Annotated in this window: 51 protein-coding genes (1 of these 51 cut by a window edge); 16 read left to right on the top strand and 35 right to left on the bottom strand. The window is 32.5% G+C overall.

What is annotated here, in order from left to right; genetic code table 11:
* From Q4Q39_RS13265 to Q4Q39_RS13250, 4 genes are all read right to left on the bottom strand, one after another.
* Positions 1 to 308, bottom strand: the 5' portion of a protein-coding gene (locus Q4Q39_RS13265) for a phage holin family protein (RefSeq protein ID WP_303282994.1). Its footprint begins 40 nt before the window's first position; only the first 308 of its 348 coding nucleotides appear in the window; the start codon lies at positions 306 to 308; the stop codon falls past the left edge of the window.
* A 129-nt stretch (positions 309 to 437) separates the two neighbouring features.
* Positions 438 to 1,301 carry a class I SAM-dependent methyltransferase gene (locus tag Q4Q39_RS13260; RefSeq protein ID WP_303282993.1) on the bottom strand — a complete coding sequence of 288 codons (864 nt, stop codon included), beginning with the start codon at positions 1,299 to 1,301 and terminating at the stop codon, positions 438 to 440.
* A 13-nt stretch (positions 1,302 to 1,314) separates the two neighbouring features.
* Positions 1,315 to 2,079: an alpha/beta fold hydrolase gene (locus Q4Q39_RS13255; RefSeq protein WP_303282992.1), complete on the bottom strand. Its 765-nt coding sequence runs from the start codon at positions 2,077 to 2,079 to the stop codon at positions 1,315 to 1,317.
* A 131-nt stretch (positions 2,080 to 2,210) separates the two neighbouring features.
* A complete protein-coding gene (locus tag Q4Q39_RS13250) occupies positions 2,211 to 2,933 on the bottom strand; it encodes a pyridoxine 5'-phosphate synthase (protein ID WP_303282991.1) in 723 nt (240 codons plus the stop codon).
* A gap of 87 nt (positions 2,934 to 3,020) precedes the next feature.
* Between Q4Q39_RS13250 and Q4Q39_RS13245 the strand changes: the two genes are divergently transcribed.
* The 8 genes from Q4Q39_RS13245 (at position 3,021) to murI (ending at position 11,325) form a co-directional block, all read left to right on the top strand.
* On the top strand, positions 3,021 to 3,680 hold the full coding sequence (locus Q4Q39_RS13245) for a CBS domain-containing protein (RefSeq protein WP_303282990.1): 660 nt from the start codon (positions 3,021 to 3,023) through the stop codon (positions 3,678 to 3,680).
* A 67-nt stretch (positions 3,681 to 3,747) separates the two neighbouring features.
* Positions 3,748 to 4,632 carry an NAD kinase gene (locus tag Q4Q39_RS13240; protein ID WP_303282989.1) on the top strand — a complete coding sequence of 295 codons (885 nt, stop codon included), beginning with the start codon at positions 3,748 to 3,750 and terminating at the stop codon, positions 4,630 to 4,632.
* Between the two features lie 99 nt (positions 4,633 to 4,731).
* Positions 4,732 to 5,424 carry a type IX secretion system protein PorG gene (gene porG, locus Q4Q39_RS13235; protein WP_303282988.1) on the top strand — a complete coding sequence of 231 codons (693 nt, stop codon included), beginning with the start codon at positions 4,732 to 4,734 and terminating at the stop codon, positions 5,422 to 5,424.
* Position 5,425: 1 nt separating this feature from the next.
* Positions 5,426 to 6,166 (top strand): undecaprenyl pyrophosphate synthase, encoded by a 741-nt coding sequence (uppS, locus tag Q4Q39_RS13230; RefSeq protein ID WP_303282987.1) that lies wholly within the window; start codon positions 5,426 to 5,428, stop codon positions 6,164 to 6,166.
* A complete protein-coding gene (locus Q4Q39_RS13225) occupies positions 6,099 to 8,756 on the top strand; it encodes a BamA/OMP85 family outer membrane protein (protein ID WP_303282986.1) in 2,658 nt (885 codons plus the stop codon). The genes uppS and Q4Q39_RS13225 overlap by 68 nt, the downstream gene beginning before the upstream one ends.
* Before the next feature lie 176 nt (positions 8,757 to 8,932).
* Positions 8,933 to 9,931: an OmpH/Skp family outer membrane protein gene (locus tag Q4Q39_RS13220; RefSeq protein ID WP_303282985.1), complete on the top strand. Its 999-nt coding sequence runs from the start codon at positions 8,933 to 8,935 to the stop codon at positions 9,929 to 9,931.
* Between the two features lie 45 nt (positions 9,932 to 9,976).
* Entirely contained in the window at positions 9,977 to 10,477 is a 501-nt protein-coding gene (locus Q4Q39_RS13215) for an OmpH/Skp family outer membrane protein (RefSeq protein ID WP_303282984.1), read from the top strand.
* Between the two features lie 68 nt (positions 10,478 to 10,545).
* Complete coding sequence (gene murI / locus Q4Q39_RS13210) at positions 10,546 to 11,325, top strand: glutamate racemase (RefSeq protein WP_303282983.1); 780 nt, start codon at positions 10,546 to 10,548, stop codon at positions 11,323 to 11,325.
* 55 nt (positions 11,326 to 11,380) lie between these two features.
* On the opposite strand, the gene Q4Q39_RS13205 is transcribed toward murI, so the two are convergent.
* From Q4Q39_RS13205 to Q4Q39_RS13190, 4 genes are all read right to left on the bottom strand, one after another.
* On the bottom strand, positions 11,381 to 11,893 hold the full coding sequence (locus Q4Q39_RS13205; protein WP_303282982.1) for a gamma carbonic anhydrase family protein: 513 nt from the start codon (positions 11,891 to 11,893) through the stop codon (positions 11,381 to 11,383).
* Positions 11,894 to 11,991: 98 nt separating this feature from the next.
* A complete protein-coding gene (locus Q4Q39_RS13200; RefSeq protein WP_303282981.1) occupies positions 11,992 to 12,726 on the bottom strand; it encodes a LytR/AlgR family response regulator transcription factor in 735 nt (244 codons plus the stop codon).
* On the bottom strand, positions 12,727 to 13,605 hold the full coding sequence (locus tag Q4Q39_RS13195; protein ID WP_303282980.1) for a DUF4349 domain-containing protein: 879 nt from the start codon (positions 13,603 to 13,605) through the stop codon (positions 12,727 to 12,729). It lies immediately after the preceding gene.
* Entirely contained in the window at positions 13,605 to 15,779 is a 2,175-nt protein-coding gene (locus Q4Q39_RS13190; protein WP_303282979.1) for a histidine kinase, read from the bottom strand. The genes Q4Q39_RS13195 and Q4Q39_RS13190 overlap by 1 nt, the downstream gene beginning before the upstream one ends.
* 210 nt (positions 15,780 to 15,989) lie before the next feature.
* On the opposite strand from Q4Q39_RS13190, the gene Q4Q39_RS13185 reads away from it, so the two are divergent.
* A complete protein-coding gene (locus Q4Q39_RS13185) occupies positions 15,990 to 16,709 on the top strand; it encodes an SIMPL domain-containing protein (protein WP_303282977.1) in 720 nt (239 codons plus the stop codon).
* 14 nt (positions 16,710 to 16,723) lie between these two features.
* Positions 16,724 to 17,881 (top strand): vWA domain-containing protein, encoded by a 1,158-nt coding sequence (locus Q4Q39_RS13180; protein WP_303282976.1) that lies wholly within the window; start codon positions 16,724 to 16,726, stop codon positions 17,879 to 17,881.
* A gap of 37 nt (positions 17,882 to 17,918) precedes the next feature.
* On the opposite strand, the gene Q4Q39_RS13175 is transcribed toward Q4Q39_RS13180, so the two are convergent.
* Positions 17,919 to 18,923: a PorP/SprF family type IX secretion system membrane protein gene (locus Q4Q39_RS13175; protein ID WP_303282975.1), complete on the bottom strand. Its 1,005-nt coding sequence runs from the start codon at positions 18,921 to 18,923 to the stop codon at positions 17,919 to 17,921.
* A 166-nt stretch (positions 18,924 to 19,089) separates the two neighbouring features.
* On the opposite strand from Q4Q39_RS13175, the gene Q4Q39_RS13170 reads away from it, so the two are divergent.
* The 5 genes from Q4Q39_RS13170 to Q4Q39_RS13150 all read left to right on the top strand — a co-directional run bounded on the left by Q4Q39_RS13170 (position 19,090) and on the right by Q4Q39_RS13150 (position 23,661).
* On the top strand, positions 19,090 to 19,995 hold the full coding sequence (locus Q4Q39_RS13170) for a NifU family protein (RefSeq protein ID WP_303282974.1): 906 nt from the start codon (positions 19,090 to 19,092) through the stop codon (positions 19,993 to 19,995).
* Between the two features lie 81 nt (positions 19,996 to 20,076).
* Positions 20,077 to 20,277, top strand: a complete 201-nt coding sequence (locus Q4Q39_RS13165) for a dodecin family protein (RefSeq protein WP_303282973.1) — start codon at positions 20,077 to 20,079, stop codon at positions 20,275 to 20,277.
* A 76-nt stretch (positions 20,278 to 20,353) separates the two neighbouring features.
* Positions 20,354 to 22,459, top strand: a complete 2,106-nt coding sequence (locus Q4Q39_RS13160) for a thioredoxin domain-containing protein (RefSeq protein ID WP_437439777.1) — start codon at positions 20,354 to 20,356, stop codon at positions 22,457 to 22,459.
* Positions 22,456 to 22,809, top strand: coding sequence for a DUF1304 domain-containing protein (locus Q4Q39_RS13155; RefSeq protein WP_303282971.1), 354 nt, complete (start codon positions 22,456 to 22,458; stop codon positions 22,807 to 22,809). The genes Q4Q39_RS13160 and Q4Q39_RS13155 overlap by 4 nt, the downstream gene beginning before the upstream one ends.
* Positions 22,810 to 22,845: 36 nt before the next feature.
* Positions 22,846 to 23,661 (top strand): mechanosensitive ion channel family protein, encoded by an 816-nt coding sequence (locus Q4Q39_RS13150; RefSeq protein WP_303282970.1) that lies wholly within the window; start codon positions 22,846 to 22,848, stop codon positions 23,659 to 23,661.
* Here the strand turns inward: Q4Q39_RS13150 and tsaB are convergent.
* The 14 genes from tsaB to cyoE form a co-directional block, all read right to left on the bottom strand.
* Positions 23,658 to 24,329, bottom strand: coding sequence for a tRNA (adenosine(37)-N6)-threonylcarbamoyltransferase complex dimerization subunit type 1 TsaB (gene tsaB / locus Q4Q39_RS13145; RefSeq protein WP_303282969.1), 672 nt, complete (start codon positions 24,327 to 24,329; stop codon positions 23,658 to 23,660). The genes Q4Q39_RS13150 and tsaB overlap by 4 nt on opposite strands.
* Positions 24,329 to 25,801, bottom strand: a complete 1,473-nt coding sequence (locus Q4Q39_RS13140; protein WP_303282968.1) for a TolC family protein — start codon at positions 25,799 to 25,801, stop codon at positions 24,329 to 24,331. Before Q4Q39_RS13140 ends, tsaB begins: the two co-directional genes overlap by 1 nt.
* Positions 25,779 to 26,903: an efflux RND transporter periplasmic adaptor subunit gene (locus tag Q4Q39_RS13135; RefSeq protein WP_303282967.1), complete on the bottom strand. Its 1,125-nt coding sequence runs from the start codon at positions 26,901 to 26,903 to the stop codon at positions 25,779 to 25,781. The genes Q4Q39_RS13140 and Q4Q39_RS13135 overlap by 23 nt, the downstream gene beginning before the upstream one ends.
* Positions 26,904 to 26,915: 12 nt before the next feature.
* Complete coding sequence (locus Q4Q39_RS13130) at positions 26,916 to 28,160, bottom strand: ABC transporter permease (RefSeq protein ID WP_303282966.1); 1,245 nt, start codon at positions 28,158 to 28,160, stop codon at positions 26,916 to 26,918.
* A 1-nt stretch (position 28,161) separates the two neighbouring features.
* Positions 28,162 to 29,391, bottom strand: a complete 1,230-nt coding sequence (locus tag Q4Q39_RS13125; RefSeq protein ID WP_303282965.1) for an ABC transporter permease — start codon at positions 29,389 to 29,391, stop codon at positions 28,162 to 28,164.
* Complete coding sequence (locus Q4Q39_RS13120) at positions 29,384 to 30,085, bottom strand: ABC transporter ATP-binding protein (RefSeq protein ID WP_303282964.1); 702 nt, start codon at positions 30,083 to 30,085, stop codon at positions 29,384 to 29,386. The genes Q4Q39_RS13125 and Q4Q39_RS13120 overlap by 8 nt, the downstream gene beginning before the upstream one ends.
* An 89-nt stretch (positions 30,086 to 30,174) precedes the next feature.
* The gene (locus Q4Q39_RS13115; RefSeq protein WP_303282963.1) at positions 30,175 to 30,393 is read right to left on the bottom strand and encodes a hypothetical protein; all 219 of its coding nucleotides are present in this window, start codon (positions 30,391 to 30,393) and stop codon (positions 30,175 to 30,177) included.
* Between the two features lie 9 nt (positions 30,394 to 30,402).
* Positions 30,403 to 30,939 carry a DUF420 domain-containing protein gene (locus Q4Q39_RS13110; protein ID WP_303282962.1) on the bottom strand — a complete coding sequence of 179 codons (537 nt, stop codon included), beginning with the start codon at positions 30,937 to 30,939 and terminating at the stop codon, positions 30,403 to 30,405.
* 93 nt (positions 30,940 to 31,032) lie between these two features.
* Positions 31,033 to 31,776 (bottom strand): SCO family protein, encoded by a 744-nt coding sequence (locus Q4Q39_RS13105; protein ID WP_303282961.1) that lies wholly within the window; start codon positions 31,774 to 31,776, stop codon positions 31,033 to 31,035.
* A 77-nt stretch (positions 31,777 to 31,853) separates the two neighbouring features.
* Positions 31,854 to 32,567: a hypothetical protein gene (locus Q4Q39_RS13100; RefSeq protein ID WP_303282960.1), complete on the bottom strand. Its 714-nt coding sequence runs from the start codon at positions 32,565 to 32,567 to the stop codon at positions 31,854 to 31,856.
* 124 nt (positions 32,568 to 32,691) lie between these two features.
* Positions 32,692 to 33,072: a cytochrome C oxidase subunit IV family protein gene (locus tag Q4Q39_RS13095; RefSeq protein ID WP_303282959.1), complete on the bottom strand. Its 381-nt coding sequence runs from the start codon at positions 33,070 to 33,072 to the stop codon at positions 32,692 to 32,694.
* Between the two features lie 57 nt (positions 33,073 to 33,129).
* Positions 33,130 to 34,113 carry a cytochrome c oxidase subunit 3 gene (locus Q4Q39_RS13090; RefSeq protein ID WP_303282958.1) on the bottom strand — a complete coding sequence of 328 codons (984 nt, stop codon included), beginning with the start codon at positions 34,111 to 34,113 and terminating at the stop codon, positions 33,130 to 33,132.
* A 137-nt stretch (positions 34,114 to 34,250) separates the two neighbouring features.
* Positions 34,251 to 34,832, bottom strand: a complete 582-nt coding sequence (locus Q4Q39_RS13085) for a cytochrome c oxidase subunit 3 (protein WP_303282957.1) — start codon at positions 34,830 to 34,832, stop codon at positions 34,251 to 34,253.
* 2 nt (positions 34,833 to 34,834) lie between these two features.
* Positions 34,835 to 35,728, bottom strand: coding sequence for a heme o synthase (gene cyoE, locus Q4Q39_RS13080; protein ID WP_303282956.1), 894 nt, complete (start codon positions 35,726 to 35,728; stop codon positions 34,835 to 34,837).
* A gap of 124 nt (positions 35,729 to 35,852) precedes the next feature.
* Here cyoE and Q4Q39_RS13075 point away from each other — a divergent pair, with 124 nt between their 5' ends.
* Entirely contained in the window at positions 35,853 to 35,993 is a 141-nt protein-coding gene (locus Q4Q39_RS13075; protein ID WP_303282955.1) for a hypothetical protein, read from the top strand.
* 254 nt (positions 35,994 to 36,247) lie between these two features.
* On the opposite strand, the gene Q4Q39_RS13070 is transcribed toward Q4Q39_RS13075, so the two are convergent.
* The 12 genes from Q4Q39_RS13070 to Q4Q39_RS13015 all read right to left on the bottom strand — a co-directional run.
* Positions 36,248 to 38,347 (bottom strand): gliding motility protein RemB, encoded by a 2,100-nt coding sequence (locus Q4Q39_RS13070; protein WP_303282954.1) that lies wholly within the window; start codon positions 38,345 to 38,347, stop codon positions 36,248 to 36,250.
* Between the two features lie 476 nt (positions 38,348 to 38,823).
* A complete protein-coding gene (locus Q4Q39_RS13065) occupies positions 38,824 to 39,573 on the bottom strand; it encodes an energy transducer TonB (protein WP_303282953.1) in 750 nt (249 codons plus the stop codon).
* Positions 39,574 to 39,752: 179 nt separating this feature from the next.
* Entirely contained in the window at positions 39,753 to 40,475 is a 723-nt protein-coding gene (locus Q4Q39_RS13060; protein WP_303282952.1) for an energy transducer TonB, read from the bottom strand.
* 60 nt (positions 40,476 to 40,535) lie between these two features.
* Positions 40,536 to 40,913, bottom strand: coding sequence for a VanZ family protein (locus tag Q4Q39_RS13055; RefSeq protein ID WP_303282951.1), 378 nt, complete (start codon positions 40,911 to 40,913; stop codon positions 40,536 to 40,538).
* A complete protein-coding gene (gene gcvH / locus Q4Q39_RS13050; RefSeq protein WP_303282950.1) occupies positions 40,906 to 41,286 on the bottom strand; it encodes a glycine cleavage system protein GcvH in 381 nt (126 codons plus the stop codon). The genes Q4Q39_RS13055 and gcvH overlap by 8 nt, the downstream gene beginning before the upstream one ends.
* Before the next feature lie 393 nt (positions 41,287 to 41,679).
* On the bottom strand, positions 41,680 to 49,005 hold the full coding sequence (gene sov, locus Q4Q39_RS13045) for a T9SS outer membrane translocon Sov/SprA (protein WP_486320962.1): 7,326 nt from the start codon (positions 49,003 to 49,005) through the stop codon (positions 41,680 to 41,682).
* A 6-nt stretch (positions 49,006 to 49,011) separates the two neighbouring features.
* Positions 49,012 to 49,593: a Holliday junction branch migration protein RuvA gene (ruvA, locus tag Q4Q39_RS13040; RefSeq protein WP_303282948.1), complete on the bottom strand. Its 582-nt coding sequence runs from the start codon at positions 49,591 to 49,593 to the stop codon at positions 49,012 to 49,014.
* Between the two features lie 49 nt (positions 49,594 to 49,642).
* Positions 49,643 to 51,940 carry an NADP-dependent malic enzyme gene (locus Q4Q39_RS13035; RefSeq protein WP_303282947.1) on the bottom strand — a complete coding sequence of 766 codons (2,298 nt, stop codon included), beginning with the start codon at positions 51,938 to 51,940 and terminating at the stop codon, positions 49,643 to 49,645.
* A gap of 56 nt (positions 51,941 to 51,996) precedes the next feature.
* Positions 51,997 to 52,923 carry a tRNA epoxyqueuosine(34) reductase QueG gene (gene queG, locus Q4Q39_RS13030; protein WP_303283171.1) on the bottom strand — a complete coding sequence of 309 codons (927 nt, stop codon included), beginning with the start codon at positions 52,921 to 52,923 and terminating at the stop codon, positions 51,997 to 51,999.
* Between the two features lie 151 nt (positions 52,924 to 53,074).
* On the bottom strand, positions 53,075 to 54,412 hold the full coding sequence (locus Q4Q39_RS13025; RefSeq protein WP_303282946.1) for a cytochrome P450: 1,338 nt from the start codon (positions 54,410 to 54,412) through the stop codon (positions 53,075 to 53,077).
* Between the two features lie 84 nt (positions 54,413 to 54,496).
* Complete coding sequence (ruvB, locus tag Q4Q39_RS13020; protein WP_303282945.1) at positions 54,497 to 55,519, bottom strand: Holliday junction branch migration DNA helicase RuvB; 1,023 nt, start codon at positions 55,517 to 55,519, stop codon at positions 54,497 to 54,499.
* 178 nt (positions 55,520 to 55,697) lie between these two features.
* Positions 55,698 to 57,671 (bottom strand): T9SS type A sorting domain-containing protein (locus Q4Q39_RS13015; protein ID WP_303282944.1); only part of this gene is annotated, 1,974 nt, incomplete at its 5' end.

The raw sequence follows: 57,671 nt of genomic DNA, 5'->3' as shown, positions 1-57,671 counted from the left end.
TGTAAAACAGAAAGTAGTATACTAAACAACACTGCAATCCAAATGCTATTTACAGAAAAACCATCAATTAATTTATCAGCTAATAAAATAATTAATGCATTAATAATTAGCAAGAATAAGCCTAAAGTAACTACTGTTATAGGTAAGGTTAGAACAATTAAAACAGGTTTTACAAATAGGTTTAATATTGATAATACAACAGCAACAATAATAGCCGTTAAATAACTATCTACATTGACTCCTTTTAGGAAATATGCTATTATAAATACAGCTAAGGCGTTTAAGAGAAGTTTAGTTATGAGTTTCATCTGTTTTTATTTAATTATTATATCTATCAGACGTCATTCGCATAGTAAATGTTTCAATATCAGTTGAAATTTTTTAATTATGCTTGCTCATTGTTTTTAGAATTCACTTAAATGTACAAAATATCCATTTTATATTCTTTTAAACACTACAATATCTTGATATTCTTTTTTTGATTTGTCCCTCACTTCATCTTTCCAAAAGCCATCAATTCTTTTTACTCTTTTCAAATTGGCATTTTTCAGCATATCATCTAGCTTAGTTTTATGAATCGCAATATTACCAGATTTAACATTTTTATTCATTAATCTAAAACCATCATCTCCTTTAACAGGAAAATTAAAATGCTTTCTAGTGGCAATATAATCTTCATCATTTGAGTCATACAAAAAGAAGGTAGAAAAACATAAACCATTATTAGTAATCACCCTTTGAATCTCATTAAAATAATGTTGAATCTCTTCTAACATCATATGGGTAAAAACCGAAAATGTAAAAATCTTATTAAAACTATTTTTCCCATAAGGAAAAACAAATTCTAGTGCACTACTCGCAGAGGTGTTATATAAATCATTATATAGAGCTACATATTTAAAATTAAAATTTGAAAAATCTGTACCAATGCCAGAATTACACCAATCTATTCCTTTTTTTACCACGTCAAAACCATCATAACTTCCTTTTTCGTTAATATATGTTGTTAATGCTATTGCTGTTCTCCCTACACCACTACCTATATCTAAAACAGAATCTGATGGTATTAAATTTATCTCTTCTTTAAGCAACTCTAATTGTAATTCACCTTGTTTTAAATAGTTTTCTGCACTAGAAGGGGAACCGGTATATATAAAACCTCTTGGAGGTACATATTTATGAGTTTTGCCTGTAATTTTATCAAATAAATCTTGTGGCAAGTAATATAATCTACGAATAAAAAATCTCTGATTTGATGACAAGTCATACCATAACTTTCTTAATAATTTTGTTTTTTTCATATATGCATGTAAGTTATAACATAAAATTTATTGCAGCTTCAAAAAAATCTTTTGGATTTTCGGCATGCAACCAGTGTCCTGAATTAGAAATAGTGACAATGTCTACACTCGTAAAATGATTCGAAATGATTCTTTCATCCTCTTCCCCAATATATTCCGATCTATCTCCACGTAAAAACAATGTATCTTTTTCAAACTTGGCATGACTTGGCAATGCTTCACCTACCTCCCCCACTTCTTCTTTTAAAACCTCTAAATTTACACGTAATGCTAATTTGCCTTTTTCAATCCAATATAGGTTTTTTAACAAAAACTGACGTGTTCCAAAATCGGGCACATAATTACTCAACAACTTATCCGCCTCTCCTCTACTATGAATCATATCAAAATCTAACGCTGTTAAACCTTCCAATATATCATGATGATGAATTGGGTAAAAACGTGGAGAAATATCTACTACCAACAACTTCAAAATTATTTCAGGATATTGCGTTGCAAATAACATAGCTGTTTTCCCTCCCATAGAATGTCCCAATAATGTGATATTGGTAAGGTTGTGGATATCACAATAATGTTTTAAATCTTCAGCAAGCACCTCATAATTAAAATTATTATGCCAAAAACTGCGTCCGTGATTCCGTTGGTCTACTAAGTGAACTTGAAAACCCTGTTCGCTAAATTGACGACCAAGTGTTTTCCAATTATCACTCATTCCTAAAAAACCATGAAGTATAACAAATGGTTGTCCTTCTCCTATTATATTTGAATGTAATATCATAATCTTCCCTTAATCCCTCCAAAGGAGGGAAGCTATTATGTGATTGCTCACTTATTTTTAAATATTTTTTTTAAATCTATCCTGTTTAATTCCGTAATGTTTCGGCAGAGTTTCTTTCCCTTTGGGAAGAATTAAAATTGGGACTTTAATTTGCGTAAATACATTTGAACAACATTCTCTACTCCTAAATACAAACTCTCGGCTATTAAAGCATGCCCAATAGAAACTTCTAACAACCCAGGAATATTCTTTTTGAAATATTCAATATTATCTAGAGACAAATCGTGTCCAGCATTAATACCCAGATTTAAATTACTTGCTAATATTGCACTATCAGCATAAGGCTTAATAGCGGCCGTATTTCCTAAACTATATTGATGAGCAAAAGCTTCTGTATATAATTCAATTCTATCCGTTCCTGTAGCTTTAGCACCTTCAATTTGCCCTAATACAGGGTCTACAAAAATAGAGGTTCTTATTCCGTTTTGTTGAAACTCTTTGATAACATCAACTAAAAAATCTTTATTCTTTATAGTATCCCAACCAGCATTACTAGTAATAGCATCAACAGCATCAGGAACTAACGTAACTTGAGTCGGCTTTACATTTAAAACTAATTCTACAAAAGATTCCACAGGATTGCCCTCTATATTATACTCGGTATAAACTTCTGATTTTAAATCATGAGCATCCTGATAGCGTATATGACGTTCATCTGGCCTTGGATGAATCGTTACCCCCTCTGCACCAAACCGTTGCACATCTTTTGCAAACTGAACTACATTTGGAACATTACCTCCTCTGGAATTCCTTAACGTAGCAATCTTGTTAATATTTACACTTAACTTTGTCATGTATGAATTTTAAAAAGCAAAAATACAAAGTAGAACAGGCTTATATACTATTTTTTTAATTAATTTGCATACTCTTAAAGCTGAACAATGAAACTTTCGGAATATATTATAAATGATATAAAACCATTACATAGTAATAGCAAAATAAGTGAATTGCAATTGCTTTTTAATCAGTTAACCTATTCCCATATTCCTATCAAAGACGAGGATGATACTTTTTTGGGTACTTTTTTTGAAACTGACGTGCATTGTTTTGAAAGTAATAAACTTATTAGTGACCATCTTCATTCGATTGAAGATTTTTTTGTAAGAGACGATACACTTTGGTTAGATGTATTAGAAGCTTTTGCTCAAAATTCGGCTAATATTATGCCTGTTTTAGATAAAAACAATAATTATCTAGGATATTATGAACTTAATGATATTATTAGCCTTTTTAATGAATCTCCTTTCTTTTTTGAAGCTGGAGGTGTTCTAGTCGTCGAAAAGGGAATCAATGATTACTCATTTAGCGAGATAAGCCAAATAGTAGAATCTAACAACGGGAAAGTTTTAGGTGCTTTTGTTTCTAAAATAAAAAATGATGTTGTGCAAGTCACTATTAAAATAGGTAGCACAGGGCTTAATGAGATCATTCAAACTTTTCGTAGATATAGTTATAATATCGTATCGGGACATGAAGAAGATAGTTATATTGAAAGCCTCAAAGATAGATCGGATTATTTAAACAAATACTTAAATATGTAAACAATGAACCATCCATAAATTTTATGGATGCACCATGTGCCCAATAAAAAACGATAAAAACAAACACATGAAAGTTGCTATTTTCGGACGATTTTATAATAAAGCTACAACAACTTCAGTTGAAACACTATTTAATTACTTATTAAAAAAGGACATTGATGCTTATATTGAAACGGAGTTTTTCAACATTATCCTTAATGAATCTCCCAACATAAAAGACTTTACTTCATTTAAAACATTTGACACATTAGATACTTCTTTCGATTTCCTTGTAAGCGTTGGAGGTGATGGTACCATTTTAAGAGCCATTACTTTTGTAAAGGATATAGATATTCCTATAATAGGCATTAATACAGGGCGTTTAGGTTTTTTAGCAACGATACAGGTTGATGCTATCGAGCATGCTATTCAAAATATTATTGACGGACATTATAAAATATCAGAACGTAGTTTACTTTCAATAGAAACTATTCCAGAAAATAAAAATATAACATCACTAAATTTTGCCTTAAACGAAATAGCTGTAAGCAGAAAGAATACGACATCTATGATTACTGTTGAAACGCATTTAGATGGTGAATATCTTACATCTTATTGGAGTGATGGTTTAATAATCTCAACCCCTACAGGTTCTACGGGGTATTCTTTGAGTTGTGGCGGCCCAGTAATTACCCCAGGAACTAATAGTTTTGTTATAACTCCTATAGCACCACACAACCTTAGCGCTCGCCCTTTAATAATTCCCGATTCAACAGAGATACAACTTAAAGTGGACGGGCGGGAAGAAAATCATTTAGTCTCGTTGGACTCCAGAATTGCAACACTAGATAATGGCACTATAATCAAAATTAAAAAAGCAGACTTCAAAATTAAAATGATTGATCTTTTAAATGAAAGTTTTTTAGATACACTAAGAAAAAAGCTTCTTTGGGGGGAAGACAAGCGCAATTAAACAATAATTCATAAGAAATTCAGTTTTACACTAATACAATTTAGCTCAAATTATTTTAGGCTAATCTTATTTATTATATTTGCAAACTTTTGAATATTTATGAGGCATTTAACCATATTGATATTAAGTATATTAAGCATTCATTTTAGTTACTCTCAAATTAACGAAATAGGTATTTTTGCAGGAGGAAGTAATTTTATTGGAGATGTGGGTGCTACAGATTATATTTCACCTAACCAATTAGCCATTGGAGGGATCTATAAATGGAATAGAAGTAAGAGGCACTCTTATAGGGCTTCTGTGATTTTTAGTGAATTAGAAGGTATTGATACAAAATCAGACGACCCAAGACGTATTCAAAGAGGCTATGAGTTTTCAAGTAAGATTATGGAAGTTTCTTTAGGAATCGAATTTACATTTTTAGATTTCGATTTACATTCTAGCGATAAAGCAGCTACACCATACTTATATACTGGTATAACTACAGCCAAGCATGATAATCATTATTTTTTGAATGGTGTACAAACCCAAGAAAACACCTCAAGTTGGGCATACGGTATTCCAATGGTGGTTGGTTTTAAAGCTTCTTTTATAGATAATATTATAATAGGTATAGAAGTTGGTGCACGCTATACATTTTCTGATGGACTTGACGGAAGTCTTCCAAATGATAAATCCAGGCAGCAACAGTATAAATTTGGTAATATAAATAATAACGATTGGTATATGTTTTCAGGTTTAACTTTAACATACACATTTGGCGAAAATCCTTGTTACTGCCCAGGCAATTAAAATGAATTTAAAAGAAAGTATACAAAGCAACACACTACCAAAACACATTGCCATTATAATGGACGGCAACGGTCGTTGGGCAAAACAAAAAGGAATGATACGCGCTTTTGGTCATGAAAATGGCACAAAAGCTGTGCGACAAACTGTTGAGGCTTGTGCAGAACTTGGCATAAAAAACTTGACTCTTTACGCGTTTTCTACCGAAAATTGGAAAAGACCAAAATTAGAAGTACAAACGTTAATGAAACTTTTGGTGTCTTCATTAAAAAAAGAAATAAAAACACTTCAAGATAATAATATTAAACTTTCGGCTATAGGAAACCTTAATACACTTCCTAAAAAAGTTCACAAAGAACTTCATGATGTTATTGATAGTACAAAGGAGAACGAAAGAATGACTTTAACCTTAGCATTAAGCTATGGATCTAGAGAAGAAATACAAAACACTGTTAAAGAAATTAGTATTAAAGTTAAAAATAATATAATTTCGCCCGATAATATTGATGAATCGATTATAAATGAGCATCTTTACACGCATGATTTGCCAGATGTAGATTTACTAATTAGAACAAGTGGAGAGCAACGTATTAGCAATTTTTTACTTTGGCAAATAGCATACGCAGAGTTATATTTTACAAATGTATTGTGGCCAGATTTCACGAAAGAACATTTGTATGAAGCTATTATTGAATATCAAAAAAGAGAACGAAGATTTGGGAAAACAAGTGAACAGCTTAGCTAACATTTCATTTTTAGAAGCACATATAAAGCACATTATAGTAATATTACTTTTTGCAAGTAGCTTTAACATTCAAGGACAAGAAGCAACATATAGTAATGGCAACAAATACATATTAGGAGGTATTTCAGTTTCTGGAAATAGTTCGTTTAGTGAACAAACCATCGTTACTTATTCTGGTTTAAGAAAAGGAAAAGAAATAACAATTCCTGGAGAAGCTATTAGTACGGCTATTAAAAAACTTTGGAACTCTAAGTTATTTAGTGATATTGAAGTTTATGTTACCAAAATAGAAGGTGATGCTGCTTTTTTAGAGATAAGACTATCTGATTTACCTCAACTTAACGAGATAAAAATAAATGGTATAAAAAGGTCTAAAAAAGAAAAAGTAATTGAAGAGAATAAATTAAAAAAGGGAACCAAAGTAACTGAAAACTTAATAACCACAACTAAAAACTTTTTAACTACTAAATACAAAAAAGAAGGCTATTTAAACACTAAAATACATATTAACACAATAGATGTAAAAGATTCTATTAAAGCAGCTCGTGTTAATATGGTACTCAATATTGATAAAGGCGAAAAAGTTAAAATTAAAGATATAGACTTTAATGGCAATACTGTTTTAAGCGATAAAAAGCTTAGAAGAAGTATGAAAAGTACTAAAAAGATAAATCGTTTAAGAATTTTAAAACGCTCTAAGTTTATAGATTCTGCGTATCAAGCGGATTTATCTAGTGTCATAGAGAAGTACAAAGAAAATGGTTATAGAGATGCTCGAATCTTATCTGATAGCTTAATAATTAACGACGATAAAACCATCTCTCTTAAAATAGATATAAATGAAGGGGAGCTATACACTTTTGGAGATATTACTTTTATTGGTAATACCGTATACAGTAACCAATATTTATCTAGACTGCTACGTATAAAGAAAGGGGACACATACAATGGTGTTTTATTACAAGAACGAATTGCAGACAACTCTAGCCCTGATGCTCGAGATATAACCAACGAATATCAAAATCATGGGTATTTATTTTCTACTATAAATCCTGTTGAGGTAAGTGCCGACAATAATGTTATTGATATGGAAATAAGAATTATTGAAGGCAAGCCAGCTTATTTCAATAGTGTTTCTGTTGTAGGTAATGATAAAACAAATGACCACGTTATCTATCGAGAAATTAGAACGCGTCCAGGTCAATTATATAGTAAAGCTAATGTCGTACGTACCGTTAGAGAATTAGGTCAATTAGGTTTTTTCGATGCTCAAGAAATCTCACCAAACTTTAACAACCCAAACCCGAACGAGGGCACTATAGACATGGAATATTCTGTTAAGGAAACTGGTTCAAGTCAAATCGAACTACAAGGTGGTTATGGTGGCGGTGGCTTTATTGGCACACTTGGGTTATCTTTTAATAACTTTTCAATAAAAGACCTCTTAAAAAAAGACGCATACAAACCCATACCTATGGGTGATGGACAAAGACTAGCTTTACGTTTGCAAGCGAGTCGTTTTTTTCAAACTTATAGCTTTTCGTTTTCAGAACCTTGGTTAGGAGGAAAAAGGCCTGTTCAATTTTCAGCTTCATTATCGCACACCAAGCAGTTCTTATTTAATCCACAAACAAGAAATGCAGATAAGAGTAGAAGTTTTAATATCACTGGAATCACATTTGGTTTAGCAAAACGTTTATCCGTTCCAGATGATTATTTCACCTTATCACAGGCTATTAGTTATCAACGTTATGACTTAAATAACTATAACACTGGATTATTTACTTTTGGAGATGGTTATTCTAACAATTTATCTTACACTATAGGTCTTAGTAGAAATAACACTAATGTAGACCCTATTTACCCAACAGGAGGTTCAAAATTTAGTGCCACTGCTAAATTCTCACTCCCTTATTCTTTATTTAATGGCGTAGATTACGAAGCACTTCAAGAAGAACGAGACACTAACAATGCTATAAGAAGTGATGTTAATAGTACTCCTTTAGAGATAACAAATGCACAAAATAGAATTGCAGAAATAGATCAGGAAAAATTTGATTGGCTAGAATTTTATAAAGTAAGTTTCAAAGGTGATTGGTATACTAAAATATTTAACAATCTCGATTTGGTGCTTAAACCAAGTGTCGAATTTGGCTTTCTAGGAGCTTATAATAATGATAGAGGGGTTATTCCTTTTGAACGTTATTTTGTTGGTGGTAATGGATTAGGAAATCAGAGTTTGGATGGAAGAGAGACGATACAATTACGTGGTTACCCAGATCAATCATTATCAGACCAAGACGGAGCAAGTATTTATAATAAATTTTCTTTAGAACTACGCTATCCTATAACATTAAAAGCTTCCGCAAAAATCTATGCTTTAGGTTTTTTAGAAGGCGGTGCATCTCATAATAGTTTTAGAGATTTTAATCCATTTAATATCAATCGATCTGCAGGTGTAGGTGTTCGTATTTTCATGCCAGCATTTGGATTATTGGGCATTGATTTTGGTCACGGATTTGATGCTCTTCCTGGGCAAAACACTAAGCATGGTTGGGAAACTCACTTCATAATTGGACAGCAATTTTAAGTATAAAATTTATTTTGGCACGATATTTTCTAATAACACTATAATGATTTGCATGAGGATTAAAATTTTTAAGATTAAAATTCGTTAATTTTGAAGATACGATTCGAAAAAGGCATAAATAAAGTTTCATTTGTCGTTTTTAGAATTTATAAGACAATAAATTAAAATATATACAGATGAAAAATAAAGTTCTTTTTTTACTGACATTAGTTTTTATGATAAGCTTATCTATACATGCACAACGTGGTGTTAGAATTGCTTATATAGATACTGAATATATTTTAGAAAATGTTCCGGAATACCAAGAAGCCACAGCTCAATTAAATCAAAAAGCAGATAAGTGGAAAAACGAAATTGGCGCTAAATTAGGAGCTATAGAACAAAAACGAAAAAACCTAAGCAATGAAAAAGCACTTTTAACAAAAGAGCTTATTGATGAACGAGAAGAAGATATTGCTTTTGAAGAGAAAGAAATTCTTGATTATCAGCAAAAACGTTTTGGCCCTAATGGCGATTTGTTCATTCAAAAAAAGCAATTGATGCAGCCTATTCAGGATCAAATTTTTGCAGCAGTTCAAGATTTGGCCAAAAGCAGAAAATATGATTTTATTTTTGACAAATCATCTGATGCAGTGATGCTATTCTCTGCAAGACAGTTTGATTTAAGTGATCAAATATTAAGGAGTATAACAAGAACATCAAAACGCAAACAAGCAAATTCTAAAGCAGAACGTAGAGCTGCCAAAGAAGAGGAATTAGTTCCAGAAATTAATTACGAATTGGAAGAACGCCAAAAAGCGTTAGAAGAGAAAAAAGCACAACGAGAAAGTGCCGTTGAAAAAAGAAGGCAAGAAATTTTAGCAGCTAGAGAAGCAAAGAAAAAAGAAGCGGAAGCTAAGCGTCAAAAAATAATAGAAGATCGTCAAAAAGCAAAACAAGCAAAGATAGATGCTAGAAATAAAACAACAGAAACAGACGCAGAAGATGCTAAAGCAAGTGATCCATCAACAAAAACAGAAGCTAAACCAGTAGAAGGGGAAACAAAAACTAAAGCACAGCTTATTGAAGAAAATAGACAAAAAAAATTAAAGGAAAGAGCTGAAAGAAAAAAAGCATTAGAAGAAAGAAAGAAAAAAATATTAGAAGACCGTCAAAAAACGAAAGACAGTATTTAAACTAAAAATAATTAATAATTTATAACACACTAATACTATTTACAAATGAAAAAATTAAAAACTCTTTTATTAGCAACTGCATTATGCGTTGGAACTTTAAGTTTTACTCATGCGCAAAGTAAAGTTGCACATATAAATACTCAAGAATTAATAGCAGCTATGCCTGAAGCCAAAGCAGCTCAAACCGAGCTTGAAACTTTAGGGAAAACATATCAAACAGATATGCAAGCTATGGCTACAGAGTATCAAAATACAGTTAAGCAATACGAAGCAGAAGCTAGCACAAAAACAGATGAAGAAAATCAAAAAAGAGGTTTAGAGTTACAAGAAAAACAACAACGTATTCAACAATTCAGAGCTGATGCACAACAAGATTTAGCTAAAAAAGAAGCTGAATTATTCAAGCCTATTCAAGAAAAAGCATTTGCTGCAATAAACAAAGTTTCTAAAGCACAAGGATATGAGTATGTTTTAGAAAGAACAACTTTAATCGTAGCCGAAGGAAAAGACATTTTAAATGATGTTAAAAAAGAATTAGGTATATAAAAATATACTCTAAATAAATTTACTTAAAGCTGTCTTTTACGAGACAGCTTTTTTATTTTTGTTAATCTATGACAAAACAACCTATAGGTATTTTTGATTCGGGTGTTGGCGGTACCTCCATATGGAAAGAGATTCACACACTTCTACCTAATGAGGATACTATCTATCTAGCTGATAGTTTTAACGCACCTTATGGGTTAAAGAGTAAAGAAACTATTATTAATCTAAGTATTAAAAATACCGAACACCTAATTAACAAAGGCTGTAAGCTTATTGTCGTTGCCTGTAATACAGCAACTACCAATGCCATAGATCAGCTTCGAAATACTTATAACGTCCCATTTATTGGTATAGAACCTGCTATAAAACCTGCTGCTTTACAAACCAAAACCAATGCGATTGGTATTTTGGCTACCAAAGGTACTTTAAGTAGTGCTTTATTCTCTAAAACATCTGGTATGTTTGCGAGCAATGTAAATGTTATTGAGCAAGTTGGTGAGGGTATTGTAGAACTCATAGAAAATGGTAAATTACTATCTAGTGAAATGGAAACCCTTTTAAAAGCTTACCTAAAACCAATGATAGATGCCAATATAGATTACTTAGTTTTAGGCTGCACACACTACCCCTATTTAATTCCTTTATTAGTTAAATTACTACCAGATTATGTTAAAATTATAGACTCAGGTGAAGCTGTTGCAAGACAAACAAAAGCGATTTTGGAACAGCATAATTTATTAAATATAGAAGCTAAACTTAGTAAAAACTATTTTTATACGAATGCAAGCCCAAACGTTATGCAATCACTTTTAGGTTCTGAACTTGTCGCCGAATATTTAGACTTTTAACTAAAAAAGATCACTGTAAACCCTACAAAAGCCCAAATAACAAATGTCCAGATTGCTATTTAAACCAGCTTGAGTATTCAATATAATTATTAGCAATTCTATCTATTTCACCAGAAATAAGTTCCTGACTAATATCTTTTACTTTTTTTGCAGGAACACCAGCATAAATACTACCTGTTTCTACTTTAGTGTTTTTAGTAACTACTGCGCCCGCAGCAATAATGGTGTTACTTTCTACCACGCAACCATCCATAATAATTGCTCCCATACCAATCAAAACATTATCGTGAATAGTACAGCCATGTACCAGTGCATTATGACCAACAGATACATTATTACCAATGGTAGTTGCTGCAGTTTGATAAGTACCGTGTATCACGGCTCCATCTTGTATATTAACTTTATTGCCCATTTTAATATAGTTAACATCTCCTCTAACTACTGCACTAAACCAAACACTACATTGACTACCCATACTAACTTCACCAACTATAGTGGCATTGTCTGCAATAAAACAATCATTTGGTATTTGTGGAGATTTTCCTCTTACTGGTTTTATAACTGGCATAATTAAGTTTATTTTTTCATTTCCTTGAAGAAGGAAATCTTTATTGTTTTAGTTTTTAATTATTGAAATTCCCGCCTTCTCGAGAATGACAAAATAGATTATTTGAAATATGACAATAAGTCTGATTTTTTTGAAGCAGATACCATAACTTCTTTACCATTGCTAAGAAGGACGCTTCCTCCTTTTCCTTTTACGTATTTTACAACTTCATTTACATTGACTAAATACGATTTATGTACACGGGCAAAACTAGCATTGTTTAAAGCTTCTTCAAAATACTTAAGTGTTTTACTTACTAATTTCTTTTTATTTGTATTGAGGTAGATTTCAGTATAATTATCATCTGCTTTACAGTATAAAATATCAGACATCCTTATAACCTCAAAACCATCCAATTGCGGAATCGTTATTTTACCATCAACGCCATTCGTTTTTGGAATGAGTACCTGATCTTGAAGTGCATCTTCTTTTGTTTTAATTTCAGTAACATAGTCAACCGCTTTTATAAGTTCATCAATCGAAATAGGTTTCATTAAATAATAAGATGCATGTGCATTCAGAGCATCCATCGCATAATGATTATATGCCGTTACAAAAACAGTTTCAAAATTAATATCACCTACCTTATCTAATAGATCAAACGCATTCCCATAAGGCATTTCTACATCTAAAAACACCAAATCTAAATCGTTATTACGAATAAGAACCAAAGCTTCTTCAACATTAGCAGCTTCTCCTAAAACAGATACATTTGGGCAATATTTTTTAAGATAATTTTTTAAAATATCTCTACTTGTTTCTTCGTCTTCAACTATTACGGAATTTAGTTTCATTTAATCTTTTAGGTTTTTAATAATACTGTTAAATAAATTTAATTTATCTAAAATCAACAAGGCTATATACATAAAGCCCGATATAAAAAATAAAATGGCTATTAATTGTAAATACGTAGAAATGGTCCAATCTAAAGCGACTTTTATACGATGCGTCAAACTTATTTTATTTTCTATACCTTCTATTAATGAGAATTTAATAGTACAAAACTCATTTTCTTCGTCATAGTTCCCCAACTGCACACCTAAACCTTGCAGTTCTTCTTCAATACTTAATATTCTATTTTCTAAATTAATATATTCTTCAATTTTACCTCCTTTAGATTTTAATTCGATTAGAGAATTTCTAATTTTTAAAAGTGATTCCTTTTTTGCATTAAGCTGCTTATATTCATTCGTTTTATCTTTTTTTGTAATTTCTTTTGATTGAACTTTTCCAATTTTAGATAAAGACACATATAAACTATCAAATTTTTCAGGTTGCACTCCGATTAATAATTGTAGTCGTCTATTTCCTTTATTCCCACTGTTTTGCTCAAATTGAATTATCGCTTCTTGTCTCTTAATCTCTTCATCTAATAAACTCTTTTCTTTTTCGAATTCAGAAGATTTAGTATTAACAGTAGCAATCTTTTCATATTTCTGATCTACATTAATAATATTTTGTGCACTACTCGTGTTAGATTGCATTTTATACTTTTTTGAAGCATAATTAACACGACTGCTCGCTATTTCTTCAAAAAAAGTATTGCTACTAGCTATGACATTAGGGGATACTGAGTACCCATAAAAGATTCTAAAAACAAATAGAATTATGAATATTAATATTAAATAGACTATGCCTTTTTTAAGTCTTCTTTTGAATTTTTGTTTCATCATTAATCTTTTTTAAGTGTTACAATAACTTTTGTTCCTACATCCTCCTCGTCCTTAAAATCATCCACAAGCACATCCACTTTATCTTTATACATCTCGTTTAAAATAGAAACACGCTTTTTAATATTGCCCATCCCTTTTGAGTTTTGTTTTTGTTGATGTTCCGTTTTTAAAGCTTTCGACTTTTGTCGCCCAATACCATCATCTGTAATGGTGATTTTTATTTCATCAGATTTCGTTTGGGTAATCATTATGTCTAAATGCCCTTTTGTTTTTTTATAACGCAACCCATGCCATACAGCATTTTCAATATAAGGTTGCAACAACATAGGAGGTATTACAAAATCCTGAACATGAATACTTTCATCTATATTGATAGTATAATCAAATTTGTCTTGAAATCTAAAATGTTCTAATTTAGTGTATAGTTCTAATAGCTTTATTTCCTTTTCAAGAGGAATAAAATCCTCTTCACTATTTTCCAAAACAGCGCGCATTAGTAATGAAAAATCAGTTAGATATTTATTAGCTGTACGCTCATCATTTGATGCAATAAAGCTATTTACAGAATTTAACGCATTAAATATAAAGTGCGGATTCATTTGGCTACGTAAACTTTTTAGTGCCAGTAAGTTATTTGCGAACCGTTGTTGTTTAATATATTTAAACATTAAAAAAGCAGTCACTAGCAACAATAAAACACCCCCAATCAACGAATAGATAATTAATTTTTGTCGTTTGGCTTCTTCTGTGGTTAATTGAAATTGACTCTCTGTTAAGGCGCGATCGCTTTCCAAACTTAAAATTCTATTTTGTTTGCTAACTATATCCTTACTAAATCTTGCTGCCTGAGATATTTCTTGTTCTTTTTTAATGTAAAGCTTATCCACCAATTCAACATAACTTTGGTAAGCAATTAATGCTTTGTCAAATTGACCCGCATCTCTATAAATTTCATGTAATTTTCTGGTAGCTTCTTTCTGTACAATAAGATCCTCTTTGCTATCAGCCTCTTCAATGCTCTTTTCAAGGTACGGAATAGCATTTTCATAATCTTTTTGAAGGGCAAAAGCATTACCTATTTTATAGTTCTGTTTTTGAGATGTTAAAGGGCTTGCATTATCTAAAATAGAATCATATGCAATATCATTTATATCCTCTAAAGCCTCTTTTCTTAATGCTATTTCACTTGAATAATTATTATTAGTACTCTGAAAATCTGCAACCTTAATTTTTTCTTCAATAGCTCGTTTTTTATTTTGCGTATTTGCTAGCTTCATGGATTTGTTAAAATATCCTTCCGCTTTTAAGGACTCACCTTTTACATTATAAACCTGTGCTATTTTAGAATTTAAATCTGTTATTTTAGGAGTGATTAAATGCTTTTGAGCAAGCGCTAGTCCTTTTTGATAATTATCGATTGATAGCTGATGACTTTGAGTTAAAAAATAAACATCCCCAAGACCTTCATATAGTTGAACTAATTGCCAATTAGATAGTTTCCTTTTGCTAATTTCTTTATATGTTTCTATACTTTCCTGATAATTATTATTTTGCTTATAGGCAGCTGCAAGTTTTAATTTAACAATGCTGGTCTTCATGTTTTGATTACTGATTCTATAATTAGAAACAGCTAAATCATATTGTTTCCAAAACATATAAATATCTCCTAAAACCTCATAACTTTCAGCGTTTTCTTTTGCAGAATTACTTTTAATAAGAGCAGATTCAATAAACTGAATACTACGTTTTGCATCCTTTTTTAAATATGTTTCAGCAGAATCTATTAAAGATTTAAACTCATTGGGATTTGATCTTGAAAATTTTTTCTGCTTATATTTAGCTTCTTCTTCATTGGGCTCTACCTTAACTGTAATACGTTCATTGCTTAGAATGGTATAATAAACCGTTTCAAAATCTTTATGCCTTACAATCAACTCATCTCCTCTTTTAGCTTGAATCCTAAACTCACCTGAAAAATCGGTGGTAGTATAAGCGCCACCATTAACTTCTATATTTACATTTGGTATAGGATCTTGTGTTTCACTTTCAATCACAGAACCTCTTAAGGTAAATCTCCGTTCCTGATCTATAGAATCACTATCCACTTGAGCATACATAAATGCTGTGCTTAACAGCATACCTAAAAACCATATATATTTAAAAACTACTCGCATGTTTTGTCTTAGAATAGATAAACTTACGCACTTTCCTTGGTATAATAAAATGATGATTTTACAAATTCGTATTTTTTCAATACTAAAAAGGTCTTGTTACATACTCAAAAGAAGGCTTTACTCAATCAAACCTACGCGTCACTCATTCTACTTTTTTTAAAAAATAAGTTGCACATAGATTTACAGTGTTAATCAAAAAACAATAATCATATGAAAATCACAAAATGCCTCTTATTTATTATTCTTTTTTCTACCATCACATTTGCTCAAAATGGAGAAAAGAATTTTATTGATCAACCTTATATTGAAGTTACTGGACAAGTTAAAACCGAAATCATTCCTAATGAAATTTATCTCAATATTATACTCAATGAAAATGATAAAAAAGGTAAGGTGGGTATTGAGAAGCAAGAAAACCAAATGATCTCAACCTTGAAATCGCTCTCCATCAATTTAGATAAAAACTTTTCAATTCTTGATTTTAATGGCTATTACAAAAAAACGTTTTTAGCAGATAACAGAGTCACTAAAATAAAACGCTATCAGTTAATTATTAATGACGGTGAAACACTAGGAAAAGTATATCAAGCTTTAGATCGAATAGATGTTTCAAATATTTCAATTATAAAAACCAGTCATTCGGATATCGAAAAAATAAGAAGAGACACTAAATTAAAAGCTTTAAAAGTCGCTAAAGAAAAGGCGAATGCTTACGCCGAAGTTATTAATCAAAATATTGGAAAAGCTTTATTTATTAAAGAACAAAGCTTCGATGCTCTAAATGGCATGATTGGAAACGCAAACGGAATAAACATAAGAGGTCTTAATTCAAATTATGGAGCTGAATCCAAATTTAATAAAATTCAAGACCTAAACATTAAAACAATAACAGTTTCTGAAACTGTACTAGTAAAATTCATCTTAAATTAAAAAACGTAAATATCATGAAAACACAATTTAAAACATTCTTATTCTGTATTGCCTTAATTGGGTTTACAGCGTGCAACGCAAACAACAAAAAACAAGACTTAGTATATACTTCAGTAGAAAAGAAACACCACGATCCTAGTAAACAATTTATTAAAGTCGCTCTTTTGTTAGATACTAGTAATAGTATGGACGGTCTTATAGATCAAGCTAAAGCACAACTTTGGGATATCGTAAACGAATTATCTTATGCTAAATGTGGCACTAATAAACCTAATTTAGAAATTGCTTTATACGAATATGGTAACGATAGATTAAACGGAAATGAAGGTTATATTAGACAAGTATTATCTTTTAGCGATGATTTAGACGAAATTTCTAAAGAGCTATTTTCTTTAACAACCAATGGTGGTGAAGAGTATTGTGGGCAAGTAATACAGACTTCATTAAATCAATTAAACTGGGGTAAAAATCCAGACGATTTAAAACTTATTTTTATTGCAGGTAACGAGCCATTTACTCAAGGAAAAATAAATTATAAAGATGCGTCTACCAATGCAAAAGAAAAAGACATTACCATAAATACTATCTTTTGCGGTGATTATAAACAAGGAATTTCTACTTATTGGAAGGATGGTGCTCAATTAACTAATGGTGATTATATGGCTATAAACCAAAATAAAACAACAGTGCATATTGCATCGCCTTACGATGATGAGATCCTAATTTTAAATCAGAAATTAAATAAAACGTATGTAGTTTATGGACAAATAGGGAGACAAAAAAAGGAGCTTCAAATGCAACAAGATTCTAATGCAGGAAATTATAGTAAAGCCAATGCTGTGAGTAGAACAGTAAGTAAAAGTTCTCATTTATATAAAAACAAAACTTGGGATTTAGTTGATGCTGTAGAACAAGAGGAAGTCGTTATTGAAGACATTAAAAACGATGCTTTGCCTAAAGAACTAAAAGGAAAAACTAAAGACGAAATTAAAACTTATGTTGCCGAGAAAAGTAAAGAAAGAAGCACTATCCAAAAAAAGATTCAGGAACTTAACATAAAACGTAAAGAATACATTTCAAAACAGAAAAAAGGAGCTGATAATGGATTAGAAAATGCCATGACTAAAGCTATAAAAGAACAAGCAAAAAGAAAAAAATATAGTTGGAACTAAAAAGAAGCGGCTCGTTTTTACGAGCCGCTTCTTTTTATTAATTAACCGCAGGGCAATTACACTCGTAACGTTTCGGTTTACAATTAAAATTGTATCCCAGTGTAAATTGGTGAAAACCACCATTTGTAAATACCACTGAGTTTGTTTGATATGTATAGGTATATGCAAACATAAACTGGTTGTAATCAATACCTATAATGGGTGTTATTTGTTGTAGTTTCTGACTTCTTACGCTTCCAGAACTTGTTAAAAACTCAGCACCATCTAAACTTGTTCTATATGATAAGCCCCCCCAAATTTTACCAAAACCCATTTGCTTGTAAGCTTTTGCATTAGCATCAATTGAAGACTCTTTTGTTCCATCTTTATGTTGAAACATGATTGAAGGTTCAAAACTCCATTCACTTCCGTATCTGCTATAAACATAACCAGCAGAAAACAAATAACGTCTTAAATTACTCGTTATCTCAATATCATTGTTAATCCCTGAATTTTTCAATAGATTCTTCACTGTACCATGGGCATAAAAATCCAGATAATGGTAAGAAAATCCAAAATCCATATTAAAGTTACCCTCATTTCTTACTGTCCCGTTGATTATAGGATCTGGACCATCAAACAAAAAAGACGTTTCATCTAATTTATATTGAATAACACCTGCACTTAAACCAAAGGATAACATGTTTAAATCAGCTTCACTTCTAGAAAACATTAAATGATGTGCATACGTCACATAAGCACCCGTTTGAGAATGATATCCGTTTTTATCTGTATATAAAATACCCCCTATTGCAGATTGGGAATCTCCTATCCTTCCATTTAAACTCAATGTTAGCAGTTTTGGTGCATCATCTTGCCCAAACCATTGTTGTCTTCCTGTTAATCTAATTTTAGCACAATTAGCAGCACCAGCCATAGATGGATGGATCAAATAATAATTATCCGTAAGATAATCGGTATATATTGGTAACCCTTCTTGAGAAGTCGAAATATGAGTAAAGAATACTCCTATCACCATCGCTAAAACATTTTTCAATTTCATAAATTTCACCTCAAGTAGATTTTGGTTAAACACTAATAATTTGATGTTTATAACTTTAAAGGTAAAGATAAAATTCCCCATCATTTATCTTAAACTATAAGTCATAGAACTCAAATATATAGATAACTACGTTTTCTTTTAGTATTTTTGTAAAAAATTAGCTAAAATGAATACTTTCAAGGTTTCTGTGCAAGAAACATCCAATAATACGATTGTTAAATTTGAATTAAATCAATTTATAACAAAGCATCAAAGCTTTGAATTCAATAATATAGATGAAGCAAAAGCGTCACCCTTAGCTCAGCAATTATTTTATTTACCATTTGTAAAAAAGGTCTATATTTCTGGAAATTTTGTTGCTGTTGAACGTTATGATATAGTTGAATGGAATGATGTTCAAGATGAAGTTGCAGAACAAATTGAAGGGTATCTAAACGATGGAGGTATCGTCATAGAGGAAGCTTCTTCTGTTACAAAAAAAGTACCTGTAACAGTCTATGCCGAAAGCACTCCAAACCCTTCCGTTATGAAGTTTGTTACTAACAAAAAAATAGTAACGACTCTTTTTGAATTCACATCTATTGATGAAGCAAAGTTATCGCCATTAGCAACAGAATTATTTCATTTTCCTTTTGTAAAAAGTGTTTTTATAGATGAAAATTATGTATCTATTACTAAGTATGATATTGCTGAATGGCAAGATATTACAGTACAAGTTCGCGAGTTTATAAAACACTATATAGAAAATGGTAAAGAAGTCGTATTACCAAATGCCGCGGAAACTTTACAAAAAACAACAACACAAGTAGATGATCATTTTGAAACATTGGATGATACATCAAAAGAAATAATAAATATTCTTGAAGAGTATGTAAAACCAGCTGTAGCTAGCGATGGTGGCAATATTCAATTTATATCTTACGATGAGAATACCAAAAACGTGAGTGTTATGCTACAAGGTGCATGTAGTGGTTGTCCTTCTTCTACATATACATTAAAAAGTGGGATAGAAAATATGTTAAAAGAAATGCTACCAGGTAAAATAGACATGGTGGAAGCTATAAATGGTTAAATATAGGTGACTTTTTTAATTAGCATGTGTCAAAGTAAATAGCGACTCTTAAAGCGTATTATTTAACTTAAACATTAAACCATGTCAGTATTAAAAGTAATTGAAGTTTTATCAAACTCAGATAAAAGCTGGGAAGATGCCACAAAAAAAGCAGTAAAACATGCCTCTAAAAGTGTGAAAAACATTCGTTCTGTATATATTCAAGATCAAAGTGCCATTGTAAAGGATGGTGAGGTTACTGAATTTAGAGTAAATCTTAAAATCACATTTGAAGTGAATTAAGTTTACTTTTATTTTAAAACATAAGCGTTCTGAAAGGAGCGCTTTTTTTATGCTTAAATTTCGCTAACTTTGATGAATGAAGCATTTACAATTATTTTTATTCATTATTTTAATAATAAGCTGCAAAGGTCAGAACACAAAATCTATGGAACACAAATATACCAACGACCTAATACATGAAACAAGTCCATATTTATTACAACATGCCCACAACCCAGTAAATTGGAATGCTTGGAATGAAAATACATTAGCCAAAGCTAAAGCTGAAAATAAATTATTATTAATTAGTGTTGGTTATGCTGCTTGCCATTGGTGCCATGTTATGGAGCATGAAAGTTTTGAAGATAGTTTAGTTGCTCAGGTTATGAATAAAAACTTTATTAATGTAAAAGTTGATAGAGAAGAACGCCCCGATGTCGACCAAGTATATATGAATGCTGTTCAACTTATGACAGGAAGAGGCGGCTGGCCTTTAAATGCTATTGCTTTGCCAGATGGAAGGCCAATTTGGGGAGAAACTTATGTTCCTAAAAAACAATGGATGAGTGCCTTAGAGCAAATCTCGAAATTATATGTAGAGAAACCTGAAAAACTTTACGAATATGCAGATAAACTGGAACAAGGATTAAAAACTTTAGACATAGTAACCTTAAATACGGACGAGCCCGTTTTTGAGAGTGATTATATAGCTAATGCCATTAAAACATGGTCTACGCAGTTTGACAATAGTCAAGGTGGTATGAATAGGGCTCCAAAATTTATGATGCCCAATAACTATCATTTTTTGTTAAGATACGCCTATCAAACAAATGATGAAAAACTTCTAGACTATGTTAATTTAACACTCAAAAAAATGGCCTATGGTGGCGTTTTTGATCAAATTGGTGGTGGTTTCTCAAGATATTCAGTAGATGAGAAATGGCACGTACCTCATTTTGAAAAAATGCTTTACGATAACGGGCAACTAGTAAGCTTATATTCAGATGCTTATCTTATTACTAAAAATGAATTGTATAAAGATATCGTCACGGAAACTTTAGACTATATAAAAAGAGAAATGACTACCGAAAATGGTGCATTTTACTCGTCATTAGATGCAGATAGTAATACTCCAGAAGGCGAATTAGAAGAAGGCGCGTTTTATGTTTGGCAAAAAGACGAACTAAAAACACTTTTAAAAGAAGACTATGAATTGTTTTCAGATTACTATAATATTAATAATTATGGGCTTTGGGAACATGGTAATTATGTTTTAATTAGAAAGGACGATGATGAAAAAATCATCAAAAAGTATGATTCAACAAAAGACCTTTTAACCAAAAAGAAAAAGCAATGGAAGGACGCTTTAACAACCGTTCGCGATAAACGTTCTAAGCCTCGTTTAGATGATAAAACACTTACTTCATGGAATGCTTTAATGCTTAAAGGCTACGTTGATGCTTACAGAGTGTTTGAAGATCCTTCTTATTTAGCTTCCGCTGAAAAAAATGCTACTTTCATAATTAAAAATCAATTGCGAGAAGATGGTGGTTTAGACCATAATTATAAAAATGAAAAAAGTAATATTAACGGTTATTTAGAAGATTATGCTGCCACTATTGATGCCTTTTTAGCGCTTTATGAAAACACACTAAATGAAACATGGCTTACTACTTCAAGGGATTTAGCTAATTATGCTTTCGATCATTTTTTTAATGATGAAAGTAAAATGTTTTACTTCACATCAGATGAAGATGAATCTTTAGTTACAAGAAGCATTGAATACCGAGATAATGTCATTCCTGCAAGTAATTCTATTATGGCAAAAAACCTTTTCAAACTATCTCATTATTTTGATAATACACATTATAGTCAAACAGCCATGAGCATGTTAAATAATGTAAAACCAGAAATGCAGGAATATCCGTCGGGCTATTCAAATTGGTTTGATTTAATGCTCAATTATACAAATCCGTACTATGAGGTTGCCGTAGTTGGAAAAGATGCAAAAAATAAAATTACCGAATTAAATCAAACGTATATTCCTAATAAGCTTATTGCCGGTAGTACTACAGAAAATAATTTACCTTTATTAGAAAACAGATACAATCCTGATAATACGCTTATTTATGTTTGTGTAAATAAGGCATGTAAACTCCCCGTATCTGAAGTTAATAAGGCCATAACACTACTAAAAGAATGACTTTTATAACCATTTTATTAATTGCGATAGTTGCTTTTGAGCATATTTATTTTCTTGTTTTAGAAATGTTTTTGTGGACAAAGCCAAAAGGTATAAAAGCCTTTGGATTAAAGTCCAAAGAATTTGCCGAAGAAACTAGAGTGTTAGCTGCTAACCAAGGATTGTACAATGGTTTTTTGGCTGCAGGACTTATTTTTTCCATTATTCTAAAAGATACAACACTTGCCATTTTTTTTCTTATTTGTGTGACTATTGCGGGTATCTATGGGTCTTACTCAACAAAGAAAATAAAACTATTTTATTTCCAATCGGTTCCCGCTATTTTGGCTTTAATAAGTTGTTTCTTTTAAAAAATTATTAACCTTTAATTTTGAAAATTAAATACTATGAATTTAGAAAATATTGAAGTAGAAAAATGGCTTGATCTAGCTCTAGAATATGGACTTAATATTTTAGGTGCTATTGTTATCTGGATAATTGGTTCATGGGTCATCAAAAAACTTATGAAAGGCACTAAAAAAGTGATGTCAAAACAAGATTATGACGAGAGCCTTCAAAAGTTTTTATTAAACCTTATCGGTTGGATTTTAAAAATTATTTTAATCATTGTAGTTCTTGGCACCGTAGGCGTAGAAACGACCTCATTCGCTGCCATTATAGCAGCAGCTGGTTTAGCCGTTGGGTTAGCATTACAAGGCTCTTTAGGAAATTTTGCTGGTGGTGTTTTAATTATGATTTTTAAACCCATTAAAATTGGTGATTTAATTGAAGCTCAAGGTGAAATTGGTGTAGTTAAAGAAATTGAGATTTTTACAACTAAGTTAACTGGGTTATCTAATAAAGAAATTATAATCCCCAACGGTTCTTTATCTAATGGAAACATTATAAATTATACCACCGAAGGGACACGACGTGTTGATTTGGTTTTTGGTGTGGGATACGATTCTGATATTAAGAAAACTAAGGATGTTTTAATGGGGGTTCTAACGGCTCATTCAAAAGTCTTAAAAGATCCAGAACCGGCTGTAACAGTTATTGAATTAGCAGATAGTTCAGTAAATTTTGCCGTAAGACCTTGGTGTAAAACCGAACATTATTGGGATGTTTATTTCGATGTTACTGAACACGTTAAAGAAGCTCTCGATGCTGCTGGTATTGAAATACCATATCCACACCAAGTTGAGATCCATAAAGACGCTTAAACAGATTTAGGCTTTAAAGCCACAAAATCTTTTAAATAATAAGGTTCAAAATAAGCGACATCTTCTATGTCGCTTATTTTATATTTATTATATGCCAAATGGCTCATTTCGTTTGCTGATGGTAATTTATCATCAATAAAAACAGCGTTTGGATGCTTGATTAATGTTTTTGCTTTTTCAACACCATTTCCAATGAAGTAAACAGATCCTTTTTCTAAATAATCTTCAAAAGAATTTTCATCTAAAATTTGAGCTTGGGTATCTCTTACTTGATTATAATCAGCATCAAAAATAGCAGAATACACTTCCATTCTTCTAGCGTCTAACATAGAGATAATAACACCATTATCACAAGTAACCTGATGCGCTAAAGCTTCTAAGGTTGAAACAGAAATTAACGGTTTATCTAAAGCAAAACAAAGCCCCTTTGCCGCTGAAACTCCAATTCGTAAACCCGTATAAGACCCAGGGCCTTTGCTTACAGCTATGGCGTCTAAATGTTCTGATGTTATTTGAGCTTCTTTTAAAAGGTCTTCAATATAAATATGAAGTCTTTCGGCATGTGAATAATTTTTATCGTAATCTTCTTTTAAAACTACTGTTTCTCCTCCTTTTGAAAGTGATACCGAACAGTTAGTTGTTGCCGTTTCTATATTAAGTATTAACATTAATCTAAATTTGTTATAGGTATTCCAAAATAAAATTCTAAAACCTTTAATTTAAAAATATAGTCATATTTGGTACGAACTACATCACTTTGTGCTTGTTCAAATCTGGCTTGAGATTGACTAAGATCAAATGAATTTAATAGCCCAATATTATATCGTTCTCTTGAATAATTAAAAGCTTCTTCTCTAGCATCAATAGTCTTTAAAGCTGCTTCGTAAGCTTTTAAAGCTCCTTTTGAATCATTTAATGCTTGATAAACTTCTGTTTCAAGATCAAGATTAGCTTGCTCCAATTGATTTTTAGAGCGCTCTAAATTAATACTATTTCTTTTAACATTATTTTTAAGAGAAAACCCATTAAATATTGGAATATTTAAACTCAATCCAAATGAATGGCCATCATTTATACTAAACTGATCCAACAAAGCATCTGGCCCACCAATAATGGATGTTGATGTGAAATTTGGTGACAATACAGCCTCCCCGGTGCCTTCAACAAAACCTATAGTAGTGTTAGTTCCATCTGGAATTCTATCAACACCAAGAATTCTATCGCTATAGGATGCTCTTGTATTATATCCATAAAAGGCAGAAAGCGTTGGTTGCAAACTACCTTTAGCTAATTTTAAATCATAATCAGCTAATTTAACACTAGCTTCTGCAATTTTTAAATCGTACCTATTTTCCTTTGCTTTTTCTATTATAACCTTTGAGGGTTGACTCAATACCGTAGTTAAGGGGACATTATATTCTACCTCCACTATATCGAAATTTTGATAATCATCAATTAGCAAAGTTTGGGCCAAATTTATTTTAGATAATAAAATTGAATTCTCGGCATTTACAATTTGTTGTTCCTGAGAGGCAAGTGTTGCCTTTAATTCTAATACGTCGCCTTCTGGCAAAACACCAGCTTCAACCAATTCAATGCCCCTTTTCAATTCCTGATTGGTTACTTCATACTGAGCTTTTTGAACCTTTAGTTGTTCTTTATTAAACAATATTTGTAAAAATGAATTTGCAACGAGAAGTGAAATATCGTCTTTCATATCTGAAAGTCGGTATTGACTTGCTAAAATTTCCAAATTAGCCCTATGTAACTGATTTATATTTCTTAGCCCACTATAAATTGGAACATTTGACGATAATCCTATAGATGTAAATTGAGTTGTTTGATTTTCTAATAAACCTGTTGTAATATTTTGATTAAGACCAATATTCCATGAATGTGAACCAGAAGCACTTAGTGTGGGCAAAAAATTACCAATAGCCCCCTTTTTGCTCAACTCACTTAATTCTAAGTCTAATCCACTTTGCTTTATAGAGATATTATTTTCAAGTGCATGGTCTACACATTCTCGCAATGTCCATTTTTTATCTTGTGCAAAAGATGACATCACAAAAAACAACATGCACACTATTAAACTATGTTTCATCTGTCGTTTCAAATTAATCATTATTCTCTTCTTCATCTTCATTATCTTTTGATGCTTTGTTCCAAACTTTGACTTTATCACCTTCCTTTACACCCTTGGTAATTTCAACATTAATACCATCCGAAAGACCTATTTTAACATCTTCTTTTTTAAACTTATTATCGCTATTTAATATTTCGACAAAAGGCTTTTCTGTAATTCTGTTATATTGTACTAACGCTTCTCTAATGGCTAAAACACTATCCTTACTTTCAATATCTATTTCTGCATTTGCGCTGTAGCCAGCCCTTACATTTGTGGTTGAGTCTATAGTAACATTTGCTTTAATTGTAAATTGAACGGCTCCATTTTCTTCTTTTCCTTTGGGAGCTACAAACGTTAACTTAGCGGGAAACTCTTTGTCGTTAATAGCTCCAAGGATCACCTTTATTTCTTTTCCTTCTTCTAATTTACCTACTTCTGCTTCATCAACTTTCCCTTCAAAAATCATAAGACTCATGTCTGCAATGGTTGCAATGGTTGTTCCTTCATTAAAATTATTACTCTGTATAACTTGATCGCCTTCTCGAACTGGGATTTCTAAAATAGTTCCTGCTATTTGTGCTATAATATTTGTATTTGCAGAGCTACCTCCTGAAATAGAGCCTCTCTTAATAATTTGGTAATCATTTTGCGATTGCGCTAATGATTCTTTTGCTTGATTGTATGACAGCTCGCTGTTTTCAAAATCCTGAATAGAAATAACCCCTTTATCAAATAATGTTTTATTTCTATTGTATAATACTTTAGCATTATCGAAAGATAACCTCGCAGTTGCTATTCTACTTTTTGCACTTACTAAACTTTGCTCATTAGGAACTACTCTAATCTTAGCAATTAAATCGCCTTTTTTTACAATGTCGCCTTCTTCAACTAATATTTCATCTACTATCCCAGAAATTTGAGGCTTTAATTCAACCTCTTCTTCAGGATTTAATTTCCCTGTTGCAACTGCTTTTGTATTAATAGAGGTATAAAAAGGCGTTTCAACTTTATAATCTACAACATCCTTTGAGTTTGCTTCTTTAAAGTATTTTAATACCCAAGCTAATAGTATGATTGCTACTATTATCAAAATAATTCTTACTGTCTTGTTCATTTTTTTGATTATTTATTCTTCTCTTAATGCTTCTATTGGTTTTATACTTGTCGCTTTAAATGCGGGAATTAATCCGATTAAAGTTCCTAAAATCACTAATATTACTAATGCTATAAATACAACGGCTATCGATACTGACGCATTAACGATAGCTGCATCGTCTCCTTGTCCAAAAGCAGAATCTAAGCCTATTAAAATCCACCCTCCCGTTATTATTCCAACGACACCTGCTAATAATGTTAAAAAAACAGCTTCAACAACTATTTGTCTTTTAATTTCAAATGGTGTGGCTCCTAATGCACGGCGTACACCTATTTCTTTGGTGCGTTCTTTTACAGTAATAAGTAGAATATTACCAATAGCAAATACACCCGCTATTAATGTTGCAATGCCTACAAACCATGTTAAAAATTGCATTCCAGTTAAAAAGCCTGTTACTTTAGAAAATTCTTTACCTAAATTAAAACTTCCGAAAGCACGCTTATCTTTTGGGTGAATTCTATTTAAATTTTTAAGTAATAGTTTAGTATCAGCTTCAATTTGCTTAATATCATATTCTGGCTTTCCGGTTATCATCATCCAACCTATCTCATCCCCTCTATTATATATTTGCTGAAAGGTTGTAAACGGAATATGCATATCTGTCGATGGTCCCATATTTACATTCCCATTCTTAAATATGCCAATAACTTTAAAATTCATACTATTAATCTGTACATATTCTCCAACAGCCTTTTCCTCTTTTTCAAACAATTGTTTATAGGTGTCCTCTGATAATAGAACCACTTTTCTATTAAGATCTATGTCATTTTGATTGATAAACCTTCCGTGGATTAATTTTTTCTTTTGTACTTGATCTAGTAAGGGATAATCCCCTGCCATTTGAAAACTACCTGAAAGAAACTTTCTAATAACTGTTGCTCGATTCTGGTTTCTTGGAACAACAAATTCTATTCCTTCAACATTTTCTTCTACTTTTTTTGCATCAGATAATGATAATCTGACCTGTCTACCTTCTTGAAATCCTTTAAAGGGTTTACTTGTATTTTCTCCCCAAACAAAAACACTATTAGTTGCAAAATCACCAAATAAACGATTAAATGAGTTTTCCAACCCTCTAGCCGAACCAAGTAGTCCAATTAATAATAAAATCCCCCACCAAACACCTACCATGGTTAGTATAGACCTTAGTTTATTTTTACTAAAGCTATCGTAAACTTCTTGCCAGGTATCTCTATCAAATAAAAACTTAAACATATTAATCGTTTCTTAGTGCTACAATAGGTTTTATTTTTGATGCCTTTTTTGCGGGTAAATAACCTGCAATAGCTCCTGCAATTATTAGAGTAAGAGTAGCTCCAACAACCAAACTATTACTAACACCTGGGTCTTTTATAAAATATGTTTTTAGGCTAGGTCCTACCAATTCCAATACACCTACTCCTAGTAGCAACCCAACATATCCAGCAATGGCTGTAATTAATATAGATTCTATTAAAATTATTGAGACAATCGATCTAGGTGATGCACCCAATGCTTTACGAATCCCTATTTCTTTGGTGCGTTCTTTTACAATAAAAATCATAATATTACTAACACCTACAATACCAGCCATAAGTGTTCCAAAACCAATAACCAAAATGATAACACTTAACCCAAAAGTCATTTGACTAACAGCCTTGGTTCCTTCTGCCATATTACGAACTCTTATAGCTCGTTGATCACTTTTAGCTACAGAAAAACGATCTTTCATTTTTCTAGTAATTAGATTTCCAAAAGATAATGCTTGATCATAATTCATCTCTGGGTTATAAGTCAAATTTATTTGATCTATGTAATCATTATTACCATAAATGTGCTGTGCTGTAGAAATAGGCATATAGATTAGACGTTCTTCATTATCGCCTCCATCATCTGTAAAAATGCCAACAACTTTGTATTGAATTCCACTAAGGTTTATATACTTACCTAAGGCTGTTGTTTTTAAAAATAGATCTTCTTCTACTAATCTACCTATAACAACAACTTTGGTTCTATTTTTTACATCATTCTGATTGATGTACCTGCCTTCTTTTATCTTAGTTTTTTCCAAAAACTGGTGGTCTGGGTGGACCGCTCTTAAATTATAACCATTTTGTTCATTTCGATACGATGCTTGTACATTTCTATAAAGACGGGCCGTAATAAACTCTACTTTATTTCCAAACTCCTCTTTTACATAATCAAAATCTTCATTCTTGAATTTAATACGTCTTCCTGCCTGTAAACCCTTATGAGCTTTTGTTGTTTTACCTGAATTTATAAAAATTGAATTTGTAGCATCATCTATAAATGCTTCAGCAAATGTATTTTGTAAACCATTGGCTATACCAAATAAAATAGTAAATAATAGTATCGCAAAGGCCACTGTAAAACCAGATAATAAGCTTCTGGTCCTGTTCATATTAATACTTTGAAATATTTCCCGCCAAAGGTCTAAATCAAACATACTGTTCTGCTCTTACCTGTTCTACCTTTTTGTCTTCCATAATCACCCCATCACGCAAGCGAACAATTCGTTTGCACATATTGGCTATATCTTCCTCATGCGTTACCATTAAAATGGTTTTTCCTTCATCATTTAATTGTTGAATAAACGCCATGATCTCATAAGAGGTTTTTGTGTCCAATGCTCCTGTTGGTTCATCTGCTAATAACAGCTTAGGGTTTGCTGCCAATGCTCTAGCTATGGCAACACGTTGATTCTGCCCTCCCGAAAGTTCTTTTGGTAAATGTTGTGCCCAATCTGCCAAGCCCACTTTTTCTAAATGAAACATGGCTTTTTCCTGACGTTCCTTACGTTTCATTCCTTGATAATATAGAGGTAGTGCTACATTTTCTAGAGCATTCTTATAATTAATAAGATTAAAAGACTGAAAAATGAATCCTAAAAACTTGTTTCTATATACTGCTGCTTTCTTTTCGGTAAGATCTTTTATGAGTAAACCATCTAATATATAATCGCCAGAATCTGCTTCATCTAACATACCAATAATATTAAGTAGTGTAGACTTACCTGAACCTGAAGACCCCATGATTGCTACCATTTCGGCTTCTTTAACTTCGAGGTCAATACCTTTTAAAACATGTAAACTAGAATCACCTATTGGATAGGATTTGTGCAGTTGATTAATTTTTAACATTTCTCGATTGATTAGAGTAAGCCTTTAAGCTTTATAGTTAGACTTCAAAGACAAAGAAATGTTACAAAAATTATTCCGAAAAGTTTTTATTATTTTTTTAACGTATTGTATTTCTTATAAATGAAGTACCCTAATCCTCCTACAAGAATGTACGGTATGGCCATTAAATATACAATACCGTCATTAATACCTTCTGCTGCTGTCTGCCCTTCTTCACTTTCTAAGACAGCACGACACATAGCGCACTGAGCATTCGTCTCTAAAAAAAAGAGGAAAGAAAAGACAAAAAAGAGAATTTTACTTTTCATAATTAAGACTTAAATATAGTAAGGTGAAATCATAATATAAACAACAACTCCCGTTACAGCTACATACAACCATAGTGGAAATGTGATTTTTGCTATTTTTTTATGTTTCTCTATATTATTAGTGATCCCTCTTACATAGGTGATTAATACAAAAGGAATAACAATAATTGACAATAGTATATGCGTTAGCAAAATAAAATAGTAAATATATTTAATAGCGCCTTCTGCCCCAAATTTAGTAGAATCGCTTGTCATATGATAGGCTACATACATGACTAAAAATAATACCGAAAGTATAATTGCAAACTTCATTAATCTTTCATGAGCTACTCTATTTCCTTTTTTAATTTGAAACACAGCTAATATTAAAACCAACGCTGTAACTCCATTTATTGAGGCATAAATTGGTGGTAGAAATGTTAATGGTTCTACATTTGGAATTTTCACACCAAATAAAATAGCTACAACTACTGGTATTAATATAGATAAAGCTACTATTAACTTGTTGTATTTTTTATCGTCTATACTATTACTATTTTCAATCATAATTTATTCTTTATCTAGATTCTTCGATAAGCTTTGCTTGCTACCTTCACACAAAATATATTTTGTGATCGGCAATGCTCAGAACGACATTAATTATTCATTAAGTAACTTCTTAATATCTTCTTTTAGTAGGCTAATTTCTTCTTTCACACCCTCGTCATCAACTTGTTCTGCTTCAGAAACGATACCTCTATAATAAATAATAGGGTTACCAAAATTGTCTTTTCTCGATCTAATGAATCCATTTTTATCAATTAAAGCAAAATTACCTGAATGCTCAAAACCTCCTAATACGTCTTCTTCTTCCGCAGTGTATAAATTGAATCCTTTGTTTGATAGTTCGTAAATGGTTTCTTGATCTCCAGTCATTAAATGCCAATTAGGGTTTGTAACACCATATTTATCAGCATAAGCTTTGAGAACCTCTGCTGTATCATGGTCTGGATTTATAGTGAATGATGCCACTCCAAAGTCATTAAAATCTTTAAAGGTATTTTGAATTTGAATTAAGTTCGCATTCATTCTCGGGCAAATAGTTGGGCATGTCGTAAAAAAGAACTCTACGACATAAACCTTACCTTCATATTCTTTATTAGTTATGGTTTTTCCATGTTGGTTTGTAAAAGAAAAAGCTGGTACTTTTTTAGGCTCTCCATTTATCTCGATAAAAGCTAAATCTGACACAGCTGCCTTTTTATCATCTGCAAAATCACTTCTACTTTCATTTCTAATAATGTCTTTATTATAAATTCTGTCTACAATTTTGGGTATAAAAATAATACCAAAAACCAGAATGATAAACGCAATTCCTATATATGAATAATTCGTTTTTTTCATTTAATTAATCTTTTACATTCCCTTGAAAAAGGGAATCTTTTTATTTCACTATTCCTTCAAGGACAGGAACTTATATTTTATTTTTCAGCTTTTAAATCGCTCGCTCTCCTTGTATCAGAGTTAAATTCTCCTTTTCTTTTCTGTCTATATTCAGTAAACAAAATGCGCATATCTTCACTCATTTTATTCTTTACTTCTGCAACTTCAATACAATCATAAGAATTTAAACCATAAACAGGTTTATTCTTTTCAAGTTCATTATCTGTTCTGTCATCAATACGTCCGCGTTGGTTTAAATCTTTATCTATTATAAACACATGATCTGTATCTAAATTTTCAGAAAGATCCATTTTACTTTTTAAACTGAAAAACAACTTCTGGATATTACTAGGTTCACCAAAAATAAAATGCCAAAACCTTAAATCTTCATACGAGCTAATTTCCGCTTTAAGTTTATCTACAGCATCTTCTGTACCTTTAGGCATCACTATGACTATTTGAAACCGTTTAAAACCTTTAAACTTATCGTAAACCAATTCTTTTAAATTAGATGCAGTGGTTGCTTTATTTAACGGATTATTACCTAAAAAGCCTAATACTGTAATATGATCTTTTAAAAGGATTTGTTCTTCAGAGTCTGAGGAAAATTGTTGTAAGTCTACAACCGATTCATTAATGATATCTAGCGGTGTATAATTATGGGTTGCAGGGTATAAAAACAACAAAAACGTTACAGGAAGAAAAAACAAAACTCCTAAAACGATATACCGACTTACTTTCTTGTAATCCATCAAATAACAATGTTTCTATAAAAAATATAATGTTTGCAAAAATAAAAAAAGACGGTTTAAAAACCGTCTTTATATCTCTATTTAACACTTTGTTTTAGCTCAATAAAGGCTCTAACAAATTTAGTTAAAAATCTCTTTTTATAAATCCATCTTTATATACATCGAAAACGTAACCGCCTTCTTGTAATAAAATAAATATTAAATATAGAATTAAGAATATTGCAGTCCATACCACCATACGTCTTAAAGCTTTTACTTCGTCACGCATGTGCATGAAATCCCAAGTAATATAATATGCTTTTACAATCGTTAAAATAATGAATATCCAGTTAAGTGCTTTCATTCCTAAAACCTGCCCCATTAAAGACTCTGGTTTTAAAATACCTAATACAACTTCCACTATTGTTACAACCGTTAAGAAAATTAAAACACCCCAAATTTTTTGAGTATTTGATTTAAACTTAACTAAACCTCTAAATATTTCTAATTTATGTTCGTGTGCCATTTTTAAATGCTTTTTAGATTTCCTTCGTCAAGGAAATGAAACTATATTTTAATTCAATTAAACTAGGTAGAAGAATGTAAATACAAATACCCAAACTAAATCTACAAAGTGCCAGTATAACCCAACTTTTTCAACCATTTCGTAGTTTTTACGTCTCTCATAAGTTCCTAAAATCACATTAAAGAAAATAATGATATTTATAATAACTCCAGAAAATACGTGAAAACCGTGAAAACCAGTTATAAAGAAAAAGAAGTCAGCAAATAGAGGTGAACCATATTCATTAACATGTAAATTAGCTCCTTCTACAACAACTTTTCCGTTTTCTTTTATTTGTTTTAATGATTCAGCTCTAGATAAAACAGTTTTTTCACCAGCTTCATTAATTATCTGTGTTCTAACTAAAACATTATTGTGAGCTTCTAAGCCATGTACTACTTCTTCAACAGTATATGTTGGTAATGTTCCTTCTGAAACAAACCACAAACCACCTTTACGATCGTGTTGTGTTCTTTCTGCATGTGGATCAGCTACAACAAAATCTCTTAACGCTACACGATGTCCTTCTGTATCTACAAACTGTAAAATATTACCTCCTTTAGTTTGTACAGCTCCGTAATCACCTTTAATAAATGTTCCCCATTCCCAAGCTTGTGAGCCTACAAATATAACACCACCAATAATGGTTAAAAACATATAAATAGTAACTTTTGATTTATTTAAATGATGACCTGCATCTACAGCTAGCACCATAGTTACTGATGACATAATAAGAACAAACGTCATAAAAGCCACATAATACATAGGTGCATTTACACCATGTAAAAATGGAAAGTGAGTAAACACTTCATCGGCGATTGGCCATGAATCAATAAATTTAAATCTTGAAAATCCATAGGCTGCTAAGAACCCTGAAAATGTTAAAGCATCCGAAACGATGAAAAACCACATCATCATTTTACCATAACTTGCGTTTAGAGGCTTTGTAGCGCCTCCCCAAGTTTTACCTTCTGTTCCAGTATTTACAACTGTAGTACTCATATATAATGGTTGTTTTTTAAAAGTTGCACAAAAATAATCAATTTATTCATCTAATAAAACATCCAACACTAAATTATACACACTTCAAAAAAAAGCTACTTTGGATGTTACATGAGACCATTAGAAATCAATAAAAATCATCGAATGAAATATAAAAACAAAAAGAGATAAACCCATAGTATATCTATAAAATGCCAAAAGTTTGCTGCTAGTTCCAAACCAAGCATTTTCGTTACATCATACTTTTGTTTAAAATGATTATAAATTACGACCAACAAACAAATTAACCCAACAACCACGTGCAATATATGCACTATAGCTATTAAATAAATGTAAGACATCGTTACGTTACTGGTCGGTCCAGTAAAATTATAACCTAAATCTATTATTTGCTGAAAGCCTGAAAATTGATTAAAAATAAAAATAATACCTAAAATAAGTGTTACAAATAACCAAAGTGTTGTCATCCCTCTATTTCCAATTTTCAAAGCTTTTTTAGCTAAAATGAAGGATATACTACTAATAACGATTACCACAGTACTTATTAAAAAAGCATTAGGTAATACAAAATCTTTTAACCAATCTGGTCTGGAGCTACTTACAATGAAAGCACTTGTCCACCCCATAAAAGACATGATTAACGAAATGATACCAAACCAAAGCATCATTTTTTTTGCTCTGTTATTTTTCTCTTCTTGTGTTCCTTGAGTTAAATCCATGGTTATCTTATAAATTTATCTATGACATACACTATTTGTACAAGGGTAATATAGGAAACACTAGCTAGCATGAGTTGTTTTGCTGCTTTTTCGGTCATTTCTTTAAACAATCGAATTGCATAATACAACATACCTAATCCTAAACTAAAAACCAATATTGCCGCAACAATGGATAATTGTAGTTTTCCAGTAAATCCAAAAACCGGTATAATAGATACCAGTAATGTCCAAATGGTATACATTATAGTTTGTACTGCTGTTCCTTTATCTTGCTTTCCTGTTGGTAGCATAAAAAAACCTCCTTTTTTGTAATCATCAAACAAAAACCAGCCAATTGCCCAGAAGTGAGGGAATTGCCAAAAAAATTGCAAGGCGAATAATGTTCCCGGTTCTATTCCAAAATCGTCTGTAGCTGCTACCCATCCTAACATAAAAGGGATGGCTCCTGGAATAGCACCTACAAAAACTGCCAATGGTGTTTTTGTTTTTAGAGGTGTATATACGCAGGTATATAAAAATATTGAAATAGCACCAAACATAGCCGTTTGCTTGTTAATGGTGTATAAAATAATAATACCTAATAACGTAAAAAGAGACGCAATGATAAATGCTGTAGTTACAGACATTCGTCCCGCCGGAATAGGTCTATTCTCAGTTCGCTTCATTAAAGCATCTAAATCCTTTTCAATAATTTGATTAAAAGCATTTGATGCACCTACCATAAAATAGCCTCCAAAAGCTAAAAGTATTAGCGTTTTAAAGTCAACGGTATTAACACCCAATAAATAACCTGCTAATGATGAAAAAACCACACTTAATGCCAAACGCATTTTAGTGATTTCTTTAAAATCTGAAATAACAGAAGATGTTGCTAATGAAGATTTTGAATTGCTCAATATGATATCTGCTCTATGGCTTTTAATTGCGAGTGCAAATATACTCTATAAAAGCATTTTGAGCAATGCTAAGTGCATTTTTAATATCTTTATCACTATACACAATTCATTTTAATTCAATTTCATGAAACTATTCAAATTATCGGTTATTGTATTTTTAATTAGTTTTCCTAATTATGCACAGCGTAATTTTGACAATGTTACCATAGAAACGATAAAACTCACCGATAATGTATACATGCTAATTGGTAGCGGCGGAAATTAATCAAATACTTAAAAGGTTTTAAGGGAGAAACCATGTCATTCCAACGAGGAACGAGGATGAATCTCATCATGATGAGATGTCTCGTCACTCATACTTAGCTCCGTCATGACAAACAGCTGTATTTCATTGGATTATATAAGATGTTTTTAATAAAGTTTACTCAGGTTAAAATATTAAATTTAGCACTAATCAAATAGAGAAAAAATCAGGTTCAAAACTTATTATCCTGAGATTCCTGCCTTCGCAGGAATATGCTAAAAATCAAAATACCAATTAAATAGATCGGTTCTAACTCCAAAATTAAACCAAACGGTATTGCTTTTAAAGGTAGTAGTAGTTTCTGCCTCTGGATTAAAATCTCTAAAAGTAATGTCTGCAAATACCTTTAAGTTAGATGCTGGATTAATAAGATAACCTGCTTGTAAATTAGCATTAATGGTTTTGGTTTTTATACCTTGACCCACTTTAATACCAGTATCAAAGGGTCTATCATTATAATCTCTATAGATATCTCCTCCATAACTAAAATTGTCTGTTCCATCGTTAAAATCTAATCCACGTATGCCATAAATAAGTTTTGCATCGGCAAACAAACGCTTGTAACGATACCGTGCAATTAAAATAGCTTCGCTGAAATTTGCACCCCATAAGTGCGCCATAGATTGGTTATTGTGCGCATAGTTAAGTACTATCGTATTATGTGAATAGGTATAAGGCCTTACTCTGTTATATTCAAATTGCAATAATAAATTATCAACTTTAAATGCATTAAAATATTTAACACCTAATTGGTATCCAAATTTATTTTTCCAACTTTTTTCACCGGCTTTAACATCTGCTAAAGAAAATTCATCTAAAATAAATTGACCATATATATTTACATTATCATTCCATTTGTATTTGGTCGATGCACCAAGAAGCGCGTTCCCAGCACCTTGCCCTGTCTCAAACTCAATAGCTCTATAAAAGATAATAGGATTTAGATAGTTAATATCGAAGCCCCTGTCGTTAGAATTTGTCCAAAGTACCGATTCGAATAACCCAATATTTAATCGTTTGGATACATTCCAACTTAAATAATGGTTTGCTATATATTTAGTTAAAAATGCTTTATCACCTACAACTTCTGGTCTTACATCTTTTAACCACGTCCAAGTATTGGTATATTTTATTTTCCAAAACTTCGTGTTTATTTTAAAAAAGGGGTGCGGACTTGCGACATCACTAAGTAATAATGATCGATACCCATCACCAATAAAATTTTTACCATGTCCAAATTGAACATTTATAAACTTAGCTGGAGCGTATGACAAATAAGCTTCTGCTACTGGATAATCGTAAGAATCTGTTTTAAATCTTTTTGCAATACCTCGCCCTGGAATAATTGCAGGATCTGGACCAAAAGCTTTTAAACTCTCTGCATATTCATTTACATATTGAGCAAATCTTCCTTGACTTTCGAATACCGAAGTATAGAAATTAAACTTTTTTCCTAAGCCTCCTTGTACTAAAACACCTCTTGTATTATTGTATGTTGAACTAAAATTAGCGTCTGTATCTTTTCCTACTTGTAAATCAAATATTGGATCGATTGTAAACCAATAGTCTTTACCTTGCAATTGTACTAAATGTTCATTCCAAAGTTTTTTGCCAGCCCAAGTATCTGTTTGTCTTTTTAATGTTTCTTTTTCAGCCTTAAAATCGTAGTATTTAGAAACTTCATCGTACACAAACGGTTTTGAAGCTGTATGGCTATTAGTTCCTACAAGATTCATACTTCTATCGAATCTTGAATAGTCACTATGTGTAAATTGGATATTTAATTGACTATTATGTGCTTTATCTTCAAAAGTTTTTAAATCGACGTTAACATTATCAAACTCTGTTTTTGATTGCTGTTCTAACTTGGACATCTTATTCTCTTTTGCCAAGTCCTGCGTTTTTACTGCTTGATTAATTAAAGGGATTTTTATAGGCAGCGAATATTGCTTATATGTTTTTCTACTATTATAGGTCGCTGGTGCGATCTTTGGGAAGGTTGAAAATACTCGAATGGTTTCTTCTTTTAACTCTTTGTAAATAGCATCAATATAAATGACTCTAAATTGTCCTGTAGTATCTACTTCAAAAAGAACTACAACTTCTCCTTTATATGCTTCGTCTCGTACTCTCTGAGGTATCTTAAAATTCTTATAGATATGTTCGAATACATTTCTATCAAAACATTGTTGTAAAGAATCAATAGCAATAGTTTCACAATTTGGAAAAACTGGTGGCTTTTCAGCTAAAAAGGTATCCTGTGAATAACTATTATATTGAACTAAAAGTAGAAACAGTAAAATGAATCTCTTCATGAAAATAGGCTAATATTTATTTTGTGCAGAAAGATACTATATTTTTTTAGAGCTAATTAACAAAAAAGTTCTAATCTATTTCTAAACACTTACATCATTAATGTTCGAATAAGGCATTAAGACCGTTTCTCTATTAGAAACGAGAACAAATACTTGACAAATAATTAACTGACAAACAGAAACACAAACGAATATTCCTTTCTGTAAACCAGAATGAACCTGAAACAAGTTCAGGTCAAAAAAACCGCTATCGAATAAAGAATTTCTTGAAACGAGCTATTTTCGAGGCAGAGCCATAGACGTATTTCGATCATTTCATTTTGAACTTTGGGTCAAAAAATCGAAATTCTGTTATTTAGATTCCCGTTTCCACGGGAATGACAACTTCAACGGAAACCCCGAAGCAGAGCCTCGGGGAATTCTTTTCTATAAAATGATAACGGTTTTAAAAATTTAAAATTATAATGTTTTACTGATTATTCAGCATAAAAAATGATTGGTAATGTATAAATAACTCCTACATTTTTATCGCGTTGTTTACCTGGTGTCATTTTCGGAATAATATTGATGACACGTTCTGCTTCATGTTCTAGTTTTGGGTGTGGAGATCTGGTTTGTATATCTGTTACATGCCCCGTTTTATCAATTTTAAACCTTACGTAAATTTTTTGTTTCCCCGATAATCCATAGTCTGATGCTATATCGTTTCCTTTAAATTTTCTTTGAACAAGTTTTGTTATTTTTTTAGACATACATTTTTTCCTTTCCTCATTGCTTTTTGCCTTTTCACAACCAGGATAAATAGGTGCTGTTTCTATCGAAATAAAAGGAACGTCTTCTGGTTCTACTGGCTCTTCTCCAGGATTTATAGAGCTTGGATCGATCAGTGTTTCAGAGCTCGTATTCTGTTCTGGTGTGACTATACCCAATGCTTCTTTCATAACATGATCATCATCAACAATCTTAGGATCTCTAATTAACAATACTTTTTTTTTCTGAGGTTTTGGTTTCTCCTCGGCTTTTGGTTCTTCATAAACTTTAAATTTCTCAACTGAAATTGTCACTGGATCGTCTGGAACAACAATCGTATACTCCTTGGGAATAGTAGTTTCAAACTTCATCTCTAACAAGCCAAAGGCTGCCAGTAAGCACACAATTAACCCTATTTGAAAGTAAAGCGTCGTGTTTTTTTGTAAATTTGCATCATGCTTTTGTGATTTTTTCACGATTTGCTCATTTTGCCGAATGAGTTCGTGAGTTTTCTTTTGATTACTCATAATAATTATAGTATAAATGTTAATATTATGATAAAAACACAATAAGCATACCAAAAAAGAAATCCCGTTACAAAATTTGTAACGGGATTTTATATTATTATGATTCCTGATCTACAGGACGTTATAACTTAATCTTGTACTTGGAAAATAATTGGTAACGAATATGGAACGTTTACTGGTTTTCCACGTTGTTTTCCTGGTTTCATTTTTGGTAACAGACCAATAACACGAGTTGCTTCTTTTTCTAAACCTGGGTGTGGTGCTCTTGCACGAATACCTGTAATATTACCAGTTTTATCTATTTTAAAAATAACGTTGATACGTTGTCTTCCTGATAAGCCTAAGTCACTAGCTAATTCTGTATTGAATTTTCTATTAACAAATTGCGCTATTTTTTTAGACATGCAATCTCTTTTCTTAGTATTATTTTTCTCTTTTTCACATCCTGGAAAAACAGGTACATTCTCAATTACAGAAAACGGTACATCTATATCCTCTTCGACTTCTTCTACTTCTATTTCTTCTACCTCAACAATCTCAGTCTCTTGATCTACCTCAGTAGACTCTATAACTGTTTCTTCTATTTCAACTTCATCTTCAACAATCTCAATAACTTCTGGTGCAGCTGGTGGTGGAGGTGGAGGCGGCGGTGTTTGTATTTGCTCAGTAATTGGGATTTCTTCTTCCAATTCTTCATCCATATCTACCATTCCTATGTCTGTATCAGACTTATCATAAGTTTTATAATTGATAGCATAGTTTGTTAAAAATAACATCAATGCTAAACCAATAGCGAAGTAAAGTGAACTGTTACGCCCAACATTGGATTTAGGATTTTTTTTAGGTTCCATAATTTATATCATTTATCAAGATTGCTAAAATAACTATTTATTTATAAAAAAAGCAAGTGTTTATGCGTTTTTAACGCTCAAATTACTTTTAAACCATAATACAACTGATGACAATAAAGCACCAATGGTATTAGCAACAGCATCATAAACATCTAGGCTTCTTGAAACTGTAATACTATCCTGTAAGACTTCAATAATTATACCAAATAAAATTGAAAGAATAGCGGCAGAAAATATAGCTTTTTTACTTTTAAATTTAAAAGCATATAAAAACGTATAAAACCATAAAGTCGTTAAAACAAAATAGGCTAAAAAGTGAAATATTTTATCTCCAAAAGAAACACCTATATCTGGAACATTATTAAGCTTAATTAAACTAACTGCAGCTAACGTTAACGAATATATTATGGTTATTATAGGTGTTAGTTTTTTAAGCACCTATTAACGCTTTGTAATCATCATCAGACATAAGCCCTTCTACTTGGGAAAGATCTGAACATTTTAGTTTTATCATCCAACCATCACCGTAAGGGTCGCTATTTACTTTTTCTGGTTCATCTTCTAAAGATTCATTAAACTCTATAATTTCACCAGATAATGGTAAAAACAAGTCCGATACCGTTTTAACCGCTTCAACTGTTCCAAAAATCTCTTCGGCATCTAATGTTTCATCAACGGTCTCTACTTCTACATATACAATATCTCCTAATTCACTTTGTGCAAAATCTGTGATACCAATAGTTGCAACATCACCTTCAATTTTAATCCATTCGTGATCTTTAGTGTATTTTAATTCTGATGGAATATTCATAGTACTAATTTAAATTCGTTTATTCAACAAATGTATTTATTCAAATCTTAAATTCAAATAGATTATCTAATAAAAAAACATTCCAATCTCATCCATATCAATTTGAGTATAAAATACCGTATTAAAGCCAATGTTATTTTAAAATCTAAAAACGCTGTGATTAGCTAGCATATCATTATTACGGAATTTACCAATAAGACATTTAGCTTAAAAAAATGAATTGACATGAGACATTTCACACTCAAATTGACCTTACTTATTTAATGGGTTTGATTTGTCATTCTGAAGTTTACATTAGGCATAATCGAAATACAGGCAAGCATCTACTTTATTGTATTTCAATTTAAAAGATTCCTGCTTTCGCAGGAATGACAGAATACGTTTTAGGTAGTTTTAATTACCAAAATTATACCTAATAGTAAAACCAGACCGAATAGTTGTTTGTGGAAATGCTGTTGAGATAGCATATTCTGAAAACGTATAATCAAAATAAAAGAGCGCTGTTAAGTTTTTACTAAACGCATAATCTGCAGAGTATTTAATCCCCCAAATAGTTTGCCCCGATGTTACTTGATTATTTTCTAAATCTAAATATCTAATGATGGTTTTATTATCTCTAACAGAAACATCTGCTTTCATATTTAAATCACTTACAACACGTTTTCTTGGTCCTGCTAATTTAGAGCGTATTTTTAAATCTTTAATTCTATACCCTAACCCTATAATATATTCATTAGTTAAAGCCTCAGTCATCAAATTATTATCAAAACTTAGTGATAACAATCTGTCTTTTCTAACTTCTGCTAAGATTTTAACAGAGTTGTTCATTTCAAAATCAAGTCTAACCAAAGGACTAAACATCTCTGTTAAGTTTATATTACTTAATAAACGTTCATTTTTATAATTACCTGATTGATCTTTAGTATTTGGTGTCTGACTATCATAATCTAAAGTTGGGTCTATGGCCTCATAATCTAAATTAGATTGAAATTGATTTATGGTATAGGTTGAACGGTATCCGTGTGTTAATGAAAAACGTTTAAAACGTTTTTTAAACCATTTAAACTTCATAAAACCGGAGTACTTTAAATCCCAATTAGGAATAGGTATGTCTCTAAATGCTCCTAGTTTTACACGACCTGCATCTTGACCTGAATAGGCAGCTAAAAAAGCAGGTAGTAATACTGCTTGACTGCTTTTTCCATAGCCTTTAGGGAAACCATCAGGGTCTACATCGTTTAAATTTGCACCATTCCTTTCTGCTAATCGTCTTGCGACTATAAGCCTGTTTTCTCTAAAATCATTAAAGGCTTCCGAAGTCGTTTCATCACTTTTACTAAATGCTGTTTTTAATAAAATAGTTGATATATTAAAATGACCAAAGGTGTTTGGTGTTAGTGACTGGTATTCATAGGCATCTGCATTTCCAGTAACTCTAAAGTTTTCGGTGTAATTTTCAAGATAGCCACGACCCCCTATAATGTCAATTTTCAAACTTTTTACTGGCTCTAAACTAGCAGATATATCAAGTTGTTTTGTATTAGTTGCTGTATATTGTTGGTTAAATTCAGGAAAAACAGTTAGCCACCCTCTTCTTGCTGCCAGATGTCTTACATCTCTTTGGCTACCAAATGTAAATGCTGTTGTTGGTTTTAAAGTCCCTACAAAACCTGGTGTTTGTAAGTATCCTGGTAAAAATGTTCCGTTGTTTTCTGAATAATTAAGCTGAATTCTCTTTATACTTGTTAAGATGTCTATACCTGCATTTAATAATTTTGTAACAGATTGGCTCTTCGCTTTCGGTGGCGCTTTTTTCTTCTCACCTGGTCCTGGAGGCGCTCCTCTATTTACAGCTGATCTGGATTGTACTCTTCTAATAGGTTTTTTTACCAATCCAATATATTTATACAACTTTTTCATATCCAAGGTTGAATTGATTCTATGAACATTTGAATTCTGAATTGTGTTACCCAAATCATAGACATTAGGATCGTCTGGTAATGTTATATTGCCATATAAGTCTGATCCTTTTTGCCATTGAAAATCACCAGTGTATTGATATGTGGCATCAAGAAAACTAAATGTTGGTATTTTATTAATTGGCAACTGGTAAGTTATCCCTAAGTTTTGACTTTGCCTATTTGGATCTCCAAAATCCAAGATCCCATCCCACACATCCAATGTTGGATCCTGTTCTCCATTAACAATACCATCTTTAAAATAGTTACGAACTATATTATTATTGGCTGCTGTAAAATTGAATTGTAATGATTTTGTTAAATTGTAATTAATGGTGTATTGAAAATCGAATGTATAGTTTCTTCTAAATAATTCCTCTATACCAATATTGTCTCCAGTAAGGTCTACCTCTCTAAATTTTTGTCTATTGAATTGTCTATTAACATCTGTGTTAATAGTAAAACTTGTTGGTAATAAGTTTACATTGAAATCCTTTAAAATTTTCCAATATTTCCCCCTAAATAAGGAATCGTTTTTCTTAAAAGGTTCTATTTCAATCGGGTTGAAATTAAATGCATAGTTTGCACCAATTCTAATTGTCTTATTAACAGAATTTTCAATCTCAAAATCTCTATGCTCTACTTTATTAAATGAGTAATTTAAAGTTAAATTCTCTACATCGTAAAAGCGAGGTGTAGCATCTGAGGTCCTGATTTTCCTAACACCTATAAAATTAATACTTTGTCGCTTTGTATAGTCTTCAGATTGCCCTTTAATCCTTTTTCTGTCTTCTTCAGTATCTGCAGCTTCTAATCTAGAATCCAGAGTTAAATCTTTATAAAACTGATCGTATTTGGGCGTGATAAGCTCTTCACTTTGAGCATAGTTAAAAGGCAGCTGAATGCCCCATTTTTTTGGTAATAACTGTCCTGCATTAATATTAGTAACTACATCGTATTGCTGTACATCTTCTAAACTACGCTGACTCGGCCCTTGCTCAAGACCTCCAAAACCAGCAGTACTTTTTCTTCCTGTGGCACTTATATTAGCAAAATCTGCAATATTAGTATCTACACTTAATACAGCGGCCCAACCGCCTTCATTATCTAAATCTGATAAGCGGAGTTCGTTAAACCAAATCTGAGCACAAACATCGGAAGGATCTGTATTTTTAACTCCTACCATAAGTGTTCTAATATCTCCAAAATTTGGATTTCCTTTTATTGCCACACGGTGTTGATTTGTTACATACCCAGTAAACTGATTATTTGCTTCAACAATATCTCCATTAACAACATCATAAAATCTTGGGTCGTTATTTGGCAAAGGTCCATCTGATATAGCTTGAGCTTTTATTCTTCCTAAAATATCCAATGGTAAATCAATTTCATTTTCATCTGGCCAAACCTCGTTAGGATCCGTTGAATTTCTATCAGATTTTAATAATGGAATTTCTATTTGATAGTAATTCTCTGTAAGGTCGTTACCCATTCTAATAAAACCTACTAATCTTCCTCTTCCTGCTTCTCCTTCCGGGAAACCATCAGCACCATCATCCTGTGCATGTATAAACATTCTTAAACGCTTATATTGGCGCATATCCATACTGATATTTTTGAATGCACCACGGGAATCTCTTGATGCTAAATTACAAACATTGGCAACTAACGATTGTTCGTTTTGACGTACTACTGTATTATTATTAAATAATTCTTCTGGCACAACACCAGGTGGGCTCACATAAGTCCCATCATCTCCATTTTCAATAGTTCCTATAATACCCAATGAAAACTCAGTATTTTCATCATTTCCTGTATTCTCATCTAAAGTCTGCTTATACCGTCTCCAATCACTTCTAACCAAATCTAAAGTACCAAAACGAAATACGGTAGGGTCTGTAAAACCCTTTAAATACATACGAGCAAAACGAATGGATCTAAAATCTGTTATATTGCCAACAGATTTAGCAATCTCGCTTTCAACAGGAATTCTAAATAAATACCATTTAGGGTTATTCTCGCCAGAAGTAACTTCATCATTAAGGAATCTTCTGGGTTCAGAATTTTTAAAATCGACAATTAGTGGGTTAGTTTCTAAATTTAACGTAGCGGGTGTTATCTCTAACTCATATTCATAGTAACTATCAATCGTGTTCATAGTATTATCACGATTAATGTCTTCTACATCTGGTTGTGTATTAGCCGCTCTGTCTGTATCGGTAAAGGTATCCGGTGTATTTCCTTCAACACCGTTGTACTTTTTATAACGTTCGAAGATATCTCCTTCTGTATTTAAAAAATAAGTATAATTATCATTTGCCGGGTCTTCTAATACATCAAAACCTCCGGGTATTGTCTGGGCAAAATTCTTTTCATCAGAATCACTGTAACCATCATATCCAACATCTTGATTGGTACGTTCTTGCCCTGTAGTATCAAACGCATAAACTAATGATTGATTTTGTGGCACTACAGTTCCCCAGTCTGTAGGTTGTAACAAGCCAATATTTCCATCTTCAGGCAACCCATTTTCATATAATTTCCGACCATCTTTAACAATATCCTCAGATATATTCCCTAGATTGAACACTAATTTTCCACCAGAATTTGTCGGGTTTTCCTGAAAAGGATCCTGTAGCCAAAATTCAATATACTCGACGTTCTGCTGTTCGAAATCTGTAGATGTTAATTGTCTGGTAATTCCAGCCCAGCTATTTTGTGGATTATCTATAATACCATCGGCTGCTGATGATTCAAAATTATAGGGTCCTCTTTCTTCTGGATAATAAGCTAAATCTAAAGTGAAAAGAACTGTATTTTGTCCTTGTACCAAATCTCGATCTGGAAATAGCTCATTTATAAATACGCGGCTGGTATATAAACTGGATAAATCTTCATCCATAATATCAGAAGGGCGTTGGTTACTATAAAATACAGGATCTATACTATACCAATTAAGCATAGCTCTTTGGTAACCATTCTGAATACCATTTTCATCTTCAGTTGGATTGCCCGGTACATTTAAACCTATTGGCCTACTGGATAAAAACCAGGATTGTTGAGATTTTAAATCGATAGCATTTTGCGACCCTTCAAAATCATCTACATAAGATGTGGTTTCTCCATTAAAATTAGTTCCTTTTGGGGCTCCGGGTGCTAAATATGCAAACTCGCCTCTTAAGGATAAGTTTGATTCTACATCGGTATCAATATTAGGTAACTTATTGGCTAATCGCGTTAAAAAAGGCACTTTAGTTGAGTAATTCCCATTAACCCCAAATATGGTATTATTTATAGGTTCTGAACCAAAATTTGCCTTTTGGGTGATTGGTCTTTCATTAAGATTTAAAAGGGTTGCACCTAATACAAAATTTTCATTAAACTTATGTTCTACGTTTATTCCTGTAAAACGTCTTGTTTGCTGACCAAAAACAGCATTGTTTTCAGTTGAAACTTCAATAGGTGTGTTGGATGCTTTTAAAGCCTCGTCTAAAATCTGAACACGTCCTAATTGATAATTTACAGTATAGTCGATGCCTTCGACTAAAACACGCCCACCTGCTGTCACTCTAACAGATCCCCTTGGTACATTAAAAGACCCTATAGGAATACCGTCTCCTCCAGTAGATTTATAGCGCCCTTTAAGCCTGAATTTATTTTTCTCAACTTCTTCTAAAGCAGCCGTTTTTGTCTCCTTGTATAGAATATCATAAACATACTTCTCCTGATTAGGATTGGTATAAGTATCCTGAGCATAATCAAAATCATTATTATTGGGGTTTCCATCATCATCTAATACATCAAATAAATACCTTCCAAAAGGTTCTGCTTTTGTAAAAATTATTTTTCCATTTTGCGGTAATACGGTAATTCCGGGTAAAAAGTCAAAAAAGCCATCCCCGTTACTTTGAGGGTCATTATTAAAGTTTAATTTGTCCAGATTAAATAATCTCAATAGCGGTGTTTCTATAATATCTTTATCGTCATTCAGATCGATTGGTGTATGATTATCAAAAGGTGGGAATGTAGTTCCTTCAACAGGTTTAATAAAGTTTAATGGCGAGGCCTCATTATAAAATATATTCAGTTTAAAGTCATCTTGACTTAAATTAAAAGCACCCGTATCATAGATGTTCTTCATCATTAAATCCCAAACAGGTTGCTGTACATTAGTAATACTACTTTTTAATAGTTTTAAAATTAAATTAGAATTTACAACCTGTGTTACCTGACCTGATGGATTAGTAGAGACATCAGTAGCATCGACACCGTCATTAGCAAATTCTCCTACCTGATATACATCACCTGCTAAGGTGTATTGGAATGCTACTGCTAAAACCTCATCATTATTTAAACGTTGATTTAATGATATATATCCTAACTCTGAATTTAAAGTGTATTCTTGACCTTGTATTAATTTTCTAGCGTTTTCCAGCTTGGCGTAATCTGAGCCTTCATTAACTACCCCAGAAAGCGACCCAAAACCTTGTTGTGCAGTCGCAATGTCTCTAATGGGTTCTGTTAAAATAGACCCTGAACCTATAGTCGTTGGATTAAAACCATTGTTTCCATTATCGGGAAATATATTAGAAGCGTTAGTTATAAATCCAGGTGGTATTGGATCCAGTAATATATGATCATTATCTGGATCTGCTGGGTTGTAAAACGATTCTCCTAAATCCTGAAGCGCTACAATATTTCTAACATTCTCGGTTCTATTACTTCTATTAGTTACCCAAACTTCAAGTCTGGTTATTTGTAACCCCCCATTATTTATAAAAGGATAATTAAGTAAAGCTTCATCATATTTACCTCTAAAATACTGCGCTAAAAAGAAGTGCCTATTCTCGTCATAATCTCTTATGAATAAATCGAATTCTTCAACCGTACCACCGCCTTGAGCAACTACGGTATTAGACTGTGATTTTTGTTCAGAAAACACACCTGTAAACGTGGTTTTTCCAAATTGTAATTGTGCCTTTACACCAAATAAACTTTGTGCTCCTGTTATTAATGAGCTATTTAAAGGCATATTTACATTACCAACTTCAATTTTCTGAATAATATCATCTTCAGTAGGGGTATATTCCAACTTAACCAAGTTTTGAAAATCGAAAGTTGACTGTGTATCGTAATTTGCAGTTATTTGTAATCTGGTACCAACTTTACCTAATAAACTTAGACTAATTCGTTGATCAAAATCGAATGTGAAATTACTCCTGTTTCTAGGTGAAAATGATGGATTGTCTTGCCTGGAAAACAAAATTCCTAAATCCATCTCTACAGATCCTTGAGGGATGACTTCAATGGTATTACCTCCAAAAATAGTTTCAAAAAGACCTGATTTCACATAAAATTCCGGTAAAAGATTTTTTTGTCCGTCTTTAGAATCTTCTTTTTTACCATCAAAAGCATCTATTTTCTCTTTATAATAGGCTTTTAAATTTTCTTTAGCAACAAAAGCATAATACTCTTCAGGTGTTAAAATAATTGGAAAGTTAATATCAAATTCTCCTATTTTCTCGGTATATATATACCTATTGGTAAAAGAGTCGTAAGTATATTTGGATTCTACGCTGTTTGGATTTGGTGTTTTTAAGCGGCCTAAACTAAAGCCTGTTTTAACTGAATCCTGCTGAACGGGTTGCTGAGACCATGATACTAGAGAACATAGTAGAGCAAACATTAAAAAAACACTTCGACTGCGCTTTGTATGACAATTTTTAACTGATTTATAAAATCTGAGATTAGTTTTGTTCAAAGTCTACTATAAATTTTTTAAAGCTTGTTTTATAATGGTTTCCACATTAGCATCAGGTTGTGTCATCATAATTTTATCCACAACACGTTCTGCTTGTTTCTTTACAAAACCAAGCACTTCTAATGCAGATAACGCTTCTTCTTTGTTGGTATTGCCCTGAGAAACGGAAACTTCATCAATATCATAAATCTTTAAGATTTTATCCTTTAAATCTATGATAACACGTTGTGCCGTTTTTGCTCCAATTCCTTTTATGGATTGAATTAAAGCAACATCGTTTGAGGCAATCCCTTCTCTTATCTGTTTTGGTGTTAATGAAGACAACATGGTACGTGCTGTGCTTGCTCCAATACCACTTACAGAAATTAACAGTCTAAAAATTTCTCTTTCTGCCAAAGAGGAGAATCCATAAAGTGTGTGTGAATCTTCTTTAACTTGCAGGTGCGTAAATAGCTTTAAATGCTCAGTGTCTGAAATTTGAGAAAAAGTATGTAATGAAATATTTAGCATATAACCTACTCCGTTACATTCTATAACAACATGTGTTGGATTTTTTTCAGTAAGCTTCCCTTGAATATGAGTTATCATGTATTTTGTTCGTTAACCGACCAAATGTAATAAATTTATTCACATTAAGTTACTTCCTACCAGCATTTTCTAACTCCCATTTTTCTTTATGCTGAGCATCTATGACCGCAATAGCTGCCATGTTTACAATTTCATCAACACTCGCTCCTAATTGCAGAATATGTACTGGCTTTTTCATACCCATCATAATAGGGCCTATAGAATCGGCTTCATGTAATTCTTTTAATAATTTATAAGTGATATTTGCCGAATCCAGATTCGGAAAAATTAGTGCATTTACCTTCTTCCCTACTAATTTAGAAAAAGGAAATTTCTCCCGAAGCATATCATCATTTAAAGCAAAATCTGTTTGTAACTCACCATCTACATTCATATCTGGAAAATGACGATGTAAATACGATACAGCTTCTCTTATCTTTGATGCCTTTTCATGGTCTGAAGATCCGAAATTAGAATAGGACACCATTGCTAATACGGGATCTAAACCAAACATCTTAATGACTTTTGCTGTCATTTGAGTGATTTTTGCTAAATCTTTAGCACTAGGATCAATATTTATTGAGGTATCACTTAAAAATAAAGGGCCTCTTTTTGTCATCATTAAATTGGTGGTTGCTATACGCGTTACTCCATGCACCATCCCTATAAGTTCTAACATTGGTTTTACCACTGTTGGATAGTTGCGAGAATATCCAGAAATAAGGGCATCTGCATCACCTTCGTTAACCATCATGGCTGCAAAGTAATTACGTTCCCTCATTAAACGTTGTGCAGAATAGTACGTTACACCTCTTCGTTTTCGTTGCTCCCAATATACTTTAGCATACTTATTTTTACGTGGGTTCTCTTCTTCTGTTTTTGGATCGATAATAGGAATATCAGCATCAAACTCAATTTCTGCCATAAGTGCTTCTATAGTTTCTTTTCTTCCTAATAAAATGGGATGCGCGATTCCTTCTTCATAAACTATTTGAGCCGCTTTTAAAACGTCTAACTGGTCTGCTTCAGCAAACACTACACGTTTCGGATTCAATTTGGCTCTATTTAAAAGCAATCTAACCAACTTATTATCAGAACCTAATCGTTCTAACAAGGTGTCTTTGTATTTTTCCCAATCAGCTATAGGGTGTTTAGCAACACCACTCTCCATTGCTGCTTTAGCTACAGCCGGAGGCACTTCAGCGATAAGACGTGGATCAAAAGGTTTTGGTATAATATAATTTTTACCAAATATAAGTTTGGTTTCTCCGTAAGCGATATTAACCTGCTCAGGAACTGGCTCTTTTGCCAATTTAGCTAATGCTTTAACAGCAGCCATTTTCATAGCTTCATTAATCTTTGTAGCACGAACATCCAACGCACCTCTAAATATAAATGGAAACCCTAACACGTTATTTACTTGATTAGGATGGTCACTACGCCCTGTAGCCATAATGATATCCTTACGTGTAGCAACGGCTATATCGTATTTTATCTCTGGATCTGGATTGGCCATAGCAAAAACAATTGGGTTTTTCTCCATAGCTAATAACATATCTCGAGATACAATATTCGCCATTGAAAGACCAATAAAAACATCGGCATCTTTCATGGCTTCATCTAGAGTATCTATTTTTCTGTGAGTTGCAAATTCTGCTTTTTCTTCAGTTAGATTCTCTCTATCATTTCTTATAACACCTTTGCTATCGAGCATGACCATGTTTTCTCGTTTTGCACCACAGGATTGATATAAACGAGAACAAGAGATGGCAGCAGCACCGGCTCCACTTATTACTATTTTAACATCTTCAATCTTTTTTTCTGCTAATTCTACAGCATTTATCAACGCAGCAGCCGAAATAATAGCTGTACCATGTTGGTCATCATGCATCACAGGAATATCTAGTTCTTCCTTAAGTCGCCTTTCTATTTCAAAAGCTTCTGGGGCTTTAATATCTTCTAAATTGATACCACCAAAAGTTGGGGCTATCATTTTTACCGTTTGAATAAATTCATCAATATTCTCGGTTCCTACTTCAATATCAAACACATCAATATCGGCAAAAATCTTAAACAAAAGTCCCTTTCCTTCCATCACTGGTTTTGATGCTTCTGGACCAATGTTTCCTAAACCTAAAACCGCAGTACCATTAGAAATTACGGCTACCAGGTTTCCTTTTGCCGTATACTTATAAGCGTTGTCTTTATTTTTTTCAATCTCTAAACAGGGTGCTGCTACACCTGGTGAATAGGCTAAGGATAAATCTCTTTGGCTAGCATATTTTTTAGTTGGAACTACTGCTATTTTACCTGGAGTTGGTTTTGCGTGATATATAAGGGCCTCTCTTCGTTTGCTTTCTTCGCTCATAATTATTTCTTAATTAACTAAACTAACAAAGATAATAATCCTATTAAAGGAAATAACTAATCTTTTAAAAAATTGATATTTCTTTTTAAACCTGAAAACTTAGTGCGTTTTACTGCGGACTTTTGAAAGACTTTCTTAAAGGTATCTTCTGTAATTTCTTCCCAATCTTTTTTGGTCATAGATAATAATTCTGGGTGTGGGTTAAAAAGTGGTTCGCTATGTGGTTTCGAAAATCGATTCCATGGACACACATCCTGACATACGTCGCAGCCAAACATCCAATCATCAAACTGTCCTTTAAATTCTGTTGGAATATTTTCTTTTAATTCTATGGTGAAATAAGAAATACATTTGCTGCCATCTACTACATAGGGTTCTGTTATTGCTTGGGTTGGACAGGCATCAATACATGCTGTACAGGTACCACAATGATCTGTTGTTGGTGAATCGTATTCTAAATCTAAATCGATAATAAGTTCTGCTATAAAATAAAAAGAGCCTATTTGTTGAGTTATTAAATTACTGTGTTTTCCAATCCAACCCAGACCACTTTTTGCAGCCCAGGCTTTATCTAAAACGGGAGCAGAATCTACAAAAGCACGTCCATCTACCTCCCCGATCTCTTCTTGAATGAAATTTAAAAGTGATTTGAGTTTATCTTTTATTATGAAATGATAATCGCTTCCATAAGCATATTTACTAATTTTTGGAGCTGTTTTGTCTTCTTGAAGTTCCGATGGATAATAATTCAATAACAGTGAAACAACACTTTTAGAACCTTCTACTAATTTTGTTGGGTCTAAACGTTTATCAAAATGGTTTTCCATGTATTGCATTTGCCCATTCATATTCTTATTTAACCATTTTTCTAATCTAGGTGCTTCTTCTTCTAAAAACTGCGCTTTACTTATACCACATGATAAAAAGCCTAGGCGCTTGGCTTCGGTTTTAATGAGGTTTGTATATTTAGTTTTTAAATTCATTTCTTGGGTTTGATCCCTCATTCAGCTATTATTTATGTAAAGCTTTTATAAATGAATTCTATGGTGTTATACTGAGCGCAGTCGAAGTGCTCGTTTAACAAGTAACTCCTTTTAGGCTTCGACTGCGCTCAGCTTGACACTATAGAACTATTTAAGTTTTTAAAGTAAACTTCAATTTTACATCAACAGGTTTTAGTGTTATTAAAGGGTTTACTTTTATAGTATCGTTATCGGTAGATATATCGAATTTTTTCAATATTGTGTTTACTGCCAAAATCATTTCATACATAGCAAAATTATTGCCTATGCACAATCTTGGCCCTGCGCCAAATGGCATATAATAAGGCATTATTTCTTTTTTGTTTTCTTCAAAAAAACGAGATGGCTTAAATACTTCTGGACTATCCCAATAATTTTTATTTCTATGTAATTCATAAATGGATGCCCCTATAATGGTTCCTTTTTTTAATACATAGTCATCTATTTTATCGTCTTCAATATTTACTCTATCAGTTATCCAGGCGGGAGGATATAAACGAAGACTTTCTTCTATACAACACTTCGTGTAGTTAAGCTGAGAAATCTCTTGAAGAGGCATTAAGTTTTTAACATTCGTTTCTTCAACCTCAGTTTCAACCTTTGTCAAAGCTTCTTTATTTTGAGCCAACAATTTTAATGTAAAGGTTAATGCATTGGCTGTTGTTTCATGCCCTGCTACAAATAAAATTAATATTTCATCAATTAATTGCTCATTAGTCATTGATGTTCCATCTTCATAATTTGCAGAGAGTAACATATCCAGAAGGTCATCATGTGCTTCTTTTGATTCCCGTCTTTGGTCTATAATTGTATTAATGATATTTCTACTTTCTTTTACCAGTTTCATATGGTATCTAATCTCTCCCGATACTGTGTACCATAATTTTTTATATGGCATTCTTAATTCTTTAACAATAAACAGTTGTAACTTTTCAATAATAAACTGCAATCGTTTTAAGGTTTCTTTTTCTGCTGAAAAATTAAATAATGATTTAGCCACTACTTCGAACGCCAACTCATTCATTATTGGATATAATTCTACAAACCCGCCTGCATTAATATTCTTTACCTGTTCGTTTATAGCTTTATCAATAATCTCAACTAGATTTTGAATTTTCTCTTTATGAAATGCAGGTTGAATTAACCGACGTTGTTTTAACCAATAATCGCCACTTGAAGTTAATAAACCATAACCAACATATTTTGATAAATAGGTAGTTTGAATTTTAGATTTATAATATACCTTATGGTTTTTCTGAAGCATGTGTTTTGTCACAACAGCATCTCGTGTTAAAACGATGTGTCCGTAAAAAGGGGATTTAATTGCAAATGTATCGCCCACTTCATTAAACCATTTATTGTGAAATGGAATGGGGTTCTTTGCTATGGTAGATGATTTTATTAAGAATTTATAAAAGGGAAGCTTATTTGGGTATCTGTATTTTGGCATGCGTAGATTATTAAAATGCTTTTTTTAACATGTTACTCTTATGGTATCGAGTGGATTCCTGACTCCGCAGGAATGACACCAATATTAAAATAACCCTCCTTGAATATCTCCTTTTATTCTACCTAAATGTTTATAAGCTTGCTCGGTAACTTCTCGTCCACGAGGTGTTCGCATAATAAACCCTTGTTGAATTAAAAAAGGCTCATATACTTCTTCTATGGTTTCCGGACTTTCACTAACCGCTGTAGCAATAGTTGTGAGGCCTACAGGTCCACCTTTAAATTTATCTATGATGGTTAATAGAATCTTGTTGTCCATATCATCCAATCCATGTGCATCTACATTTAAAGCTTCTAAGGCAAACTTTGCAATTTTAATATCGATGGTTCCATTGCCTTTTATTTGGGCAAAATCTCGAACACGACGTAGTAAAGCATTTGCTATTCTTGGCGTGCCTCTACTTCGTCCAGCAATTTCTATAGCCGCTTCCATAGATATTGGCATATTTAAAATACTGGCACTTCGCTGTATGATGGTTGTTAGTAAATCTGTTTTATAATATTGCAGTCTACTTTGAATACCAAAACGTGCACGCATTGGTGCGGTTAATAACCCGGAACGGGTTGTAGCACCTACTAATGTAAACGGATTTAAATTGATTTGTACGGATCGTGCATTAGGACCCGACTCAATCATAATATCAATCCTATAGTCTTCCATAGCAGAATATAAATACTCTTCTACGATGGGACTTAATCGATGAATTTCATCTATAAACAATACATCGCGATCATCTAAATTAGTAAGTAAACCTGCTAGATCGCCTGGTTTATCTAAAACAGGTCCCGATGTTATTTTTATACCAACATTTAATTCGTTCGCTAATATATGGGCTAAGGTCGTTTTACCTAACCCTGGAGGACCATGAAACAACGTATGATCTAATGCTTCTGTTCTTAAGTTCGCTGCTTGAACAAAGATTTGGAGGTTCTCTAAAACTTGATCCTGACCTGTAAAGTCATCAAAGGATAGTGGCCTTAATTTTTTTTCTACATCTAATTCCTCTGGAGAGAAATTTTCGTTGGATGGATCTAGATTTTCGTTCATATTTGTAGACTCATTTGACTGTACTTAAGATGATATTTGTTTCAGTTTAAATAGGTTTCTGCCTTCGCGAAAATGACAAAAAAGTTGAGTACAAGCAAATATAAACAAAAAGCCTTTCCAATTGGGAAAGGCTTTGTAGGTTTTAAGTAATAAAAATCTTTTAAATTTATCTTTAATCTTATTTCTTAACAATTCTCTTTACTAGTGTTCCTTCACCAGTCAATATTTTTAATAAATAAATACCTTTATTCATATTAGAAAAGTCAATCACTTTATTTTCGATTTCAATGTTCTTTATCACTTTTCCTAAAATGTCATATACTATTACTTTCTCAAGCTTGATATTATTAGTATTTATATGTAATAGATTATTAATCGGATTTGGGTATACATTTATTGAAACTTTTAACGACTCTTCTTCTATACCTAATGTTGTAGTCGAAAATGTTTTCACAGATCCATAACTTGTGCCTTGGGTGTTAGTGGCATAAGCAACATAAGAGTATTGGGTGTTCGCTGCCAAGCTGGAAATAGTTTCACTAAAAACACCTGAACCTATTCCATTATCATCAATAATTACATTTGCGCCTCCTATTTGTGGGGTAGCATTTTCCGAGGTAATTGCATATACTATTCCTCGTGCCGTAACCGACGAAGATCCTTCTGCTGTTACCTCTCCTCCCAAATCAACTGTATTTGATGTTATTGAGCTTGCATCACTAGTAGTTACTGTAGCCTGAAAATCATCATTTAATATGGTTACGGTTGCGCCATCGGTGATGTTTACCGACAATGTTGTAGCTGCCAAGTTAGATTGTGAAACAGTGATGGCTTCATTGGTCTCCAATTTAGTATCTCCTGTAGGTGTCACTGTGAAGGTCTGGCTCTCACTGGCAGTTCCTGTAAAGGTTAAGGTCTGACTCGTTACAGCAGAATAATCACTATCTGCTGTGGTAGCGGTACCGTCTGCCGTGCTTACGTCTACTGTAAACCCACCTTGTACGGCATTGTCCAGTGTTGCTGTTACCGTGATGGAACCATCGTTTTCGTTGCCACTTACATTAGCTATGGTTACTGCGGCTGCATCGTCATTGATAATTGTCATGGTTGCGCCATCGGTGATGTTTACTCCCAATGTTGTAGCTGCCAAGTTAGATTGTGAAATAGCGATGGTTTCATTGGTCTCCAATTTAGTATCTCCTGTAGGCGTCACTGTGAAGGTCTGGGTCTCACTGGCATTTCCCGTAAAGGTTAAGGTCTGACTCGTTACCGCGGAATAATCACTATCTGCTGTAGTGGCCGTTCCGTCTGCCGTACTCACATCTACTGTAAACCCGCCCTGTACGGCATTGTCCAATGTTGCTGTTACCGTGATGGAACCATCGTTTTCGTTGCCACTTACATTAGCTATGGTTACTGCGGCTGCATCGTCATTGATAATTGTCATGGTTGCGCCATCGGTGATGTTTACTCCCAATGTTGTAGCTGCCAAGTTAGATTGTGAAACAGTGATGGTTTCATTGGTCTCCAATTTAGTATCTCCTGTAGGTGTCACTGTGAAGGTCTGGGTCTCACTGGCATTTCCCGTAAAGGTTAAGGTCTGACTCGTTACAGCAGAATAATCACTATCTGCTGTAGTGGCAGTTCCATCAGCTGTACTTACATCTACTGTAAACCCGCCCTGTACGGCATTGTCCAATGTTGCGGTTACCGTGATGGAACCATCGTTTTCGTTGCCACTTACATTAGCTATGGTTACCGCTGCAGCATCGTCATTGATAATTGTCATGGTTGCGCCATCGGTGATGTTTACTCCCAATGTTGTAGCTGCCAAGTTAGATTGTGAAACAGTGATGGTTTCATTGGTCTCCAATTTAGTGTCTCCTGTAGGTGTCACTGTGAAGGTCTGGGTCTCACTGGCAGTTCCTGTAAAGGTTAAGGTCTGACTCGTTACAGCGGAATAATCACTATCTGCTGTAGTGGCCGTTCCGTCTGCCGTACTCACATCTACTGTAAACCCGCCCTGTACGGCATTGTCCAATGTTGCTGTTACCGTGATGGAACCATCGTTTTCGTTGCCACTTACATTAGCTATGGTTACTGCGGCTGCATCGTCATTGATAATTGTCATGGTTGCGCCATCGGTGATGTT

This window comes from Flavivirga amylovorans, from assembly GCF_030540875.1.
GTDB classification, from domain to species: domain Bacteria; phylum Bacteroidota; class Bacteroidia; order Flavobacteriales; family Flavobacteriaceae; genus Flavivirga; species Flavivirga amylovorans.
Note: the sequence above shows the minus strand (reverse complement) of the source record. Positions and strands in the feature narration are given on the sequence as shown.

Coding starts and splice junctions, on each gene's coding strand:
- Q4Q39_RS13260 (WP_303282993.1), bottom strand. CDS start 1,301: ATGAAAAAAACAAAATTATTAAGAAAGTTATGGTATGACTTGTCATCA.
- Q4Q39_RS13255 (WP_303282992.1), bottom strand. CDS start 2,079: ATGATATTACATTCAAATATAATAGGAGAAGGACAACCATTTGTTATA.
- Q4Q39_RS13250 (WP_303282991.1), bottom strand. CDS start 2,933: ATGACAAAGTTAAGTGTAAATATTAACAAGATTGCTACGTTAAGGAAT.
- Q4Q39_RS13245 (WP_303282990.1), top strand. CDS start 3,021: ATGAAACTTTCGGAATATATTATAAATGATATAAAACCATTACATAGT.
- Q4Q39_RS13240 (WP_303282989.1), top strand. CDS start 3,748: ATGAAAGTTGCTATTTTCGGACGATTTTATAATAAAGCTACAACAACT.
- porG (WP_303282988.1), top strand. CDS start 4,732: ATGAGGCATTTAACCATATTGATATTAAGTATATTAAGCATTCATTTT.
- uppS (WP_303282987.1), top strand. CDS start 5,426: ATGAATTTAAAAGAAAGTATACAAAGCAACACACTACCAAAACACATT.
- Q4Q39_RS13225 (WP_303282986.1), top strand. CDS start 6,099: ATGAAGCTATTATTGAATATCAAAAAAGAGAACGAAGATTTGGGAAAA.
- Q4Q39_RS13220 (WP_303282985.1), top strand. CDS start 8,933: ATGAAAAATAAAGTTCTTTTTTTACTGACATTAGTTTTTATGATAAGC.
- Q4Q39_RS13215 (WP_303282984.1), top strand. CDS start 9,977: ATGAAAAAATTAAAAACTCTTTTATTAGCAACTGCATTATGCGTTGGA.
- murI (WP_303282983.1), top strand. CDS start 10,546: ATGACAAAACAACCTATAGGTATTTTTGATTCGGGTGTTGGCGGTACC.
- Q4Q39_RS13205 (WP_303282982.1), bottom strand. CDS start 11,893: ATGCCAGTTATAAAACCAGTAAGAGGAAAATCTCCACAAATACCAAAT.
- Q4Q39_RS13200 (WP_303282981.1), bottom strand. CDS start 12,726: ATGAAACTAAATTCCGTAATAGTTGAAGACGAAGAAACAAGTAGAGAT.
- Q4Q39_RS13195 (WP_303282980.1), bottom strand. CDS start 13,605: ATGATGAAACAAAAATTCAAAAGAAGACTTAAAAAAGGCATAGTCTAT.
- Q4Q39_RS13190 (WP_303282979.1), bottom strand. CDS start 15,779: ATGCGAGTAGTTTTTAAATATATATGGTTTTTAGGTATGCTGTTAAGC.
- Q4Q39_RS13185 (WP_303282977.1), top strand. CDS start 15,990: ATGAAAATCACAAAATGCCTCTTATTTATTATTCTTTTTTCTACCATC.
- Q4Q39_RS13180 (WP_303282976.1), top strand. CDS start 16,724: ATGAAAACACAATTTAAAACATTCTTATTCTGTATTGCCTTAATTGGG.
- Q4Q39_RS13175 (WP_303282975.1), bottom strand. CDS start 18,923: ATGAAATTGAAAAATGTTTTAGCGATGGTGATAGGAGTATTCTTTACT.
- Q4Q39_RS13170 (WP_303282974.1), top strand. CDS start 19,090: ATGAATACTTTCAAGGTTTCTGTGCAAGAAACATCCAATAATACGATT.
- Q4Q39_RS13165 (WP_303282973.1), top strand. CDS start 20,077: ATGTCAGTATTAAAAGTAATTGAAGTTTTATCAAACTCAGATAAAAGC.
- Q4Q39_RS13160 (WP_437439777.1), top strand. CDS start 20,354: ATGAAGCATTTACAATTATTTTTATTCATTATTTTAATAATAAGCTGC.
- Q4Q39_RS13155 (WP_303282971.1), top strand. CDS start 22,456: ATGACTTTTATAACCATTTTATTAATTGCGATAGTTGCTTTTGAGCAT.
- Q4Q39_RS13150 (WP_303282970.1), top strand. CDS start 22,846: ATGAATTTAGAAAATATTGAAGTAGAAAAATGGCTTGATCTAGCTCTA.
- tsaB (WP_303282969.1), bottom strand. CDS start 24,329: ATGTTAATACTTAATATAGAAACGGCAACAACTAACTGTTCGGTATCA.
- Q4Q39_RS13140 (WP_303282968.1), bottom strand. CDS start 25,801: ATGAAGAAGAGAATAATGATTAATTTGAAACGACAGATGAAACATAGT.
- Q4Q39_RS13135 (WP_303282967.1), bottom strand. CDS start 26,903: ATGAACAAGACAGTAAGAATTATTTTGATAATAGTAGCAATCATACTA.
- Q4Q39_RS13130 (WP_303282966.1), bottom strand. CDS start 28,160: ATGTTTAAGTTTTTATTTGATAGAGATACCTGGCAAGAAGTTTACGAT.
- Q4Q39_RS13125 (WP_303282965.1), bottom strand. CDS start 29,391: ATGTTTGATTTAGACCTTTGGCGGGAAATATTTCAAAGTATTAATATG.
- Q4Q39_RS13120 (WP_303282964.1), bottom strand. CDS start 30,085: ATGTTAAAAATTAATCAACTGCACAAATCCTATCCAATAGGTGATTCT.
- Q4Q39_RS13115 (WP_303282963.1), bottom strand. CDS start 30,393: ATGAAAAGTAAAATTCTCTTTTTTGTCTTTTCTTTCCTCTTTTTTTTA.
- Q4Q39_RS13110 (WP_303282962.1), bottom strand. CDS start 30,939: ATGATTGAAAATAGTAATAGTATAGACGATAAAAAATACAACAAGTTA.
- Q4Q39_RS13105 (WP_303282961.1), bottom strand. CDS start 31,776: ATGAAAAAAACGAATTATTCATATATAGGAATTGCGTTTATCATTCTG.
- Q4Q39_RS13100 (WP_303282960.1), bottom strand. CDS start 32,567: ATGGATTACAAGAAAGTAAGTCGGTATATCGTTTTAGGAGTTTTGTTT.
- Q4Q39_RS13095 (WP_303282959.1), bottom strand. CDS start 33,072: ATGGCACACGAACATAAATTAGAAATATTTAGAGGTTTAGTTAAGTTT.
- Q4Q39_RS13090 (WP_303282958.1), bottom strand. CDS start 34,113: ATGAGTACTACAGTTGTAAATACTGGAACAGAAGGTAAAACTTGGGGA.
- Q4Q39_RS13085 (WP_303282957.1), bottom strand. CDS start 34,832: ATGGATTTAACTCAAGGAACACAAGAAGAGAAAAATAACAGAGCAAAA.
- Q4Q39_RS13075 (WP_303282955.1), top strand. CDS start 35,853: ATGAAACTATTCAAATTATCGGTTATTGTATTTTTAATTAGTTTTCCT.
- Q4Q39_RS13070 (WP_303282954.1), bottom strand. CDS start 38,347: ATGAAGAGATTCATTTTACTGTTTCTACTTTTAGTTCAATATAATAGT.
- Q4Q39_RS13060 (WP_303282952.1), bottom strand. CDS start 40,475: ATGGAACCTAAAAAAAATCCTAAATCCAATGTTGGGCGTAACAGTTCA.
- gcvH (WP_303282950.1), bottom strand. CDS start 41,286: ATGAATATTCCATCAGAATTAAAATACACTAAAGATCACGAATGGATT.
- ruvA (WP_303282948.1), bottom strand. CDS start 49,593: ATGATAACTCATATTCAAGGGAAGCTTACTGAAAAAAATCCAACACAT.
- Q4Q39_RS13035 (WP_303282947.1), bottom strand. CDS start 51,940: ATGAGCGAAGAAAGCAAACGAAGAGAGGCCCTTATATATCACGCAAAA.
- queG (WP_303283171.1), bottom strand. CDS start 52,923: ATGAATTTAAAAACTAAATATACAAACCTCATTAAAACCGAAGCCAAG.
- Q4Q39_RS13025 (WP_303282946.1), bottom strand. CDS start 54,412: ATGCCAAAATACAGATACCCAAATAAGCTTCCCTTTTATAAATTCTTA.
- ruvB (WP_303282945.1), bottom strand. CDS start 55,519: ATGAACGAAAATCTAGATCCATCCAACGAAAATTTCTCTCCAGAGGAA.